This is a genomic window from Sphingomonas sp. GW821-FHT10F09, from assembly GCF_058809195.1.
The window spans coordinates 114,675-168,934 of record NZ_JBXASI010000003.1; the positions used below are offsets into that span (position 1 = coordinate 114,675).

Here is a 54,260-nt window from a genome sequence, read left to right on the forward strand (position 1 = left end):
AGGTCGACGCCGAACTCGCCGCGCTGAAGGCGCGTCTGGGCCGCGGCACCGGCGGGGAGGGTTGAGATGAACTTCGAAGGAGTCCTGGCGATCTTCCTCGCGCTGATCGGCCTGCCCTGGTTGATCTTCCACTATGTCACCAAGTGGAAGCAGGCGCCCAAGATCACCGACGAGGACGAGAAGCTGCTCGACGAGATGTTCAATCTCGCCCGCCGCCTCGAGGAACGCGTCAACACCGTCGAGCGGATCGTCGCCGCCGACAATCCCGACTTCAAGCCGAGCCTGAGCGCTCAGCCGACCACCTATCAGCTCGACCGGAGGAATTGAGATGGCCGCCCGCACCAAATTCTACCTCGACAAGCAGGATGCCAAGTGGATGGGCGTCTGCGCCGGCATCGCCGACTATACCGGCTTCGACATCACCCTCGTCCGGGTCGCGATGATCGTGCTGACGCTGGCGACGTCGGGCTGGGTCTTCGTCGCCTATCTCGCCGCCGGCTGGCTGGCGCCGAAGAAGCCGATCGGCCTGTACGAGACGCAGGAGGACGCGAAGTTCTGGCAGGGCATGCGCTCCAATCCGAAGCGCTCGACCGCCGAAGTCCGCAGCAAGTTCCGCGACATCGACCGCCGGCTCGCCGACATCGAGCTGCATTACACCAGCCGCAACAACCGGCTGGCCGAGGAAATCGACAGCCTGCGCTGAGCCGGGGAGGCTCGCGAGCGGCAAGAGGGAGAGATACGATGGATATGGGTTGGATGGTGCCGGTCGGTATCGTCGGAGCGGTGTCGGCGCGCCACGCCTTCACCACCTGGGTCAAGGCCAAGCATGGCTACCCGCTGGATGACGAGGGCCGCCGCAACCGCCGCCGCCACTGGCGCGGCATGACGCAGGATGGCGACGGGATCGAGGCGGAGCGCAAGATCATGCTGCTCACCAACGAAAACGACAAGCTGACCGGACAGGTCAGCCGCCTTGAGGAACGGATCGCCGTCCTCGAACGCATCGCCACCGATCCCGCCGAGCGCACCGCTCGCGAGATCGAAGCCCTTCGCGACCGGTAAGGACCAGAAAACCATGTCCTGGGATGGCTCCATCCTCATCGTCGCCCTCGTCCTCATCTCGACGGGTGGCTGGCTCATCAACAACTGGATCCGCGCCCGCCACGGCTATGCGCCGAGCGACGACTGGGGTCGGACGCTGAAGCGCGACCCCGAAGGCGAGCGCCGGATGCGGACGCTGAGCCAGGAGAACGACCGGCTGACCGGACAGGTCAGCCATCTGGAGGACCGGATCGCCGTCCTCGAACGCATCGCCACCGATCCTGCCGAGCGCACCGCCCGCCAGATCGAAACGCTCCGCGACCGCTAAGGAATACGCAGGATGGGACCCGACCACTTCTTTTCCATGATCGCAGGCGCGCTGATAACGCTCGCGATCCAATGGTATGCCCGCCGCAAGGTGCGGCAGGCGACCACCGCCCCCGACCTTGCCGCGCGGCACGACATCGAGCTGCTCGATGCCGAGAACGCCCGCCGGGTCGGCCAGATCGACCGGCTGCAGGAACGGCTCGCCACGATCGAGAGCATCGTCACCGATCGGTCGCACCGGCTGGACCGCGAGATCGAACAGCTTCGCGTCCGCTGACCGCCCCCTTTTCGAAAGCCACGCTCATGTCCCCCCTCATCATTCCGGTTCTGGCCCTGCTGATCCCGATCGTCGCGATCATCGGCGGGATCGTCGTCAAGCCCTGGTTCGCGCTCCAGCAGCGACGGATGGAGATCGAGGCGACCAAGGTCGCCGAGAAGGCGGCGCAATATGCCGCGCAGACCGAGCGGCTGGAGGAGCGCGTGCGCGTGCTCGAACGCATCGTCACCGATCGCGGCGCCGACCTGGCGCAGGAAATCGACGCCCTGCGCGACACCACCCACGACGGGCGCACCACCGCGCCGTCGCGGCTTCCCATCAACTGACCCCTGCCGGAAGGAGGCAGACCATGTTCGATCCCAACGTCTATCTGACCGTATCGTTGTCGTCGCTGGCCGGGCTGGCGATGGTCACCACCGCAGGCCTGTCGGGCTGGCGCGGCTGGCTGGCGCTGAAGCACCAGCAGCTCGACCAGACCGCCGATCCGTTGCCCAACGTCGGCTCGGCCGGATCGCGGATCGAGATCGCCGACCTCAAGGAGCGGATCAAGAAGCTGGAAGCGATCGCGGCGGGCGTCGACCTCTGACACAGGCGGGCAACCCGATGCGGTTGCCCCCGCCCCGCCCCGGCTGTACCGCGCGGGGCATGACCAGCATCGCCGACGTCCACGACGAATACGACTTCCTCGAACCCGACGATCGCTATCGCCTGCTGATCGAGCTGGGCCGCGCGCTGGAACCGATGCCCGACGCGCTGAAGACCGAGGCGACGCTGGTGCGGGGGTGTTCGGCGTCGGTGTGGGTCTATCCGACCCGCCGCGACGACGGCACGCTCCACTTCCTCGCCGACAGCAATGCGGCGATCACCAAGGGGATCATCGCACTGGTGCTGCTGACCGTGCAGGACTGCGCACCGGTCGCGATCGCGGCGACGGACATCGAGGGCGCGCTGGCGCCGTTCGATCTCGGCAAGCAACTCAGTTCGAACCGGACGCAGGGCATCCCCAATATGATCGCGCTGATCCGCGAGACGGCGGCGCGCTACGTTTAGGGCCGGTCGGCGGCGGGGCCGTGATCGTTTCCCGTGATCTTATGGCGTCAATTCTCACGCGGGCGGGCGTACAGGCACGCCAAGGTCGCAAGTGGAGCCGCAACGGTAGCGTCTATGGATGCCCGCCTGCGCGGGGATGACGGACTTACTTAGCCGCGCTGGCGATAGCGGATGCGGCCCTTCAGCGCGGGTCGTCCATCACGACAGGCGCGCGTTCCAGTCGGGCGGCGAGCTCGACGATATCGGCCTCGCGCGGCACGACCAGCCATTCGCCGGGGCGGCGGCCGTCGACCAGTGCGACCCCGTCGCGCGGGCAGATGCCGAGGCAGCGCGTCTCGACCACGCCGAGCGTCGCCTTGCGGCCCTTCTTCAGCCCGAGGATCTTGCGCAGCAGCTTGGCAAGCGGGGTGCGGCCCTTCTTGCCGAACCCGCCGTCGAGCTTCTTCGAGCATTTGCCGCAGACCAGCACCGCACCCTGCCAGTCGCTGCGGACCCGCTTCAGCTGGGGCGCCACTCGCGGCGCTCCTCGGCGGATCGCAGCACCTCATAGGCGGCCTGCACGGTCTGGAAGCGCACCGCGGCATCGGCGTCGCCGGGGCGCACGTCGGGATGGTTTTCCTTGGCCATGCGCCGCCATGCCGTCTTCACCGCATCGAAATCGGCGTCGCTTTCCAGCCCCAGCGCCTCCAGCGCACGCATCTCGTCGCGCGAACGGCTGCCGTCGCCCGATCCGCCCCAGGCATAATGGCTGGCATTGGCATAGCCCTTGGCGGTGCTGCTTTCCGACGCCTCGCGCTGCGCCGCCTCTTCCGCCGACAGGCCCTCGAAATAATTCCAGCCGCGATTGTATTCGGCGGCATGGGTTTCGCAGAAATACCAGCGATCGGGGCTGTTCGGCGATTTGGGCGCGGGGCAATTGCCCGGCGCATCGCAGCCGTGGCGGTCGCACAACCGCACCGTGGTCGCGTCGCGGCTGGAGCCATAGCCTCGCCAGCGGGGGAAACCCCAGTCGTTCGAACGGATCGTGCTGCGCGCCATCGCCGCTCACATAAGCGTTGAACGGCGGCGTGCAACGTCCATCGCGCAGGCGGAAAAACGTCAGAGGGTCTGTAAGCCGGGTTCTGTCCACTCCCGAAGGAGATGGGCGACCATTCCTCTAGGACGACGCTTGCGCGCCGCCTCAAGCAACCAACCCGGGCGACGAGCTGGAACGAAGCCCATGTGCCGCCCCTATTCGGTCTTGCTCCCGGTGGGGTTTGCCGTGCCGCCCCTGTTGCCAGGCGCGCGGTGCGCTCTTACCGCACCCTTTCACCGTGACCGGTCCGAAGACCGGCCGTCTGCTCTCTGTGGCACTGTCCCTGGGGTCGCCCCCGCCGGGCGTTACCCGGCACCGTCGTTCCGCGGAGCCCGGACTTTCCTCGCGCGCTCGAAAGCACCCGCGGCCGCCCGACCCTCTGACAGGGGCGCCCTAGCGCGGGAATGGGCGCCGGGGAAGCCGTAGCCTCGATTTTAGCCGTCGCCCTGCGGCTTGGGGAGCAGCAGCGCGAGCAGGATCATCCGGCATTCGGCATCGATCTCGCCATCGATCAGTTCGGGGCGGAAGCGACGCTGGAACGCCATGATCGCCGCCATCGTGTCGGTGACGTCATAGCCGAAGCGTTCGAGCGCGAGCAGGAAGCCGCCCTGCGTCCACATCGGGTCCATCAGGTTGCGCGTCGGCCGCGGCAGCGCGAGCCGCAGTTTCGCCAACCGCGCCCAGGGGAAGAGTTCGCCCGGATCGCGTTTGCGCGTCGGCGCGATGTCGGAATGGCCGACGACGTTGCCGCGGGTGATGCCGTGGCGTTCCTTGATCGCCGCGACCAGCGGCACGAGCGCATCGACCTGTTCGTCGGTGAACGGGCGATAGCCCCATTCGTGGCCGGGATTGACGATCTCGATCCCGACGCTCGCCGAATTGACGTCGGTGACCCCGCGCCAATGCGAGCGGCCGGCGTGCCAGGCGCGCTTGTCCTCGGCGACCAGCCGGCAGACGGTGCCGTCCTCCTCGACCAGATAATGGGCGGAGACCTTCGCCTCCGGATCGCGCAGCCGTGCGAGGGCGGACGGGCCGTCCTGCATGCCGGTATAATGCAGCACGATCATGCTGATCGGCAGCGTCCGCTCGTCGAAGTTCGGCGAGGGCGTGTCGAGGATGGTCATGCCTTATCCTAGCCGAGCCGCGCGCCCGGCGTAAGGGGCGTCAGGCGGCGGCGCGGCGCGCGGAACCGGTCGGCCCGACGCGTTCGTACAGGCCGCGCAGGCGGCGGCTCGGCTCGAAGGCGCGGGTCTGGCCGATCACCGTCTCGCCGGCGCCCAGCACCAGCGTACCGCCCGGCCGGATCACGTCGGCGAAGCGGGCGAACACGTCCGCCTTGGTCGCAGTGGACAGGTAGAGCAGCACGTTGCGGCACAGGACGACGTCGAACTTACCCGAGGGCGGACGGTCGGCGACGAGATTGTTGCGGCGGACCGTCACCAGCCGGGTGAGGTCCGGCCGGGCGACCCAGTCGCTGCCGTCCGCCTCGAACCAGCGCATCATGCGGCGGATCGGCAAACCGCGCTGAATCTCGAACTGCGTGTAGCGACCGGCCTTCGCGCGGGCGACCGCGGCGTCCGACACGTCGGTGGCGACGATTTCCGGCAAGGGTTTTCCGGCGTCGGCGCGTTCGGCGAACAGCATCGCGAGCGACAGCGGTTCCTGCCCCGTCGAGCAGCCCGCGCACCAGATGCGGGCGCGGCGTCCCTCGGCCTCCGCCGCGGCGACCGCCTCGACCACCATGTCGAAGATCGGGGCGTCGCGGAAGAAGGAGGTTTCCTGATTGACGAGCGCGTCGACGATCTGGTCGCCGATCTTCTGGTCCTGCCCGTCGAGCAACATGGTGATGAGCTGGTCGAGCGTCTGCAGATTGTGGTCGCGGAGCAGCGGCTTCAGCGCGGTATCGATCCGCCACGACCGATAGCTGGTGATCTGCTGCCCGGTGCGCGCCTCGAGCAGCGCGCTGAACACGCTGAGCGCGACCTGCGAGACCGGTGGCGACAGCGGCTGCTGCGCGGCGGTCACGGTCGCTGCCTCGCGGCGGCAAGGCGACCGATCGCGGCTGGCGACAGGATCGCATCGGCGCAGCCCGTCTCCGCCACCGCGCCCGGCATGCCCCAGACCACCGAACTTGCCTGATCCTGCACCACCACGCATCCCCCCGCCCGATGGACGTATCCCGCGCCATCCGCGCCATCGCGGCCCATGCCGCTCAAGACGATCGCGAGCATCCGCGACCCGAACACGCTCGCCAACGAGGCGAACATCGGATCGACCGACGGCATGCAGCCGCTGGCGCTCGGATCGCCGCTCAGCCGGATCGCCGCGCCCCCGTCGGGCAAGGCGACGCAGCGCATGTGCGCATCGCCCGGCGCGACGACGATCCGCCCGGGGCGCAGCCGCGTATGATCGGCCGCGACGTCGCACGGGCGGCTGGCGATCACCGCGAGCTGTGCCGCGAAATAGGGCATGAACGATGCCGGCAGATGCTGGGTGACGAGGATCGGCAAGCGGAATTCGGACGGGATCGCGCGTAAAAGCTGGCTGAGCGCGTGGATGCCGCCGGTCGAGGCGCCGATCGCGACGACGTCGAACTCTTCGCCGACGACGACCGGTCGCGACGGCGCCACGGTGGGCGCGCGCGAGACGGTGGTCGCGACGGATGCACGCGGCACCGCCGGGTCGGCGAGCCGGACGAGCTTGTCGACCAGCGCCGCACCGAAGCCGCCCAGCCGTTCGCCGCTGGCAGGCTTGAACAGCGTATCGGCCGCACCGAGCGCGAGTGCCTGCACCGTGGTGGTCGCGCCCTCGCTCGCCTGGCCGGAGACGATCAGCACCCTCGCCCCCTGCCCCGCCGCGATCAGGTCGGGCAGCGCGGTGATGCCATCGATACCGGGCATCTCGACGTCGAGCAGGATGAACTGGACGCGGTTATGCGCCAGAAACGCCAGCGCGCCGGTCGCCGTGCTGACGCTGGCCGCCACCACGAACCGGTCGGTCGCCCCGACGATCCGTTCCATCACCGCGCGCGCCACCGCCGAATCATCGACGATCAGAACGCGCGCTGATCCGGTTTCGGGGGCGGAAAGCGTGTGCGCGGCAAGGGCCATCGCCGGACCTCCCGCGTCAGGCCATGCCGACGATCTGAAGCTTCGATTCCAGCGTGTCGCGATCGAACGGCTTCATCACATATTCGTCCGCCCCGGCCTCGATCGCCGCACGGATATAGGCCATGCCGTTTTCGGTCGTGCAGAACACCACCTTCGGCCGCGACGCGATCGTCGAGTCGCGTAGCGCGCGCAGGAAATCCATCCCGCTCATCACCGGCATGTTCCAGTCGAGCAGGATCACGTCGGGCGCCGACGCCATGCACGCGTCCAGCGCCTCGCGCCCGTCGCACGCCTCCGTCACCGTAAAATCCAGCGTTTCCAGGATGTGACGGGCGACCTTTCGGATCACTTTCGAATCGTCGACGACGAGGCAGGTCTTCATGGATAGGCCTTTTTACGAGCGGAGATCGCCGGAAGGGGACTATGGCAGCGAAGCGTAAGCGTCGCGTTAAGCCGCGAGCGGCTGGGGCGATGCGCCCGCCGTCACCACCGTCTGCGGCACCAGCGCGGCGAGATCGACGACCAGCAGCGGCTCGCCGTCGCGCTCGACCAGGCCGACGCCGACCGAAGCCCAGCCGCGGTCGAGCGCGAGGCCCGACGACAGCGGCTGCCGTTCGAACGTCGCGACATCCTCCAGCGCATCGACCAGAATGGCATAGGGGTGGCCGTCGACGCGGGTGATGACGGCGCGCCGGGCGCCCTCGGGCGTGGGGTCGAGGCCCAGTGCGGTGCCGGTGTCGATCACGGTCACGACGCGGCTGCGCAGTGCGACGAGGCCGCGGATCGCCGCCTCGGCGCGCGGCACCGCGACGATCTGCGCGATATCGACCACCGAATCGACCTGACCGGTTTCGATCGCGACGCCGCGGCCGGCGATTTGCGCGATGAGGAACAATTCCATCTCAGCGCCCCCCCACGGCGCACGCCAGCGCTTCGAGCAGTGCGGCGCGATCGTAACGGTAGATGCTGGCGCCGCCCGCCGGATCGACCGGATCGCGGCGCAGGCGCACGACGTGGCGCGCGATGCCCGGGGTGACCGCGGCGGCGTCCATCGTCAGCACGACGTCCGCCAGCGCATCGCGCGGCGGCTGGGTGACGCAGCGATAGCCGGACGCCTCCAGCATTGGCCGCAGGAAGGTTTCCATCCAGCCGCTGCCGTCCGTGTGCAACCAGCACAGCCGGTCGCGCGCCTGCGGTTGCAGTTCGGCGGCAAAGAGGGCGTGTGCGTCGAGCAATTCGACCTGTTCCCCGTCGATGATGACGACGCCCGCGATCGGGCCGGGGCCGCGCGGCGGTGCAATCTCGGCGGGCAGCTGGACGATCTCGATCGGTTCGTCGATCGCATAGGCGATCTCGATGCTCCCGTCGGTCAGGCGCAGCACCGGCACTTCGGTGCGATCGCCGATCGGCGCGGCGGAATGGAGCGGCACCAGCGCGCCGCCGATCGCGAGCCGCCACTGGCCCGCGGTCAGGCGGATGGCGTCGGTCGACACCGGCTCAACCCGGTCGATCGCGGCGAGCGGCAAGGCGCGGCGCTGGCCGTCGAGATCCTCGAAGAGCAGCGCGGGGATCGCCTCGACGCGATCCTCGGCCACGCCCTCGTCCTCGACCGCGATGATGCGGTTGAAGCGCAGACCGGCGATCGCGGCGATCCCCGATCCGTCGAGCAGCAGCATCGGCAGCCCGGAATCGGGCAGGGTCTGGCCGGCATAGACGCCGGTCGCCATCACCGACGGGGCGGCGGGCTTTACGACCAGTTCCTCGGTATCGATGACGTCGTCGATCGCCAGCGCATATTCGCCATGGCGGGTCGAGATGATCGCGAGCGTCCGGCTCGCCTCGTCGGGCGCGCCGATGCCGAGCAGCCGGCCGAGCGACACGAGCGGCAGCCGCCGGCCGCGCACCGTCGCCACCTCCGCATCGCCGATCGTGTCGATCCGCACCGATTCGCCGCGCACGCGCAGGATCTCGTCGACCGACTGGCGCGCGATCGCGAAGCGCTGGTCGCCAACGCCGACGACGATCGTCGACATGATCGACAGCGTCAGCGGCACGTAGATGACGATCGTCAGCCCGCGCCCCGGCTGGTTCGACAGGTGTATCCGGCCGCCGATATGCTCGATGTTCGCCCGCACGACGTCCATACCGACCCCGCGGCCGGAGATGGCGGTCACGGTGTCGCGGCTCGACAGGCCGGGGTGGAAGATCAGGTCGAGCCGCGCGGTCGCGTCCATCGCGGCGAGGTCGGCCTCCGGCACCAGTTTCTGCTGGCGCGCCTTGGTCACCAGCCGCTCGACGTCGATGCCGCGGCCGTCGTCGGCGATCTCGATCAGGATCTGGTTGCCCGACTGGCGGGCGGAGACGATCAGCCGGCCCGCCTCGCGCTTGCCCGCCGCCTTGCGGTCCGCCGGCGCCTCGATCCCGTGGTCGACGGCGTTGCGGATGATGTGGACGAGCGGATCGCGCATCAGCTCGATCATCTCGCGGTCGAGTTCGACGTCCGACCCGTCGATGCTGAGCGCGACCTGCTTGCCGAGTTCGCCGGCGGTGTCGCGGACCATGCGCGGCAGGGCGGAGAACAGCGCGTCGATCTTTTGCATGCGCGTGCGGGTGACGGTGTCGCGCATTTCCGCGACGGTCAGCGACAGCCGCTCCAGCGCCGCCTCGACCAGCGGATCGACCGCCTCGTCGCGCAGGCGGCGGGCGAGTTCGTTGCGCGCCAGCACCATCTCGGACATGCCGCTCATCATCCGGTCGAGCAGATCGACGTTGAGGCGCACCGAGCGGCTGCTGGCCCGCGGCACATTGGCGGCATGCGCCGGCGCGGCGGGCCGCGCATCCTCCGCGAGCGCGGCGATCAGCAGGTCTTCGCTCGAATCGTCGAGCCCCGCGCCCGAATCGATCGCCTCGACGATCTCGCCGATGCGGTCGACGATCGCCAGGACGGCGTTGACGAGCGCGGTGTCGGGAACGCGCTTGCCGTCGCGGACCGCGGCGAGCACGTCCTCGGCGGCATGGCTGAGCCGCGCGAGCCGCGGCAGGTCGAGGAATCCGCAGCTGCCCTTCACCGTGTGGACGAAGCGGAAGATCGCATCGAGACGCGCGCGATCGGTGGGATCGGCTTCCCACGCGACGATCTCCCCCGAAAGCGCTTCCAGCGTTTCGCGGGTCTCGGCGATAAATTCCTGCAGCAGGTCGTCCATGGGTCCCCGGATGTTGCCGGGCGGTCATGACGGAGGAGGAGTTAAGGCCCCGTTTACTGGGGAGGGGGATTACTGGGGAGGTCGACCCGGGGCGGGCGATCGCGCACCGCCGGTCACCAGCTTTCGCCATGTCGATGTGAAAGCTGGTGACCCCTACGGGAATCGAACCCGTGCTTCAGCCGTGAAAGGGCCGCGTCCTAACCGCTAGACGAAGGGGCCAGCGGGGGTGCTGCTAGAAGAGGGTCGGCGATCGGTCAAGGGGGCTGTTCATCAATTTGCCCATGCCGCATCCTCGAGATGCAGTTCGGCGGCGGGGCGGCTGCCCCAGTCGTCGATCTTCGCACGGCCCGCGAGCCACAGCCGGCGGTGCGGCGCGGCGCCGAGCAAGGCCTGACCCAGCGCGGTGTCGGCGGCGCGGAAGGCTACCGCCTTGAAACTGCGGCCGTCGTCGCCCGCGACGACCGCGCGGACATGGCCGTTGCCGACGACATCGGCCTTGATGATCCGCACCGGCCCGGCGGCGATCCGCGGCGCCGGCCAGCCCATGCCATACGGCCCGCCGACGTCGAGCGATTCGACCAGCAGCGGATTGACCCCGCCGGGTGCGAGCACCGCATCGACCAGCAGCGCGCGTTCGCCCATGGCGCGATCGATGCCGGCGGCGAGCCGTTCCTCGAGGAAGTCGGCGAAGGCGGCGATCCGGTCGGCGGCGATCGTCAGGCCCGCGGCCATCGCATGGCCGCCGCCGGCGACGAGCAGGCCCTGTTCGCGCGCGGCGAGCACCGCTGCGCCGAGGTCGACGCCCGCGATCGAGCGGCCCGACCCCTTGCCGAGCCCGTCCTCGCCGATCGCGATGACGATCGCGGGGCGGCCGAGCTTTTCCTTGAGACGCCCGGCGACGATGCCGATCACGCCCGGGTGCCACCCCTCCCCCGCCACCACAGCGACGCGGCGGTCGGCGGCGATCATCGTGTCGGCGGCGAGTTGCACCTCCATCTCGATCGCGCGGCGTTCCTCGTTGAGGCGGTCGAGTTCCTCGGCGATGGTCTGCGCCTCGTCGGGGTCGCGCGTGGTGAGCAGCCGGACGCCGAGGTCGGCGCGCCCGACGCGGCCGCCGGCGTTGATCCGCGGCCCGAGCGAGAAGCCGAGGTCGCTGCACGTCGGCGCACGGGTGAGGCGCGAGGCGGCGACCAGCGCGGTGAGGCCGATGTTGCGGCCTTGCGCCATCACCTTCAGCCCCTGCGCGACGAAGGCACGGTTGAGCCCGCGCAGCTGCGCGACGTCGGCGACGGTGCCGAGCGCGACGATATCGAGATGATCGATCAGCCGCGGTTCGGCGCGATCGGCGAAGAAGCCGCGGGTGCGCAGCGTACGGATGAGTGCGGCGGCGAGCAGGAAACAGACGCCGACCGCGGCGAGATGGCCGTGCGCGGCGCCCTCGTCCTCGTCGAGGCGGTTGGGGTTCACCAGCGCATGCGCGAGCGGCAGCGCGGCGGCACATTTGTGATGGTCGACGACGAGGACGTCGACGGGGTGCGCATGGGCGGTCGCCAGCGCCTCGAACGCCTGCGCGCCGCAATCGACGGTGACGATCAGCGAGGCGCCCTCGCGCGCCAGCCGGACCAGCGCGTCGCCGGACGGGCCGTACCCCTCCAGCAGGCGATCGGGGATGTAGGGCCGCGCCTCGACGCCGAGATCGCGCAGCACGAGGATGAGCAGCGCCGCCGAGGTCGCGCCATCGACGTCATAGTCGCCGAACACCGCGATGCTCTCCCGCGCCTGCACCGCATCGGCGAGCCGTTCGGCGGCGCGGTCCATGTCGCGGAAGATCGAGGGGTCGGGCATGAAGGCGCGGATCGAGGGGTTGCGATGCTGGTCGAGCGCTTCGCGTGGTGCCCCGCGGGCGAGCAGCAGCTGCGTCACGAGATCGTCGGTGCCGAACCCGTCGCGCCCGTCGGCGGCGAGGCTGCGCCATTGCCAGGGCTGGCCGAGAATCGATTCCGTTACGCCGAGGACGGGGGTCATGGATGCTGGGGTTTCCGGTGTGCGCGCGGGGCTGGCGCCAGGCGGTCGATACGCCACGTGCGCGGCCGCGGCAAACCCAGCCTTCGACAGCGGCGCGTCCGCCACCTATATGCGGGGCAATGGCCGATTCCTTTGACCTGGGCGAAGTGCCGCAACCCGCGGTGCCGACGCCGCCTGCCTCTGGCCCCTATCGCGTGCTCGCGCGCAAATACCGTCCGCAGACCTTTTCCGAGTTGATCGGGCAGGATGCGATGGTCACGACGCTGGGCAATGCGATCAAGCGCGACCGGCTGGCGCATGCGTTTCTGATGACCGGCGTGCGCGGGGTCGGCAAGACGTCGACCGCGCGGCTGATCGCCAAGGCGCTCAACTGCGTCGGCCCGGACGGCAGCGGCGGCCCGACGATCGATCCGTGCGGGGTGTGCGAGCCCTGCCGCGCGATCGCCGAGGGGCGCCATATCGACGTGATCGAGATGGACGCCGCGAGTCACACCGGCGTCGACGACGTGCGCGAGATCATCGACGCGGCGCGCTATGCCGCGGTGTCGGCGCGCTACAAGATCTACATCGTGGACGAGGTCCACATGCTGTCCAAGAACGCCTTCAACGCGCTGTTGAAGACGCTGGAGGAGCCGCCCGCGCACGTGAAGTTCCTGTTCGCCACGACCGAGGTGAACAAGGTGCCGATCACCGTGCTGTCGCGCTGCCAGCGGTTCGACCTGCGCCGTATTTCTGCCGAACAGCTTGCCGCCCATTTCGCCTTCGTCTGCAGGGAGGAAGGCGTCGAGGCCGAGCCGGAGGCGCTGATGCTGATCGCGCGGGCGGCGGAAGGATCGGCGCGCGACGGCCTGTCGATCCTCGACCAGGGCATCGCGCATGCCGGGCTGGAGGGCGGCGGCGTCACCGCCGCGGCGGTGCGGCAGATGCTCGGCCTGTCCGATCGCGGCGCGGTGCGCGACCTGCTCGGGCTGGTGCTCGCGGGCGACGCGGCGGCCAGTCTCGCCAGCCTGCGCCGGCAATATGATTATGGCGTCGATCCGCAATCGGTGCTGCGCGCGATGCTGGAGACGGTGCACGGCATCACCCTCGCCAAGGTCGGCACCGCCGAGGATCCGGCGCAGCCCGTCGAGGAGCGCAATGCGCGCGCCGAATGGGCCGCGAAGCTGTCCTTCCCCGCGCTGCACCGCCTGTGGCAATTGTTCCTGAAGGGGCATGACGAGGTCGCCAAGGCGGCGTTGCCGATCGAGGCGGCGGAAATGGCGTTGCTGCGCGCCATCCACGCCTCGACCCTGCCCGATCCAGGCGACCTCGCGCGGCAGATCGCGAGCGGCAGGATTGCAGCGGCACCTGCGGCCGTGGCAACACCCGCTCCGCCGGCCGCGCCGGTCGCGGCCGAGCGGCAGGGCCCGCCCGCCGATTTCGCCGGGCTGGTCGAACTGCTGGAGGATAACGGCCATCACGCGGTCGCGGCGCAGCTGAGCAACGGCGCGCGCGTCGTCCGCTATGCCGCGCCCGAGCTGATCCTGAGCGGATCGCGGCCGATGTCGGCAGATACGCTGCGCGACGTCGCCGACGCGCTGAAGAAGACGACCGGCCATGTGTGGAAGATCGCCTTGGAGGATGCGCCCGGCGCGCCTACCTTGCGCGAGCAGGCCAAGGCCGATGAAGAGGCGACGCGCCAGGCGATCCTCGACACGCCGCTGGTGAAGGCGGCGTTCGCGGCCTTCCCGGAAGCGGAATTGGAAGCCTGGCCCGGCAAACGGAGTATCGCATGAAGAACCTCGATGAAATCCTCGCGATGGCGCAGAACGTCCAGAGCGAGTTACAGAAGGCACAGGACCAGCTCGACACGATCGAGGTCGAGGGCGTCTCTGGCGGCGGCCTCGTCAAGGTGAAGGCGAGCGCCAAGGGGCGGATCATCAATATCGCGATCGACGATTCGCTGATCGAATTGTCCGAGAAGCAGATGCTCGAAGACCTGCTGGCGGCGGCGTTCAACGACGCACGGACGAAGGCGGATGCGGTGTCGGGCGCCGAAATGTCGAAGATGACCAGCGGCCTGCCGCTGCCGCCGGGCTTCAAGCTGCCGTTCTGACGTCTTCCCTCTCCCCACCGGGGAGAGGGACATTCCCGGCTCTACTTCAGACAGCTGTCCAGTCCGGCGCGGCGCACCGTGCCGACGTAGCGGGCGAGCGTGTTGCCGTGGCGCCGGACGAAGCCGCGCGGATCGATCGCCGCGCGCTTCTTCGGCAGCGGCAGCACCGCGGCGATGCGGCCCGCCTCGGTCGGCGACAGCCGGGACGCGTCATGTCCGAAATAGCGCAGCGCCGCGGCATCCGCGCCATAGGTGCCGATCCCCGTCTCGGCGACGTTGAGATAGACCTCCATGATCCGGCGCTTGCTCCACAGCGTCTCGATCAGGACGGTGAAATAGGCCTCGAACGCCTTGCGGACATAGCCGCCGCCCTGGAACAGGAAGGCGTTCTTTGCGGTCTGCTGGCTGATCGTCGAGCCGCCGCGGATACGCCCGCCCTGCGCGTTGCGATAGGCGGCACCGGCGATCGCGCGGAAATCGAAGCCATGGTGTTCGCAGAAACGCGAATCCTCGCCGGCGATGGCGGCGCGTGCCATGTCGGGATCCATCCGGGACAGCGGCATCCATTGCTTGGTGACGCTGCGTCCGGCGAGCAGGTCGCCCGCCATCGTCCAGGTGAAGGGCACCGGCACGAAGCGGTAGATGCCGACCCACAGCACGCTGACGCCGACGAAGACGAGGCCGGCCTTGAACAAAATGCGGAGGATGGAGATCATCGCCGCTTCTTACGGGGCGGGCGCGGTCGCCAGCAAGCCCAGGATGGCATCGGCGGCATCGACGCCGGTCCGGTAGGCGCCATGCGCGGTCGAGAAGTCGTGGCGCGAACAGGCCTCGCCCGCGAAGAACAGCCGGTCGTCCACCGGCGCCGCCAGCACGGCGCGGGCGGGGGCATGACCGACGCGGGCGTGGCTGTAGCTGCCGTGGATATGCGGGGCGGCGCGCCAGTGCGTCGCGGTCAGGGGTGTGAGCCGCGATCGCCATGACGATCCGAGCAGAGCCACCAGTTCCTCCCGCGCGAAGTCGGTCGCCGCGGCAGCGTCCGGCATCGCCTCGGCACAGGCGCCGCCGAAGAAGCTTTCGACGATCGGCAGACCGAAGGGCGACAGGCGGTGGCTGGCGGTACAGGTGCTGTGCGGCGCGCCGATGAGATGGGCATTGGCCGGCCATTCGGGCGCGTCGACCGCGAAGAACACCTTGTCGGCGAGGCCGAGCGGCAACGCGGCGGCGGCATCCTGCTTGGCGGGAAGCGGCGGGTCGAAGCGGAGCGTGGCATAGGCGGTCGTCGGAATGGCGAGCACGACGCGGTCGGCCTCGATGTCGCCCGCCGGGGTATCGAGGCGGATCGTGCGGCCGCCGTGATCGATGCGGGTGACGGGCGTGCCGAGGCGCACGGGCACGCCCGCGGCGTGCTGGACGACCAGCGTGCCGTACCCGGCGGGAAGCGCCCAATTGTCCTCCGTCGCAGCATCCTCATAGGCGGCCCAGTCCTGCAGCGACACGCGATCGAGCGATGCGCCATTGGCATAGCCGGAGATGGCATCGATCATCGGACGCCAGGGGTCGTCCGGCGCGACGAACGTCGAGAGCGGCCGGTCGGAGCCGTCGAGCGCGGCGTGGGCGGCGGCCTCGAAGCGGTCATAGGCCTGACGAAAAGCCTGCTGCGCGTCGGGCGGGTAGCCGAGATCGCGCCATTGCTCGCCCCAATTGGGGGAGGAGCGATCGATCGCGAGGCCATAGCGCTCGGCGAGCGTGGTCCAGGGATTGCGCCCAGCCGAATGAAGCCAGCCGCAGCCGAGGTCGATGGTGGGAGTAGAAGCCGGTCCCGACGCCGTCGCCGGCGCACCATGGTCGAGGATCAGGCTGTGCGCCCTGCCCCCCAGCCGGTCGCCCGCCTCGACCAGCAACACCTCCGTGCCCGCATCGTGCAGGCGACGGGCGGCAGCGATGCCGGCCGCGCCGCCGCCGATGACGACGGTGCGGCCCATGTCAGGCGGCGGCGAGCAGGCGCTTTTCGCCGGCGATGCGCATCATCGCCTTTTGCAGCTTTTCGAATGCGCGCACCTCGATCTGGCGGACGCGTTCGCGGCTGACGCCATAGACCTGGCTCAATTCCTCGAGCGTCTTGGGATCGTCCGTCAGGCGGCGTTCGGTGAGGATGTGCTTCTCGCGATCGTTGAGGTCATCCATCGCCGACACCAGCATGCCGTGGCGGACGTCCGCTTCCTGCGCCTCGGCGACGACGCTGTCCTGCAGCGGTGCGTCGTCCTGCAGCCAGTCCTGCCACTGCCCCTCGCCATCCTCGCGCATCGAGACGTTGAGCGACGTGTCGCCGCCCATCGCCATACGGCGATTCATCGAGACGACGTCGCTCTCGGCGACGCCCAGATCGGTGGCGATCTTGGTGATATGCTCTGGCTTGAGGTCGCCGTCCTCGAACGCGTCGAGCTTCGACTTCATCCGCCGCAGGTTGAAGAACAGCTTCTTCTGCGCCGCGGTGGTGCCCATCTTCACGAGGCTCCACGAGCGCAGGATATATTCCTGGATCGAGGCGCGGATCCACCACATCGCATAAGTGGCGAGGCGGAAGCCGCGGTCCGGCTCGAATTTCTTGACGCCCTGCATCAGGCCGATGTTGCCCTCGCTGATGAGTTCGGACGTCGGCAGGCCGTAGCCGCGATAGCCCATCGCGATCTTCGCCACGAGCCGCAAGTGCGAGGTGACGAGCTGCGCCGCCGCATCGGTGTCGCCATGCTCCTGAAAGCGCTTGGCGAGCATGAATTCCTGCTCGGGCGCGAGAATGGGGAATTTCTTGATCTCGGACAGGTAGCGGTTGAGGCTCTGCTCCCCGCCGAGGGCAGGAATCGTCGCGGGGACGTTGCTGCGTGCTGCCATGATCTGATCTCCCTTATTTTGCGGAGGCATTCATCCCGCACTGCGGCGACGAACGGCTCTAACCTATACGTGAAGCTCGGTGAACAGTTCCTGCATGTCAGCAGGCATATCGCTATCGAACGCCAAAGCGGTGCTTTTCACCGGATGGATGAACCCGAGGTGCGCGGCATGCAATGCCTGCCGACGGAAACCGAGGGTTTCCAGCAATGCTTTTTGAGCACCCTTTGTTCTACCATAGACCGGGTCACCCAGCAAGGCGTGGCCGATCGAGGCCATGTGCACGCGCACCTGATGCGTGCGCCCCGTCTCCAGCCGGCATTCGACCAGCGCCGCATCGCGCAGCCGTTCCATCGTGCGGAAATGCGTCACCGCGCGCTTACCGCCCTGGACGATCGCGATCTTCTTGCGATTGGTCGCCGAGCGGGCGAGCGGGGCGTCGACCTTGCCCTCCGCCGGGCGGGGCAGGCCGCCGACGATGGCACGATAGCGGCGGTCGATGCCGTGGTCGTGGAACTGGCGGGCGAGCCCCTCATGCGCGCGGTCGGTCTTTGCGGCGACCATCAGGCCCGACGTGTCCTTATCGATGCGATGGACGATGCCCGGCCGGGCGACACCGCCGATCCCCGACAGGCTGCCCTGGCAATGGTGGAGCAACGCGTTGACGAGCGTTCCGTCGAGATTGCCCGCGGCGGGATGGACGACGAGCCCGGCGGGCTTGTCGATCACGATGAGGTGTTCATCCTCATAGGCGACGACGAGCGGGATATCCTGCGCTTCGTTGTGCGGCAGGGTCGGGATCGGCACCGCGACCGACAGCCGGTCGCCCGCCGCGGCGCGCTTGGCGGGGTCGCGCACCATCGTGCCGTCGCGGGTGACCGCGCCGCTGGCGATCAGCACCTTCAGCCGCTCGCGCGACAGCGTCGGCACCGCATCGGCGAGCGCACGATCCAGCCGCCAGCCGTCGGCCGTGGTGGCGATCGTCGCCTCTATGATGGAAACCCCCCGGTCCATGGATTAGGGATGTGGGCATGGCGGTGACGATTGCAAGCGAGCTTGTCCGGCAAATCCTGACGGAGGCCGCGGCGTCCCCGCGGGTGGAGATCTGCGGGCTGCTGTTCGGCGATGCGCAGGCGATCACCGCCGCCCTGCCCTGCCGCAACGTCGCCGCCGATCCGGCACGCTGGTTCGAGATCGACCCCGCCGCGCTGGTGGCGGCGCATCGCGCGGCGCGGACCGGCGGACCGAGGATCGTCGGCCATTATCATTCGCACCCGACCGGCGTGGCGGTGCCGTCGCCGCGCGATGCGGAGAGTGCGATGGCGGACGGCGCCTTGTGGCTGATCGCGGCGGGCGGCGTGGTGCGCGGGTGGCGTGCGGTCGCGGACGGCCCGGTCGAGGGACGGTTCGAGCGCGTCGTCCTCGATACGCGTCCCGACGGCTGATCTGCGCGCGGCTTGCCAGCGCGACTCGGGTCGGCCACAGATCGCGCAAGTGTTCAGGGGATACCAATGTCCGTCAGCCCGGTCGATTTCGCGAGTTTGCTGTGTTCGCGGCTGTGCCACGATTTGTTGTCGCCGGTCGGCGCGCTCAACAACGGGCTGGAACTGCTCGGCGACGAGAACGACCCGGAGATGCGCGCGCGGGTGTTCCAGCTGCTCAGCGAGAGTGCGCGCGCGTCCGCAAACAAGCTCAAGTTCTTCCGGCTGGCGTTCGGCGCGGGCGGCGGCTTCGCCGAGCGGATCGACAGTCGCGAGGCGAAGACCGCGATCGAGGGGCTGCTGGTCGACAACAAGCGGACGACGTTCAACTGGTGGGTCGAGGGCGAGGCGCTGCCGAAGACCGCGATGAAGGTGATGCTGAACCTGACGCTGATCGCCAGCGAGGCGCTGGTCCGCGGCGGCACGCTGGACGTCGGCGGCGAGGAGAATAACGGCCAGCTGGAAATCGTGGTCAAGATCGAGGGGCCGCGGATCATCCTCGACCCCGAATTGCGCGAGACGCTGACCGACGGCGAACGCGCAAGCGGCGTCACCCCGCGGGCGGCGGCGGCCTATCTGGTGCATACGTTGGTCGCGCAGGCGGGTGGCGCGGTGCAGGTCAGCGAGCCGGCGGACAACGTCATGATCCTGGGGGCGGTGTTCAACGCGGGATAAATCCGTCACCCGTCATTGCGAGCGCAGCCGAGCAATCCAGACTCCCGTATGACGCCCTGCATTGCTTCGCTGCGCTCGCATTGACGAGCGGTGGGGGCAAGGTCGGCCGGGCTAATCGCTCAGCATCGCTTCAAGCGCCGGCGTCAGATATTCGCGCGTTTCGCCATCGACCAGCGTGACGATCCGGCCGGAAATGCGGTGCGTCGTCGCCAGTGCCAGCCCCTGTTCTACCCCCAGCACGGTCAGCGCGGTCGCCCAGGCGTCCGCGGTCAGCGCGTCGGCGTGGATGACGCTCGCGGACACGATGCCGTTGGCCACGGGATGGCCGGTGCGCGGATCGATCGTGTGGGCGCCGTGCCGGTAGTCGCCGGAGGTGGCGACCGCGAGGCCGTGCAAGGCGATCCGCAGCGGCGCGAGGGTGCTGCCGGGCGGCACCTCGAGATCGACCCACCACGGTTCGCCGTCGGGGCGCAGGCCGCGGCCGACGAGTTCGCCGCCGATCTCGACCAGCGCATGGACAACGCCGCGCCGCGCGAGCAGGTCCGCCACGGCGTCGACCGCAAACCCCTTGGCGATGCCTGACAAATCGAGCGACAGCCCGCCGGGCTGGCGCAGGCGACGGTCGCCGGGGCTATAGGTCAGGCGCTGCCAGCCGGCGGCGGCGCACGCGGTCGCCACTTCGGCATCGGTGGGCGGCGCGTCGACCGGATGCGGGCCGAAGCCCCATCGGTCGACCAGCCGGCCGATCGTCGGATCGAACGCGCCCCCGGTCGCCGCGGCGATCGCCAGCCCACGCGCGACGACATGCGCGAAATCGGGTGGCAGCGTCGCCCATTCCCCTGCGCCCGCATGGTTGAAGCGCGACAGCAGCGAGGTCGGCGACCAGTGGCTCATCTCGCCGACGATGCCGTCGAGGCGCGCGACGATCGCGGCCTCGACCACGGCCACCGGCATGCCGGCGGGAAGGACGGCGCGCACGCTCCAGCGCGTCCCCATCGTCTCCCCGCCGAGATCGACGACCGCCGCGGCCGGATCGTGCGCCGCGACCGCCGCCGGGTCGATGACCGCGGGCAAGGCGATCCGCATCGCGGGCGGGCTCAGGGGGTCAGCACTTCCAGCGTGGTGACGTAGGTCATCCGGCGTTCGGTCGCGCGCGGAACGGTCGTCTTCGTATCGGTTGCGGTGGCGTTGAGCCAGTACATGCCGGCGGTCGGCCAGGTCACCGTGAGCAGTCCGTCCGCTCCGGTGGTCAGGTTCATCGCACCTTCGTCGTTGCGATAGCGCTTGCCCCCGGGAATGACGGTGACCTTGAGGCCGGGCGCGGACTTGCCGTCGATCAGGAAGCGGAACTGCGCCGCCTCGCCCGCGACGAGTTCGTCGGGGTGGGTAACGGGGGCAAATTCCAGCCCCTTGCCGGTCGGTTTGAGCACCGTCGTGGTCGGCGCCCCGGCGGTCAGGAACACCTCGTTACGCGACGACATCTCGGTGAGCTTCACGTCGGTAGCGTTGGCCGGGATGTCGGCGACGGTCAGTGACGCGGGCTGGCCGGGGCGCGGCGGGCCGCCACGGCCACCGACGCGCTTTTCGACGCCGTCCGCCTTGAAGCTGCCCATGACGGCGGACATCTGCGTCGCCACCTTCCACGTGCCGGGCTTGTCGAGTTCGACGTCGAACACCGAGCGATAGCGGCCGGTCGCGCCGTTCTGGAGCTTGCCCTCGCTGCCGTCGGGCTGCCACACCTTGACCCCGTCGAGGCGCAGCGGCTGGTGGTCGAAGAAGAACAGGTCGTTCGACACCGCGGCGTCGATCGTCGCCCAGCTGTCGGTGCCGGAAAAGACGGTGCCGGACGGCAGCATCCACATCCGGTGGGCGGAGAGCATCGCCGGGGCCGCGACCAGGGCGGCGGCGGCCAGAAGGCGGATCGGCAGGCGGTTGGCATAGGGCTTCATCGGGCGGTCCTTCAGCGGGCGGAGAGCGTGATGGCGCCGAGCTCGGTCTTGCCGGCGGCACGCGCATTCGGGTTGGGCACGGTCAGCGGCAGCGTGACGAGTTCGCGGCCGCCGGTTTCCCGCGCCGCCTCGACGTTGAGGACATATTGGCCGGGCTTGAGATTGTCGGGCAGGCGGACGGTATATTGCCCCGGCGCGCGGGTGGCGCCGCTGACGCCGTCGGCGGGGACGGTCATCGACCGGCCGCCCTTGCGCCACCAGGCGCGCAGGTCGGCGAGATATTTGGTGCCGGCGTCCTTGCCGGTCTTCTTCGTCTCATACCAGAGCGCGACGGTGCGCGGCGCGCCGCCGCCGACCGGCTCCACCCACATCGCGACATAGGGGCGGTGATATTCGGCGACATCCTGTTTGGGGATGGTGACGGTGACGGTGGCGGCACTCGCCGGGGCGGCGATGACGCCCCCGATCAGCGCGAAGGTCGATGGACGCATATTTCCCCCTTAATGGATAAAGACGAGGATCAGGACGATCGGGATGACGACGCCGGCCGCGACGATCGGCCAGGTGGTCGGGCGGTGGCGGGCGTGGAGCTGGAGCAGCAGCAGCCCGGTCAGCGTAAACAGGATGCAGGCGCCGGCGAAGATATCGAGGAACCAGCTCCACGCGCCGCCGGCATTGCGGCCCTTGTGGAGGTCATTGAGATAGGCGATCCAGCCGCGGCTGGTGGTTTCCGAGGTGATCGCGCCGCTGGTGCGGTCGATGCTGACCCAGGCGTCGCCGCCGGGCCGGGGCAGCGCGACATAGACGTCGGCGTCGGACCATTCGCCGGGATGGCCGGCGGGATCGAGGCCGACCGCGCGGGTCACTGCGGCGGCGACGGGCGCGGGCAACGGTGCATCGGCGGCGACTGGCGCCCTTAGCGCACGCAGCAGCGGCGTCGGCAGCGTGCCGGCCTTGTCGGTGACGACCGGGGTCGCGCCGATCGAGGCGGCGTGGTTGAGCGTGATGCCGGTCGCGGCAAACAGCAACATGCCGACCAGCGAGATCGCCGCGCTCATCCAGTGCCACGTATGCAATTGCTTAAGCCACCAGCCGCGCCATTTGCTCTTGCGCTTGCGGACGACGGGTCTGGGGGCGGATTCGGCTTGGCTCACCCGCCTCGACTAGCCGCGGCGGGGCAACAGTTCAACTCTCTTGCGAATGATTATCATACGCACCTGTTAGAGATAGCGCATCCACCGGGCACCGCTGGCCCGCTTGCGCGCGGCGAACCAGCGCGTCGCTAGCCACAGCGGCGGCGCCAGCACCGCGGCGATCAGCCACAGCCAGGCGACGGACGGGACGTCGGGCAGGTCGGCGGTGGCCACGCCCGCCGCCCTTGCCGCGACGATCCGCACGATGTGGAGGACGTAGAGGTGGAGGATATAGAAAAACAGCGGCGCGCCGCCGAGCACGGCCAGCCAGCGCCCTGCCCGTTCCGGCCACGCCGCCAGCAGCAGCGCACCGATACCAAGCGTCAGCAGCAGGAAATCGAGCGAGGGCGGGTATTTGGTGACGTTGAGCAGGCTCATCACCGTCGCGAGCGGGGTATCGCCGACCTGCCACGGATGGGGATCGCCATAGCCGTTCAGCCCGCGAACGACGGCGAAGGCGACCAGCGCTGCCACACCGCACAGCCGCAGCCGACGCGTGCGCACCGCCGCTGGCGTGTCCGCCGCAAACCATGGCCCGATCGCATAGCCGAGCGCGATCACGCCGATCCACGGCAGCACCGGATAGGAGGTCCGCGCCCGCGCCCCCTCCCACAGGTCGATATAGCCGCGATCGTGGAGGATCGCCCACAGGGCATGGCCGGGCTGGCCGTCGGCGATGGCGACCGGATCGAGCAGGTTGTGGCCGACGACGATGATCCCGCCGATCGCGGCAATCCACGCGCGCGGCAGGTGGACGAGCGCGGCGAGTGCGATCATCGACCAGCCGATCGCCCAGATCACCTGCAGGAACAACGTCGTCGGCGGCCAGACGAAGGTCCAGGCGAAACCGATGACGGTCAGTTCGAGGACGATCAGGAACAGCCCGCGCTTGAGCAGGAACGCCGAGGTCGCCGCCGCCGGCCGCCGCGCGCCATACAGCCATGCGGCCAGCCCGGTGAGCGCGACGAAGACCGGCGCACACAGATGCGCTGCCAACCGCGTGAAGAACAGGCCGGGCGTCACCGCGGCAAGATCCATCGGATCGGCGACCTGATGGCCGTAGAAGAAGGTCTCGCGCGCGTGATCGACCAGCATCAGCAGCATGACGAGCCCGCGCAGGCCGTCGATCGATCCGATACGGACGGCGGTTGCGGCGGTGCTGGCAGGGGCGCGGAGGGGCGAAGCGAGCGTGTCGGTCGTCATTATCCCGCGCTATGATATAGCATTACTCCAAGATCAACCTTGGGATCGGTGCTTGCCTCCCGCCCCCCGCGGGCGTTAACCGCGCTGTCGCAAGCAGCTACCCGGAGTGATCCCGATGAAGACCCGTGCCGCCGTCGCGTTCGAGGCGAAGAAGCCGCTCGAGATCGTCGAGCTCGATCTGGAAGGGCCGAAGGCTGGCGAGGTGCTGGTCGAGATCATGGCGACCGGCATCTGCCACACCGACGCCTATACCCTCGACGGGCTGGACAGCGAAGGGTTGTTCCCAAGCGTACTGGGCCACGAGGGCGCGGGGATCGTGCGCGAGGTGGGCGCGGGCGTCACCAGCGTCGCACCCGGCGACCACGTCATCCCGCTCTACACGCCCGAATGCCGCCAGTGTAAATCCTGCCTCAGCGGCAAGACCAACCTGTGCACCGCGATCCGCGCAACGCAGGGCAAGGGGCTGATGCCCGACGGCACGACGCGGTTCAGTTACAAGGGGCAGCCGATTTTCCATTACATGGGCTGTTCGACCTTCTCGAACTTCACCGTCCTGCCCGAGATCGCGGTGGCCAAGATCCGGCCCGACGCGCCGTTCGACACCAGCTGCTACGTCGGCTGCGGCGTCACCACCGGGGTGGGTGCGGTCGTCCACACCGCCAAGGTGCAGCCGGGCGACACCGTCGTCGTCTTCGGGCTGGGCGGCATCGGCCTCAACGTCATACAGGGCGCGAAGCTCGCCGGCGCGAAGATGATCGTCGGCGTCGACATCAATCCCGACCGCGAGGACTGGGGCCGCCGCTTCGGCATGACCCATTTCGCCAACCCCCGGCAGGTCGGCGATATCGTCGCCCATATCGTCCAGCTCACCGACGGCGGCGCCGACTATAGCTTCGACGCGACGGGCAACACCGACGTGATGCGGCAGGCGCTGGAATGCTGCCATCGCGGCTGGGGCACGAGCATCGTCATCGGCGTCGCCGAGGCGGGCAAGGAGATCAGCACTCGCCCGTTCCAGCTGGTGACGGGACGCAACTGGCGTGGCACCGCATTCGGCGGCGCGCGCGGGCGCACCGACACGCCCAGGATCGTCGACTGGTATATGGACGGCATGATCCAGATCGACCCGATGATTACCCACCGGCTGACGCTGGACGAGATCAACAAGGGGTTCGACCTGATGCACGCGGGCGAAAGCATCCGCAGCGTCGTGATCTATTGAGGGCACGCCCCCATACTGGCGTCATGCCGGGCGTCGTCCGGGGTGACGCGCCGGTCCGGACCGGCGTGCACGGACCGCAACGATAAACAGGAGAGTGACCATGTTCAGCCATGTGATGATCGGCACCGACGATATGGACGCGTCGAAGGCCTTCTATGACGCGACGCTCGGTGCGCTCGGCATCAAGCCGGGGCGGAGCGATCCGCTGGGCCGCACCGTCTATATGAACGACGGCGGGCGGCTGATCCTGACCAAGCCGATCAACGGCGAGCCCGCCTGCCATGCCAATGGCGGGACGATCGGCTTCGCCGCCGCCTCTCCCGAGGCCGCCGAGGCGTGGCATACCGCGGGGCTGGCCGCGGGCGGCACCGCGATCGAGGACGCGCCGGGCGTGCGCCAGTCGCCGTTCGGGCCGCTGTTCCTCGCCTATCTGCGCGATCCGGCGGGCAACAAGGTGTGCGCAATGCACCGCGTCGCCGCCTGATGACCGATGCGGCGCGCGCGCTGGTCCTGACGCTGACCTGCCAGGACCGGGTCGGGATCGTCGCGGCGGTGTCCGGCGCGCTCGCCGGCATCGACGGCTTCATCCTCGACAGCCAGCAATATGCCGATCTGGAGACGGGCCGCTTCTTCATGCGCGTCGTCTTCACCGGCGGTGGCGCCCGCTTCCCGGACGATCCCGCGGCGGTCCGCGCGGCGCTGGCGCCGGTCGCGGCGACGTTCGGTTTCGACTGGGACCTCAACGCCAGCGACGACCGGCCGCGCGTGCTGATCGCGGTGTCGAAGGGCTCGCATTGCCTCAACGATTTGCTCCACCGCTGGCAGACGGGCACGCTGCCGGTCGAGATCGTCGGCGTGTTGTCCAACCACGACGCGCTGCGCCCGCTGGTGCAATGGCACGGCCTGCCCTGGCATCACCTGCCGGTCACCGCCGACACCCGCGACGATCAGGAGGCGGCGATCGTCGCGCTGATGGCGGAGACGCGCGCCGATTATCTCGTGCTCGCCCGCTACATGCAGGTGCTCGGCCCGCGGCTGGTGGCGGCGGTCGAGGGGCGGTGCATCAATATCCACCACAGCTTCCTGCCCGGCTTCAAGGGCGCGCAGCCCTATCACCGCGCGCATGCCCGCGGCGTCAAGCTGATCGGCGCGACCGCGCATTTCGTCACCGGCGAACTCGACGAGGGGCCGATCATCGAACAGGCGGTCGAGCGCGTCGATCACCGCGCGAGCATCGACGACCTCATCCGCATCGGCCGCGACATCGAATCGCAGGTGCTCGCCCGCGCCGTCGCATGGGTCGGCGAACGGCGCGTCTTCCTCAACGGCAACAGGACATTGGTGTTCAGATGACGATCGACACGGTTTCGACCGCGGCCGCCTATGGCGGCACGCAGGGCGTCTACACCCACGCCTCGACCGCGACGGGGACGCCGATGACCTTCTCGGTCTACGTGCCGCCGCACGAAGAGGGCGCCCGGCTGCCGATGGTCTGGTATCTGTCGGGCCTCACCTGCACCCACGCCAACGTCACCGACAAGGGCGACTATCGCCGCGCCTGCGCCGAGCTGGGGCTGATCTTCGTCGCGCCGGACACCTCGCCGCGCGGCGAGGGCGTGGCGGACGATCCCGCCTATGATTTCGGACAGGGTGCGGGCTTCTACGTCGATGCGACGCAGGCGCCGTGGACGCCGCATTTCCGCATGTGGTCCTACGTCACCGAGGAACTGCCGGCGCTGATCGGCGAACACTTTCCCGCCGACATGGCGCGCCAGTCGATCATGGGCCATTCGATGGGCGGGCATGGCGCGCTGACCATCGGACTGACCTTTGCCGACCGCTTCCGGGCGGTGTCGGCGTTCGCGCCGATCGTCGCGCCCTCGCAGGTGCCGTGGGGCGAAAAGGCGCTCGGCGGCTATCTCGGCGCGGATCGCGCGGCATGGCGCGCGCACGACGCGGTGACACTGATCGAGGACGGCGCGCGGGTGCCGGCGCTGCTGGTCGATCAGGGCGAGGCCGACCAGTTCCTCGCCGAACAGCTGAAGCCCAGTCTGCTCGGCGATGCCTGCGCCGCGGCGGGGATCGACCTGACGCTGCGAATGCAGCCGGGCTACGACCACAGTTACTATTTCATCGCGACGTTCATGGCCGATCACCTGCGCTGGCACGCGGAGCGGCTGGGGTAACCCCGAGGGCGTCAGGCCGGCTTCGCCAGCATCTTTTCCGCGCTGGTCTTCACGAATTCGGCGATCGGGCCGGACATCATCGCGAGCATCATCGGCACCTTGACGGTGCCGCCGACGTTCGCCTCGCCGACGATCATCTCGGCCGCGACCTTCTGGCCCATCGCGACGATCGCCAGCGCGAGCGTATCCGGCCCGGTCCAGTCCGCCTCCACCGTGCCGCCGCCGGGGATGTGCTGCGCCAGCTTGGGCAGCCCCGCCTCGATCCGGCGGCGTGCCTCGTCCTTGCCGAGGCCGTGGGGGATGTCGAACGGGATATTGGCCATGATGGTCCTTCTTCTGTCAGCGGCGGGTGATGGTGATATCGCCTGCCTTGCCCTGGTCGGGCAAGGTGAAGCTGAGCGTTCTCGCGGTCGCATCCACCTGCGCCGCCACGGTGCGGCGCGCCGCCGATACCGCACCAGCGCCCGTCCAGCCATGGACGACGACGCGCAGCTGCTTCCACCACGGTGCATAGCGGCCCTGCCGCGCCGCGAAGCGCAGCGTCATGCCGGTGTCGTAGATCTGGCAGGTGATCGCCTGCCGCAGGAAGGCGCCGCGGGTATAACCCATCGAATGGCCGTCGTCGGCGTACAGATCGCCGCGGCAGTCGCCGCCGGGATAGACGTCGAGCTGCAGCGGCCCGTCCGGCACCTGCGCGGTGCTCTGCACCAGCGGCTGGCGTGGCAGGATCGTGCCGGCACGCACGAACACCGGCAGCGTCTCGATCCGCGGCGTCACCGTTACCCGGTCGCCGAGCACCGTCGCCTGGCCCGTCGCCTGCGTCGCCGACTGGATCTGCCCCGGCCCGGTCTGCTCCTGCGGCACGCCGGCGCGCTGGCCGGTCCAGTAATCGTACCAGCCGCCCGCCGGCAGGCAGACGTCGTAATCGCGCGGCTGTTCGGGGTTGGGCGCGGGCGCGACGAGCAGCGAACGGCCGAGCGTGAACGTCCAGGACTGGTCGCACGACATGCGCATCGCCGACGGATAATCGTAGAAGACCGGGCGCAGGATCGGATCGCCGGTGCGCGCATTCTGCTCGGCGAGCGCGTAGAGATAGGGCATCAGCCGGTAGCGCTCCTCGATGAAGCGGCGGCGGATGGCGAGATGGTCTGGCGTACCGACCCATGGCTCGACGCGCGGTGTCCCCTTGGCACTGTGGTTGCGGAACACCGGGTAGAAGGCGCCGATCTGATACCAGCGGGTCAACAGGTCGGCGCCCGGCCCGCCCGCGAAGCCGCTGACGTCGGCGGCGCCATAGGAGAACCCCGACAGACCGAGGTTGATGATCTGCTGGATCGACAGCTTGAGGTGATCCCAGGTCGCCAGATTGTCGCCCGTCCACGTCACCGAATAGCGCTGGCCACCGGCATAGCTCGCCCGGGTCATCACGAACGGCCGCTCGTCGGGCGCGAGCTTGCGCAGGCCGTCGTAGGTCGCGCGGGTATTTTCCATGCCGTAGACGTTGTGAATCTCGGCATGCGTCGCGGTGCGGCGGGCGAAGTCGTCGCTGACGATGCGGTGGACGACGTCGTCGGGCATCGTCTTGGTCGGCGTTTCGAAGATCGCCGGCTCGTTCATGTCGTTCCATGCGCCGGCGACGCCCATCTTCACCTGTTCGGCGAACAGTCCGCCGAACCAGTCGCGCGTCTTCGCCTGGGTGAAGTCGGGGAACACCGACGGGCCGGGCCAGACCGGCGCGACATAGACCGAACCGTCGGCGCGGCGGACGAATTCGTCGCGCTTCGTGCCCTCGTCATAGGGCGCATACCCCTGCCCCTCCGCCCGGGCGATGTGCATGTCGGTGATCGTCACCACCTTGAAGCCCTGCTGCTTCAGCGCGCCGATCATCCCTTTCATGTCGGGAAACGCTTTGGTGTCGACGGTGAACGGCCGGTTGCGATCCTGCCAGTCGATGTCGAGCCACAGCACGTCGGTCGGCACGCGCTCCTGCCGCAGCCGCGCCGCGACGCCGCGCAACTCGTCGGCGGTCATGTAGCTGTAGCGCGACTGCTGGTAGCCCAGCGCCCATTGCGGCGTCAGCGGCGCCTTGCCGGTGAGGTCGGTATAGCGACGCACCACGTCGGCGGTCGTCGGCCCGGCGATGAGGTAATAATCGACCGGCCCGTCGGGACCGCCGAAGCTCAGCTCCCGGTCGTTGCGATGGCCGAAGTCGAACCACGTCCGCCAGCTGTTGTCGAGGAACAGGCCATAGCTGCCCCCTGCCCCGCCTACCCCGATATAGAAGGGGATCGATTTGTAGATCGGATCGTCGCCGCTGCCGAAGCCATAGGCGTCGGTGTTCCAGTGGACGAAGCTCTTGCCGCGGCGGTCGAGCCCGCCGGTCTTGTCGCCCATGCCGAAATAATGCTCGGCCTGCGGCATCGCCTTCTTCAGCGTGAACGCCTTGCCGTCGTACGCGATTGGTGCGACGTCCTCGGAGATGAGCGTGCCGGCGAGATCCTCGACACGCAGCCGGCCGTCGGCGAGGAAGCGGACCCGCATCGCATTGGTCGCGAAGCCGTCGGCGGCGGGGATGACGGCGACGTGCTGCGCGCGCGTCGCCTTGTCGACCGCCCAGCTCGCATCCTCGGGCATCGCGCCGCCGCGGGCGATGCGCACGCGCAGGATGCTGTCGGTCAGCGCGACGACGCGGACGGTCGCGTCGCCCTGCCGCGCCTCGGCGCCGTCGGCACGCGCGGTTACCTGCGCCTGCGCGCCGGCGGGCATGGCGATCGTGGCAAGGGCGGTCATGGCCAGCAGCGTGGTCGCGCGCATCATCGTGTCTCTCCCGGTCTCGTTGACCGGGGCTGTGCGCAGTCGCCCGCGCGGCGTCAATCGACCGGGCCAGGGCATACGTATGCAGCCCCCGATGACGTCACCGCCTACGAGGAGGTGACGAAACCGCCGCGCCTCGCTAAGGCGCGCGCATGACCGAGATCACGCCCCAGATCGTCGCCGACCACGGCCTGTCCACGCAAGAATATGAGCGCGTCCTGTCCGCGCTGGGCCGCACGCCGAACCTTGTCGAACTCGGCATCTTTTCGGTGATGTGGTCCGAGCATTGCAGCTACAAGTCGAGCCGCATTCACCTCAAGAAGCTGCCGACCGAAGGCCCGCAGGTGATCTGCGGGCCGGGCGAGAATGCCGGCGTGATCGACATCGGCGACAATCAGGCCGCGATCTTCAAGATGGAGAGCCACAACCACCCGTCGTATATCGAACCCTATCAGGGCGCGGCGACCGGGGTCGGCGGCATCCTGCGCGACGTGTTCACGATGGGCGCGCGGCCGGTCGCCAACATGAACGCGCTGCGCTTCGGATCGCCGACCCATCCCAAGATGCGGCACCTCATCAGCGGCGTCGTTCACGGCATCGGCGGCTACGGCAATTGCGTCGGCGTGCCGACGGTGGGCGGCGAGGTCAACTTCCACCCCGCCTATGACGGCAATATCTTGGTCAATGCGATGACCGTCGGCGTCGCCGATCAGGACAAGATCTTCTATTCCGCCGCATCGGGCATCGGCAATCCGATCGTCTATGTCGGGTCGAAGACCGGCCGCGACGGCATCCACGGCGCGACGATGGCGTCGGCTGACTTCAGCGAGGATGCCGACGCCAAGCGCCCGACCGTGCAGGTCGGCGACCCGTTCACCGAAAAGCTGCTGATCGAGGCGTGCCTCGAATTGATGGCGACCGACGTGATCGTCGCGATCCAGGACATGGGCGCCGCCGGCCTCACCTCGTCCAGCGTCGAGATGGCATCGAAGGGCGGCGTCGGCATCGAACTGGTCATGGACGACGTGCCGCAGCGCGAAACCGGCATGACGCCGTACGAGATGATGCTCTCCGAATCGCAGGAACGCATGCTGATGGTGCTGAAGCCCGGCCGCGAGGCGGAGGCGGAAGCGATCTTCACCAAGTGGGAGCTCGACTTCGCGGTGATCGGCCACGTCACCGATACCGAGCGGATGGTGCTGAAGTGGAAGGGCGAGGTCGTCTGCGACATCCCCCTGGGGCCGCTCGCCGACGAGGCGCCGCTATACGATCGCCCGCACGTGCCGACGCCGCCGCCCGCGCCGCTGGAGAATGTGCCGGAGAGCGACGACATCGCGCGCGACCTGCTGGTGCTGATGGGATCGCCGGACATCGCCAGCCGCCGGTGGATCTGGGAGCAATACGACCACATGGTCGGTGCCGACACGGTGCAGGCGCCGGGCGGCGACAGCGCGGTGGTCCGCGTCCACGGCACCGACAAGGCGCTGGCGATCACCACCGACTGCACCCCGCGCTATTGCTTCGCCGACCCTATCGAGGGCGGCAAGCAGGCGGTGGCCGAGGCGTGGCGCAACCTGACCGCGGTCGGCGCGACGCCGCTGGCGATCACCAACTGCCTCAACTTCGCCAACCCGCAGCGGCCCGAGATCATGGGCCAGATCGTCGGCTGCCTCGACGGCATGGCGCAGGCGTGTCGCGCCCTCGACTTCCCGATCGTCAGCGGCAACGTGTCGCTCTACAACGAATCGAAGGCGACCGGCAGCGGCAGCGCGATCCTGCCGACCCCGGCAATCGGCGGCGTCGGCCTGCTCAAGGACTGGACGAAGAACGCGACGATCGCGTTCAAGGGCACCGGCGACATGATCCTCGTCGTCGGCACGCGCGGCGGCCATCTCGGCCAGTCGCTGTTCCTGCGCGAATGCCATGGCCGCGAGGAAGGCCCGCCGCCGCCGGTCGATCTCGACGCCGAGCGCCGGGCAGGCGACCTGATCCGTATCGCGATCGCCGAAGGACAGCTGTCCGCCGTGCATGACGTCTCCGACGGCGGCATCGCGGTGACCATCGCGGAGATGGCGCTGGCCGGCGGGATCGGCGCGATGATCGACCGCAAGCAGCCCTTTGGCTGCGCGCGCTCCTTCTTCGCCGAGGACCAGGGCGTGTACGTCGTCACCGTGCAGGACCATGCGCTGCTCGACTTCCTCGGCGCGGCGCATGCCGCCGGCGTCGAGGCGGAGCCGCTCGGGCGGACCGGCGGCAAGCGACTGATCTTCGAGCGGCCCGACCGCGACGACGTGGTGGCGCTGGATGCGCTGCGGACCGCACACGAGGAATTCTTTCCGAAGCTGATGGGCGTGGTGGCGTAACGGAACGCGAGCGGCGGCGCCTGATTGCGACGAACCGTTCGCCGGCGACTGCGAATCAGTCGCATAATGACTTGCGAGCGCCTCGCATTAGCCCTACCAAAGGGGCGAAGCGAAGGAGCATCCATGGTCGTCTGCGTCTGCAATGCCATTCGGGAATCCCAGGTTCGCGCCGCCGCGCGCAGCGGCTGCATGACGGCTTGCCAGGCGTATCAATCGCTTGGCTGCCAGCCGAAATGCGGACAATGCACCGTGGTAGCGCGAGCCATTATCGATACGGAACGCGCTGCTGCATAACGTTCGCACTTCGTAAAAACCGCAGAAAACCGCCATTTTTGGGGTTGCCGCCCCCATGGTTTGACGCCTAGATCGGACCCGTAACGGACGATCCGAAAGGTGTTGGAGTCATGGCGATGAAGGGCGACCCGCGGGTCATCGAATTCTTGAACGAAGCGCTCAAGAACGAACTGACCGCAATCAATCAATATTGGCTCCATTACCGGATGCTTGACCATTGGGGCGTCTACAAGCTCGCCCAGTATGAGCGGATGGAATCGATCGACGAGATGAAGCATGCCGACTGGCTGTCGGAGCGCATCCTGTTCCTCGACGGCCTGCCGAACTTCCAACTGCTCGGTCGCCTGCGCATCGGCGAAACCGTCGAGGAGGTGTTGAAGTCCGATCTTGCGATGGAGATGGAAGCGGTCGTCCAGCTGAAGGGCGCGATCGCCTATTGCGAAGAGGTCAAGGACTATATCAGCCGCGACCTGTTCGCGCGCATCCTCGCCAGCGAGGAAGAGCATGTCGATACGCTCGAGCGGCAGTTTGAGATGATTGAGCGGATGGGGATGCACAATTACGTGCAGCTTAATTCGATCAGCGAGCATGATTCGCCCAAATCGGGCGCGGCGCCGCACCTGTAACGGCGCGCATTCACCGAACGACGTAGCCCATCCCCTGCCCGCGGTCGCGCCGCCGGCGGGGGATGGGTGGCAGACCGGATGCGGCTTTGCGATCGTCGATCCGCGGGCCAAGGCGCCCCCCGCGTCCCGGTTTCGACCGACACGCAATGGTGTACGGCGCGAACGTGTTGCCGCCGCCAGCGTCCCCCCCCCTCCCCATCGACGCGATTTGTCCGCCGGGAGGAAAATCGCGCAATGCCTTGATCCCGTACAGTTATCGATCCTTCCGGCATCGATGCGCGAAGATCAGGCTACCCATATCGGCGGAATCGGCCCTGCAACGAAAGACCGCATTAAGTCGCGGTCGGCGACCTGTCGCGCAGGAGGTCGCAATGCAACATCGTCTACCAGTCTCCGACCTGAAACTGGGCATGTATATCGTGTCCATCGACGGGTCCTGGCTCAGCAATCCTTTCTGGCGGACGCGGTTTCGCCTGACCAATAGTGCCGACATCGCCCGTTTGAAGAATGCGGGCATCGATACGGTCGTGATCGACGACACGCTGGGCATCGGGCTCGTCGTGCCGATCGCGCCGGGCGAGTCGGGCGAGCCGGGCGAGCCGGACGACGGGGCGAGCGAAGCGGACGATGCCGCGCCGGCCGGTCCGCCGCTGGTCGTCGAGCGCCGTGCGAAGCCGCGCACCCGCCGCCCCGTCAGCGAGGTCGATCGCGCGCGCGAGACGGTCGAGCGGTCGAAGGTCGCGGTGATGAGCATGTTCGGCGAGGCGCGGCTGGGCCGGGTCGTCAGCATCGATGCCGTGGTGCCGCTGGTCGACGAGATCGCCGCCTCGATCAAGCGCGACCGCTCCGCCATCCTCAACGTCGCACGGCTGAAGGACAAGAACGAATATACCTACATGCATTCGGTCGCGGTCTGCGCCCTGATGATGACGCTGGCACGCCAGATCGGCCTCGACGAAGCCGAGGTGCAGCAGGCGGGGCTCGCCGGGCTGTTGCACGACATCGGCAAGATGACGGTGCCCGAGGATGTGCTCGACAAGCCCGGCGCGCTCGATGCCGAGCAGCGCCGGATCATCGAGGAGCATCCGCAATCGGGCCATCTGCTGCTCAGCGACATCGGCACGGTGTCGCAGGTCGCGCTCGACGTGTGCCTCCACCACCACGAACGGGTCGACGGCACCGGCTATCCCTTTGGCCTGACGCAGCAGCAGCTCAGCCTCTATGCGCGTATGGGCGCGATCTGCGACGTCTATGACGCGGTGACCTCCGAACGCCCCTACAAATCGGCGTGGCCGCCGGCGGTGGCGCTGGCGCGGATGAGCGGCTGGGACGGCCATTTCGACCCGCAGCTGCTGCACGCCTTTACCGTCGCGATCGGCATCTTTCCGATCGGCAGCCTCGTCCGGCTCCATTCCAACCGGCTCGCGATCGTCATGACCGGCGATCCGGACGCGCCGACGTCGCCGGGGGTGCGCGCCTTCTTCAACGTCGTCGATGCCGCGTTCGACCGGATCGCCGACGTCGCGACGCACAATGCGGCCGGGGGAGACCCGATCATCCGTGGCGAGCGCGGCGACGCCTGGTTCGGCGACGACTGGCCGACCCTGCGCGACCGCGTGCTGGCGGGGGCGCCGCTCGGCGAACTGACGGCGCGCTTCAGCGCCACGGGCCTCGGCCATGACGACAGGCGGAGCGTCGCATAATGGCCGGCCCCGCCCTCGCCAAAACCGCCACCCGCCTGTCGGCGTGGCTGCGCCCGCCGCGGCCCGCCGCGCCGGCGGAGGTCGTGCCCCATGTCTGCGTCCGCCGGCGGATCTACGACGATATCGGCGATTTCCTGCTGGCGTACGACCTGGAGCTGAACGAGCATAACTTCGCGATCGCCAGGGCCTATCTGTCCGGCGATCCCAAGATCGGCCACAGGATCGACCAGCTGCTGCGCACCCCCGGCGCGCTGACCGACACCGCGTTCGCCGCGATCGGACGCCCCGGCGCGAGCGGCGTCGAGCCCGACTATGTCGTCGACATCGCGCGGCAGCTGAACCTCAATCTGGAGGAATGCCTGCGGATCGTGCACGCCTCCTCGACATCGGGCGTCGCCTATCGCGCGGTCATCGAATCGGTCGAGACGATCGCGGTCAGCGACCCCGAACGCGCCTTCACGCAGATGATCGCGCTGACCCACCGCGTCCTCGACGGCACCCGCGTGCTCGAGGAGCAGCTGGAGGGCGCCCGGCGCGAAACCGAGCGGCTGCGCGGCAACCTGCAGCGCGCGCGCCGCGATGCGGACCGCGATCACCTGACCGGCCTGCCCAACCGGCGGGTCTTCGAACGCCTGCTCGACGCGATCCCGCCGGACGACGCCGCGGTGCCGCATTGCGTCGCGCTGTGCGACATCGACGATTTCAAGGCGATCAACGATCAGCACGGCCACGAAACCGGCGACCGGGTGCTGCGCTTCATCGCGCGGTTCCTGCGGACCGCGCTCGGCCGCGAGGCGCGTCTGGCGCGCTATGGCGGCGAGGAATTCGCCTGCCTGTTCGAGGGGATGAACGTGCATCAGGCGCGCGACATGCTCGACCTCGCGCGCGAACGCCTGCAGGCGCGATCAATCGCCAGTCGCGACGATGGCACGCCGATCGGCCATGTCACCTTCTCCGCCGGGCTGGTCCGCATCACCGGCGATCCGCGCGCCGCCGTCCGCCACGCCGACGACGCGCTCTATCAGGCGAAACGGTCGGGCAAGAATCAGGTCGCCATCGGAGCGCAGGCGCACCGGCCGCAGGCGCAGGCGCAGGCAGCATGACCGGCATGGCGATGCGCACAGGAACGCTACCGGTTTTCAGACCACCCGCGCCGTCGGCGGCCGGCCGGTCAGATAGGCGGATGCCGGCGCGTCGAACGGGAACCCGGCCGAGGTGGCGCGGGCAAGGATGCGGCGGATCGCGCTATAGCTCTGCTCGCTGACCTCGACCGCCTGCGGCGTGTTCATCCACCCCGCCGACACGACCAGCCCCTGCGGCGTGCGCAGGACGGCGCGATCGGGGCCGGTGATGTCGGCGAGCCGGCGCCGCACCGTCGTTTCGGGCATGTTGAGCGTCCGCGCGATCGCGCTCAGCCGCACTGCATGCGCGGGGCCGAACGCATCCGGCGCGGCCTCGACCCGCATGCAGATCGATCCGTCCTCCTCGTACCGCAGCGCATTCGCGTGCAGGATCGTCGAGAAGAGCACGAGGTCGACGGCATCCCGGTGCACCGCCCGGTTGCTGTCGGCCGTGCCGAGCATCAACGCGACCGCGGCCTGCACCCCGTCGATCGCCGTGAACTGTCGGCCCCCCGCGGCGGGCGGCAGGTCCAGCGCCCGGAAGAGCGCGCAATCGTCAACGAACCGCACGAATGCATCGTGCGTCAGCCCGAGCAGCGCCGCGATATCCGGCTGCGTCCAGGCCGCGGGCGCGACGGTCAGCCCGGCCTTGCTCCGCGTGCAATATCCGCCGTCGACGAGCGCAAAAGCGTGGCGCCGGACGGTTTCGAACGGGCGGTTGAGCGACAGCGCCGCGGAATGAACCGAGATCGCGCCGCCGCGGTCCGTACCGGACAGGCTGGCGCTGACGATCAGCGAGAAGATCGCGAACCGCTCCACATCGCCGCCGAAACAGCGCAGCCCGCCGCCGACGATCGTGGTCTGGAGGTCGGCGAGCAACCGGGTCAGTCGCCTGACCGGCAGAATGGGTGGTGCGGGGGTCGACGCCATGGCTGAATGGCCCATCGCTAGCGACTCGTCGCGGTGCCGCCAATTCATCGACCGCCAAAATGGGTATATTGCCCGATCCGGCCGTATCGCGCCGCGACCGCAATGGCGCGGGGTTGCACATCGAAGGGTCGCGGCTAGGCTGCCGACCGATGCGGGGGATCGTGATCTTGGCCGCGGTGGTCGCCTGTTGGGCGACCCCGGCAGCGGCGGATGAGCCGGACGGATTGCAGGATCGCGTCGCCGCGCTGCTGCGACAGGCGGGGCCCGGCACCCGCTTCGGGCTGGTCGTGCTGGACGATGCGGGGCGCGAGATCGTCGCGATCGCGCCCGACGACCGCTTCGTCCCCGCCTCCAACACCAAGATCTTCACCACCGCCGCCGCCCTCGACGCGCTCGGCGACCTGACCGGGCCGGATATTGCGGCCGGTGCGGCGGTGCGGCTGGAGGGCGAGGACGTGGTGCTGGAAGGGCATGGCGACGCACGCCTGTCCAGCGCCGCGGATTGCGTGCGCGACTGCCTCGCGACGCTCGCCGATGCGGTCGCCGCGCGCCGGCGGACGGTACGCCACGTCGTCGGTGACGACAGCCTGTTCCCCGACCAGCGCTGGAGCCCCGGCATGAGCTGGAACAACATCGGTACGCGCTCGGGCACCGCGACCTCGGCGCTGACGCTCGACGACAACGAATGGCGCGTGACGGTGACGCCGAACCCGGCGGGCCGCGGGCCGGCGACGGTCGCGGCCCTGCCCTATCTCGCGATCGACAATCGCGTCGACACCGGCCCGCGCACGCAGATCGCGTGGGACCGGATGCCGGGCAGCCGCACGGTGCGGATCACCGGCACGGTCGCGGCGGCGGAGACGCTACGGCTCGGGATCGACGATCCGGCCGATTACGCCGCGTGGCGGCTGAAGGCCCTGCTGGAGGCGCGCGGCGTACGCGTCACCGGCGCGGTGCAGGTGCGGCATCGCAGCCTTGCCCCCGGTGACGATCCGGCCGCCCGCGGCGGCGCCCCGGTCGCACAGGCGCCGACGCCGGCACCGCTCGCCCGCACCGTGCCGCCGCCGCTGATCGATGATCTGGCCCTCACCAATAAGGCGAGCCAGAATTTGCACGCGGAATTGCTGCTGCGTCGGATCGGGCGGGTGACGGGGAGCGGGTCGATCGCGGACGGCCAGGCGCGGGTGGCGGACATGCTGACGCGGGCGGGCGTCGAGCGCTGGCGCTACGATCTCGCCGACGGATCGGGCATGTCGAGCTACAACCGGGTCTCGCCGCGCGGTGTCGCGCGCTTCCTGCGCTGGACGCTGGCGCAAGGCTGGGGCGCGGCGTGGCGGGCGACGCTGCCGGTGGGCGGGGTCGACGGCACCCTGCGACGGCGGTTCGCCGGAACCGCGCTGGCGGGGACGCTGTTTGCCAAGACCGGGACGCTCAACGCGGCGTCCGCCCTGTCGGGCTTCATGACCGCGCGCAGCGGCCGGACGTTGGTGTTCGCCAGCTATGCCAACGATATGCCCGCCGACGGATCGGCCAGCGCCGCGGTCGACGCCGCATTGTTGCTGATCGCCGGCGAACGATAGGGCCAATCGCCATTCAGCCCTGACCGCCGGCACACGGCGGTTTCTGAAGGTCGATCGGCCCCGGGCGGGCGGCCCGGAAGCCGCCGCCCGCACCGTCACATCAACGGCACTTCACGTTGCCGCGATCGATCGACCGCCCGAGCACCGCGCCACCGCCGGCGCCGAGCAGTGTGCCGAGCGTACCGCCGCCGACCAGATTGCCGAGCACGCCGCCGCCCAATGCACCGACGACGAGGCCGGTGGTGCCGTCGTTGCGCTTGCAATAGGCGCGGCCGTCGCGGCCCTTGTAGATGCGGTCGTTACGGCCGAGGCGACGCTCGCGATGCTTGCCGGAGCGATAATGCTGCGAGGGTTCCCAGTTGCGCCCGTTGTCGCCCTGCCAGCGATAGTCGCCACGCTGCGCGACGGCGGCATCCATCGTCACGGGCGATGCCATCGCCACGGCGGCCAGAACGGCGAGCAATCCGGTCTTCATCGGTGATCCTCCTGCACAATGATGCAGGATAACCGAGGCGGCCGGATTTGGTTGCGATGGCTGACCTATTTCGCCGGCGTACCGGGCTTCGCCTTTGTCTTGACCAGCCAGGGCTTGACGAGGCCGGTCGGGCGCGGGGTGCCGGTGAGGCGGCGCGCGGCGACGAGCCGGATCGGGCGGAGCAGCATCTGCCCGCCCATGCCGCCGCCGGTCGGCAGCGCGAGGATGCGCTTCACCACCGGCATGCCCGATACGACATGGCCGAAGGCGGCATAGCCGGGGTAGCTGCCCTTGGCGTCCATGCTCGGCATCGCACCGACGGTGATGAAGAAATTGCCGCCCGCCGATCCCGCCTCCGCCCGGCGCGCCATCGATATGGTGCCGTCGAGATGCTTGACCCCGGTCATCGCGGTCGTTTCGAGCGGGAACGGCGGGAGGATGCGCCGCGCATCGGTGCGGATGCCGCCCTGGATGAAGCCATAGGTCGGCGCGCTGCGATTGCGGGCCGCACGGTAGAAGCTCATCCCGTCGAATCGCCTGTCGTCGACATAGCCCATGAAATTGGCGACCGTCCGGGGCGCCCGCCGCGCCTCCAGCGCGAGCACGATCGGCCCATAGGGCGTGTCGAGCCGCACGCGGACGATCGCGGGGTCGCGCGGGGCGGCGGCGGGAGCGGCGCTGGCCAGCGCTGCGGCTGCGAGCAGGATCATCGAAAGGCGCATGGCCGATATCGCTATGCGGATGGCCGGCGGCGCGCAACCACCTCGTTTCCGGTGATGGTAGCGCTATGATTGTGTGAGACGAACGCTGGATTGCATATTTTGCAATTGCTCGAACCCGTGCTGCGGTGCACAAAGACCGTGCCTTTCAGGCATCCTCTCCTAAAAACTTTCCGGCCGGTCTTTGACCGGCCTTTTTTTTGGGCGCGATCCGGCGTACAGCGGCGATGCCCAGAACGCGCCGTCAATGAGATATAGACGGAGTGGAGCCCGCCGGTAAGACCGGCACCGGCGCGTTGGGGCGCGGGGGATCGAGTCCACCGGCGTATCCGGATTCTCCCCCGCGGTTCCCATTCCGACGACGGCTCCGGAGCGTCCGCATGCACATCGGCATCCTCGAAACCGGCGCGCCTCCGGGCGATCTCGCCAGCGCACATGGCGACTACCCGTTCATGGTCGCGCGGCTGCTCGGCACCGACCACCTCTACACCCGCTATGACGTGCGCGCCGGCGCCCTGCCCGGCGACGTGGCGGAATGCGACGCCTATGTCGTCACCGGGTCGCCCGCGGGCGTCAACGACGGGCTCGGCTGGGTCGACGCGCTCGCCGCATTCCTGCGCGCCGCGCGCGGACGGCGGCGGCTGATCGGCATCTGTTTCGGGCATCAGGCGATCGCGCATGCCTTCGGCGGCACCGTCGCCAAGGCACCGCAAGGCTGGGGCCTGGGGCTGACCCGCTACGATCTCGCCGCACCGGTGGCGGGGCTGGACGGGCGCGTCGCGGCGATGGCATCGCATCAGGATCAGGTGACGCAGCCCCCGGCGGGCGCGCGGGTGCTCGCGTCGAACGGCTTCACCCCCTGCGCCGCACTCGCCTATGCCGATGGCGATGCGCTGACGCTGCAATTCCACCCGGAGTTCGACGCGGATTACGGCCGCGCGCTGATCGGCGCGCACACCGCGCCCGATATCGGCGAGTCCCTGCGCGCGACGGCGACGCGCTCGCTCGACGGACGCAGCGACAATGCGGCGATCGGCGCGTGGCTCAACCGCTATCTGGCGACCGGCTCGGCGGACTGAGCGCGATCGAAGGCGGCGATCACCGCCTCGCCGACCGTGGGACGCAGCGCGAAGATGCCGCTGTCGCGATGGCGGGTCGGATGGACGCGGTTGGTCAGCAGCGTCCAGGCCAGCCCGCGATCCATGTCGATCCACAGGCCGGTGCCGGTGAAGCCGGTATGGCCGATCGTCGCATCCGAACAGGCATCGCCGCCCGGCCAGCCGGCAAAACGCCGTTCCCAACCGCAGGTGCGGTGGCCGTGCTGCCGCGCGAGGATCGCATCCAGCATCGCCGGCGACGCGCCGCTGCCGTCGAGCAGGCCCTGCGCCGCGTCGAGCACGCCATCGACGGTGCCGAACAGCCCGGCATGGCCCGCGGCACCGCCGAGCGCGGCGGCGTTTTCGTCATGCACCTCGCCGCGCAGGACCCGCCCGCGCCATGGGCATGCCTCGGTCGCGACCGCGGGGCCGGGCGGCGGACCATAGCCGAGCCCCGGCGGCAGCGGCCAGCCGTCGAGCCCCCTCCCCGTGATCCGCTCGATCGCGATGCCGAGCAGGATGAAGTTGATGTCCGAATAGACCGGCGGCCCGGCCCGCCAAGCGCGCTGCAACACGAAGGCGCGCAGCCGCTGCGGATCGTCGCCATAGGTGTAGATCGGCGCGACCGCGGGCAGATGGGTGACATGCGACAGGCAGTCGCGAAAGGTCAGCCGCCGCTCCGCCGCATGATCGACGTCATATTGGCGCAGGTCGGGGATAGCGTCGGTCAGCGGCCGGTCGAGGCCGATCCGCCCCTGATCCGCCAGCGTCAGAATCATCGTCGTCGTCGCGAGCACCTTGGTCAGCGAGGCGAGGTCGAACCAGTGCGCGCGGGTGAGCGGTTCGGGCGCAGGAAGCAGCGCCGCCTGCCCCGCCACGCTTACCGCGCGCGCGCCCTCGCGGGTGACGAGCTCCAATGTCGCCCCCGGCAGCCGCCCGTCGGCGACCGCCGCGGCGACGGGTGCGAAGGCATCGGCCAGCACCGGTTCGATCATGCCGCCGCATCCCGTGGCCGCAGCCGCGTCACCCACGGCAGCAGGGGGATCGCGGCGAGGCTGAGCGCACCCGACAGCAGGAAGAAGCCGTCATAGCCGATCCGTGCCTGCATCGACCCGGAGGCCCCGGCGAGCAGTCGCGGCAACAGGAAGGCGAAGCCGGAGAGGAAGGCATATTGCGCGCCCGCATGGCGCGGATGGACGAGCATCGACAGATAGACGACGAACACCGCGCCGGCGAAGCCGTTGCCGAACTGGTCGAGCGCGGTGGCGGTATAGAGCACGAGCGTCCCCGCCGGCCGGTGCGCCAGCCAGACGAAGCCCCAGTTGCCGATCGCCGCGAGCAGCGCGCCGAGCGCGAGCGTCCAGCCCCGCCGCCAGCGCGTCACCAGCCAGCCGCCCAGCGCCACCCCCGCCATGCTCGCCGCCAGCGCGACGACGCCATCGGCGATGCCGATCGCGCGCAGGCTGTAGCCCGCCGCCTTGACCAGCGGCTTCGACAAGGTGAGCGCGAGCACGTCGCCCATCCGGTACAGCGACACGAAGGCGAGCACCGCCAGCGCGCCATAGCCGTAGCGCCAGAACACATCGACATAGGGCCCGATCGCCGCCGACCGCCGCAGCGGATCGTCGGCCTGCGCCCGGCGGATTCGCGGCAGCGCGAGCGCCATCGCCACGAACGGCAGCAGGCAGAGCGCGAGCACGACCGGGGTCACGTTGCTGCGCGCGTCGATCCCGGCCGAGGCCGCGGCGCCGAGCACCAGCCAGCCGACGATTGCGCTCGCCGCGGCGACGACGAGCAGGATCGCGACGCTGGCCAGCAGGCCGGTCGCGAGCGCGACGCCGCGCCCACCGCCGCTATCCGGATCGGGCCGCATCGCCGCGAGGATCGGGAACGGCGCGAAGGCGGCGACCGCGATCAGCAGATAGGCCGCGGTCCAGCCGGCGCCATCGGCGACGATCAGCGCGCCGCTGCCCGCCGCGACCATCGCGCTGCGATAGCCCCACAGGTTGGCGGCGACGATCGGGCCCTGCTCCGCCGCGCTCGGGGCGATCTCGATCCGCCACGCATCGGCAGCGACCTCCAGCGTCGTCGTCCAGAACGCCAGCAGCACCGCCGCCAGCGCGGTCAGCGGCAGGCTCCGGTCGCCGCTGTTCGCCGCGAGCGCGACGAGCGAGGTGGCGATGCCGAGCTGCGCCAGCATGATCCAGCCGCGCCGCTTGCCCCAATAGCGTCCGAACCCCGGCACCGCGACGCGGTCGAGCAGCGGCGCCCACAGGAACTTGCACGTCGGCAGCAGCGTGATCCAGGCGAAGAAGCCGATCACCACCAGCCCGACGCCATGCTGCGTCAGCCGCAGCGCGAGCACGGTCGAGAACATGTAGAAGGGCAAACCCGCCGAAAAACCGAGCAGCCCGAACAGCAGCAGCCGCGCCGGCGCACGGTCGGGGCCGGTGGTGGATGGCAGTCTATCGTGGGAAGCAACGCTGGCTGGGGGCATGGGGCGATCTGCGGGGGACGATGGCGGATCGTCCGCCGGGACGCGCCGTCAGTCAATCACGGGATCGGCATGCGCCGCGATGCGGGTCCTTAGATCCCCGCCATTCCGCCATGATCTCGGCCAAAGTCACCGCCACCATCTCCCAGACACCGGCTTCGCTCCATCGCCGGAACCGGCGATAGATAGTGTTCCAGCTCCCGTATTTGGGCGGCACGTCGCGCCACGGCGCACCGCATTAAAGCCGCCAGAGTATACCATTGATGATGGAGCGGTTCTGTTCGGGAGGTCTGCCCCGGCCCCGGTTCTTGCGCTCGATCGGCAGCAAGCCCTTCAGGATGCGCCATTCAGCCTCGGTAAGATCGCCTCGGCTCAAGTCCGCCTCCAAAAGGCAGCGTTGAATCAACCGCCGATCGGAACGTCAACGTGGAAAGGCTTGCCTCGTGCTTGTGGATCCCAGCCATCCGACAAAGCGGACCTGACTGCCTCTTCCAACTCAGCTTGGTGAACTTGCGGCCGATGTCGGTTGCCGCGCGCACGCTGAGCGGCCCTCTTCGGCATAGGGAACTGAAGAAGTAGCTCACGGCCGCCTGCATCGGCAGCGCGCACAGCAACCTGCATGCCTTGCCAGCCATCAACCGTACACCATTGCGGCTCACGGCGTAGCTCCCACTCGTAATTGTCCCCCTCCATAGCAAACGAGCCGGTCAAGGTGCGGGTTGGCAACATGCGCGCAGGCTATCAAGTCGTCAGCGCGTTACCAGCCTGTTTCATCGCCGTGGCGCGTCCACCATTTTGTCCACGCCGCCCAGGCCACGTTCCAGAGCAGCAGCATGGACGTCGCGACGAACCAGATCACCATCATCGCAGGATCGCGCGGGCGATCGCGTCGATCAATGGCCCGCGGGCTTGCGGCCGAAGCCGCCGCCGGCGGGACGGCGCGAGACGAGCGGATTGGCCTCTCGCTCCAGCAGGCCGAGCGTTTCGAAGAACAGCGGGCGCAGCCGCACGACATGCTCCAGCGCCTCCTCGCAGCTGTCCTGCCGCTCGACGCAGTCGCGCGCGATCTCCTCGATCGTCTCGGCGAGCGTCGCCAGCGGCTCGGCACCGAACTGGCGCGATTCGCCCTTCAGCGTGTGGGCGGGGATGACCATCGCGGCGGCGCTGTTGCTGCGCATCGCCTGTTCGATCGCCGCGACCGATTTGACGCCGTCCTCGCGGAAATAGCCGAGGATGCGCACGAACCCGGCGCCGAGCTCGCTCCGCGCCTTCGCGAAGGCCGCCCAATCCACCAACGTGCTGCCTTCGAACGACACTGCCATCTCCCCGGTTGACGGACGTCCCATCAAGGTTCGCAGGCACGATTACGCGAAAGCGGTAAACACGACGTTGCCGACGCCGCGTATCAATCCTTGTTGTCGAAAGGATTTTTCGGCGCGCGGAAGGTGATCCGGACCGGAACGGCACCGAATCCCAGTTCCTTGCGCATCGAATTCACCAGATAGCGCTCGTAACTTGCCGGCAGCTGGTCGACGCGGGTGCCGAAGATCACGAAGCTGGGCGGCCGCGTCTTGACCTGCGTGACGTAGCGCATCTTGATGCGCTTGCCGCCGGGCGCGGGCGGCGGGTTCGCCTCGATCGCGCGTTCGAACCAGCGGTTCATCTCGCCGGTGCCGACGCGCTTCGACCACGCCTCGCGCGTGTCGAAACACGCCTGGATCAGCTGGTCGATGCCCTTCCCCGTGGCCGCCGACACGGTCATCACGGTGACGCCCTTGACCTGGCTGAGCCCGTCCTCAAGCGCGCGCTTGACGCCGTTGAACAGCGACGAGGCGTTTTCGGCGACGTCCCATTTGTTGAGCGCGATCACCAGCGCGCGCCCTTCCTCCAGCACCCTGTCGGCGATGCGCAAATCCTGCGCCTCCAGCCCCAGCGTCGCGTCGAGCAGCAGCACGACGACCTCGGCGAAATCGACCGCGTGGAGCGCGTCGGCGACCGACATCCTCTCCAGCTTGTCCTGTACCTTGGCGCGCTTGCGCATGCCGGCGGTGTCGATCAGGCGGACCGGGCGCGTCTCCCCCTTGGGATCCTGCCACAGCCAGTCGACCGCGATCGAATCGCGGGTGATGCCGGCCTCGGGACCGGTGATCATCCGGTCCTCGCCGAGCATCCGGTTGATGAGGGTCGATTTGCCCGCGTTCGGACGCCCGACGATCGCAAGCTTCAGCGGCGCGTCGGGACGGTCGTCGTCCTCCTCCTCGGGCGTCTCGGCCAGCACGCGCTCGATATGCGGCAGCAGCGCCTCGAACAGGTCGCCCATGCCCTCGCCATGCTCCGCGGACAATTGCACCGGATCGCCGAAGCCGAGGCTGAGCGATTCGAGGATACCCTGTTCGCCCGCCTTGCCCTCCGCCTTGTTGGCGACCAGCACGATCGGCGTGGTCGACTGGCGCAGCCAGCGGCCGATCTCCTCGTCGAGCGGCACGATGCCGGCGCGCGCGTCGAACAGGAACACCGCGACATCGGCCTGCCCCACCGCCGCCTCGGTCTGCAGACGCATGCGGCCGGGCAGCGTCTGCGCGTCGTGATCCTCGTAGCCGGCGGTGTCGATGACGCGGAAATCGAGGCCGATCAGATGCGCATCGCCCTCCCGCCGGTCGCGGGTGACGCCGGGCCGGTCGTCGACCAGCGCGAGCTTCTTGCCGACGAGGCGGTTGAACAGCGTCGACTTGCCGACATTGGGACGGCCGACGATCGCGACGGTGGGGAGACGGGACATGCCCGCGCTCCTAGAAGAAGTGACGGGATAAGGGAATGGTGCGCCTGACGTCCTCCCCGGCACGGGGAGGACGCGGCGACATCACCCGATCACTTGTAGGCGGTGATCTTGCCCGACTGGCCGAGCGTGTACAGCGTGCCGTTGGCGACGATCGGCGGCAGGGCGAAGGCGTCCTTGGCATCGATCGTCGACACGACGCTGCCGTCGTTGGGCGAGGCGAAGACGATCCGGCCGAGCGAATTGGTCATCACCAGCCGGTTGCCCGCCAGCACCGGGCCGAACCAGGTGACCTGCGGCCCCTTGTTCTTCTTGGCGTTCTTGAACCGCTGCAACTGTGCGATCCAGCGCGCCTTGCCGTTCGACCGCGCGAGGCAGACGAGCCGCGCATCGTCGGTGACGACGAACAGCCATTCGCCCGCGATCCACGGCGTCGAAATGCCGGCGAAATTCTGTTCCCACAGACGCTGGCCGGTGGCGAGGTCGAGGCTGACCATGCGCCCGCCCTGCCCGACCGCGAAGACGCGGCCGTTGTCGATCACCGGTGCGGCGTCGATATCCGACAGGCTCGACACCGACGTGGTGATCGAGGTGCGCGACAGCGCGTCGCCCCACAGCACGCGGCCGTTTTCATAGCGATAGGCGTTGAGTTCGCCGCTGGAGAAGCCGGTGACGATCGTCCCCTGGCTGGCCGCCGGCGCCGCGACGCCGAACACGCCCTGCGTCTCCAGCGTGCCGGACTGCGCCCATTGCACCTTGCCGTCGCTCTGATCGAGCGCGAACACCTGATTGTCCTGGCTCTCGACATAGACGGAGCCGTTGGCGACCGTCGGGGCGCCACGCAGCGGGCCGCCGGGCTTGGCGCGCCACACTTCCTTGCCGTCCGCCGCATTGAACGCGACCACGTCGCCGAGGCCGTCGGAGGCGAAGACGCGGCCGTCCTCGTAGCTGACGCCGCCGCCGAAGCGCGCCGGGCGATTCTGGTCGCCGCTGCTGACGCTCGCATCCCACAGCTTCGCGCCGGTATCCGCGGCAAAGGCATGCAGCCCCGCCTGCACGTCGACGACGAACAGCTTGTTGTCCGCCACCACCGGTGCGGCGCCCAGCCGCTCGCGCGGCGAGCCGCCGTTGATCGACGCCTGCCACCGCCGCGTCGGCGCCTCGGCGAGCGCCAGCTGCCCCATCGACTTGGCCGCATTGCCGCCCGGCTGCGACCAGGCGTCGTTGGCGGTCGCCGCGGGCAGCGTCACCTGGATGTCGGCGATCGTCTTGTCCGCCTCGATCGCATTCTCGGAGGCGAGGATCGGCACGCGCTCGCCCACCGTCGGCGTCTTCTTGGGGCCACCGCCCTTGAAGATGCCGCACGCGGACAGCGCCATCAGCGCAGCCACCGCCACCGTGGCCCGATATGTCGTGGTCGCCCGATACTGGCTCATTGCGCGGGTGCTTCCTTGGATTGTGCGGCGGGGGCGCTGGCAGGGGTGACGACGCGGACGTTCGCGGCGGCGTTCGCGCCATCCTCGACACCCATCGCGCCGGCCATCTGAACGCTGCGTTGACGGATCGATTCGGGCACCGTCTCGTCCTTCGCCATCTGGCCGAACAGCTGGCCGGCGAGGTCCTTGCGACCGCTGGCGAGATAGGCGATCGCCACCAGCTCGCCGGCGCTGCCGAAATAGGCGTTGCCCGCCACCGCCAGCGGCCGCAGCCGCTCGATGACGACCTGCGGCTTGAGCGTGTCGAATTCGGCGACGGTCTGGCGGATCAGCGCGAGGTCGCGGAACGGCTGGGCGATGCCGGTGTCGGCGGCGATCGCCGCGAACTTCGCGGCGGCGGCCTTGTCCTGCTTCTTGCTGAGCAGGATGTCCGCCTCGGTCATCAGCGCCAGCGCCTTGTAGCCGTCGCGGCCCGACGCGGCGATCGGCGCCAGCGTCTTCGCCGCCTGGTCCGGCTGGCTGTTGCCGAGCGCGTCATAGGCGGCCTGCAATTGTTCGCCCTCGACGCCCGCGGCCTCGGTGCGGCGATGCTGCCAGTAGAGGAACCCCGCGAAGGCGACGAGCGCCAGCACGATCGCGGCGATCGTCCAGCGGCCATAGCGTTCCCAGAACGTCATCAACTGGTCGCGGCGCAGCTCGTCGTCGACCTCGCGCAGGAACGCTTCGTTGTTTTGCGGCGTAAGGGCCAAGGAGGGCTCCGGACAAAGAGACAGGGGAAAGGGGAACGGCGCGCATCCTTAGCGATCACGGCCGGGAAACAAAAGGTGGCGTGACGACCCCGCCGGATCAGCCCCTGGGCGGATAGATCTGGTCGGGTCCCGGAAAGCTCCGCGCCCGGACCTCGGCGGCATAGGTCTCGGCTGCGGCGGAAATGCGGCCGGCCATGTCCTCGTAACGCTTCACGAAGCGCGCGGTGCGTTCGAACAGCCCCAGCATGTCCTCCGCCACCAGCACCTGCCCGTCGCAGCGGGCCGAGGCGCCGATGCCGATCGTCGGGCAGGCGATGGTATCGGTGATGCGGATCGCGATATCCTCCATCACGCCCTCGATCACGATTGCGAACGCGCCCGCATCGGCGATCGCGGTCGCATCGGCGACGATTTTCGCCGCCTCCGCCTCGGTCCGGCCGCGCGCGCCATAGCCGCCGAGCACGTTCACCGCCTGCGGCGTCAGGCCGACATGGCCCATCACCGGGATGCCGCGTTCGCTCAGGAAACGGACGGTCGGCGCCATCGCCTCACCGCCCTCCAGCTTCACCGCCGCCGCGCCGGTCTGCTTGAGCAGCAGCACCGCGCTCTCGAACGCCTGCTGCGGCGACGCCTCGTAGCTGCCGAACGGCATGTCGATGACCACCACTGCATGATAGCTGCCGCGCACCACCGCCGCGCCGTGCGCCGCCATCATCTCCAGCGTCACCGGCACCGTCGACGGCAGGCCGTAGATCACCTGCCCCAGACTATCGCCGACGAGCAGCATGTCGCAATGCGGGTCGAGCAGCTGCGCCGTCCGCACCGTATAGGCGGTCAGCATCACCAGCGGCTCGCCCCCCTTGCGCCGGCGGATCGCGGGCACGGTCAGCCGCTTCAGCGGCGCGGGCGTGGGATTGGCGCGGCTGGTCGCGGTGTCGATCGTATAGGTCGTTGACATGCGACAGCCTTAATCCGGCGCGCTCAGCCGATCCAGCCCCGCCGCCGCGCCCGCGCCGACAGCCAGATGCCGTAGAGCGCGACCGCGAGAATGAAGACGGGGAACGGCACCACCTGCGCCGCGCCGCGCACCGCGATCAGGTCGGTCGCGGCGAACAGCCAGCCGAACTGCACGACCACGGCGAGTGCCGACACGACGAACAGCGGCCACGCCCGCCTCGACCCGAACAACAGGGCGAGCGCCGCCAGCAGGCCGGTGCCGGTCGCGAGGGCATAGACCGCATTGTACCAGATCGGGAACGTCGCGTAGAGCCGCCGGTAATAATCGTCCGCCGGCCCCATCGCCTCCGCGCCCAGCCGGATCTGCTGCGCGCAGGCGAACACGCCGACGCCGCCCCAGATGACGAGGATCGCCGCGACGATCCGGAACCAGCCGGGCGCCGGCCTGCGAAAGTCGGTCATCGTCATCCTCCTCCTGCCCGCCCGCCAGCCCGACCGACGGGGGTCCGTCCCCTTCACTTCTTCTTCGGCAGCACCGCCAGCGTCCAGTCCTTCGCCGGCACCAGATATTTCGCCGCCGTCGCCTGCAGCACCGCGGGCGTCACGTCGCCGAAATCGCGACCCAGGCGGCGCGTCGCGTCGAGGCGGCGGTCGTCATAGGCGCCGCCCGACAGCTCGCGCAGCCAGAACAGGCTGCTGGTCGAGGCGCGGGCATAGACCTGCTGCAACGGCCCCTTCACCCGCGCCAGCTCGTCGTCGCTGACCGGCTTTGCGGCAAGGTCCGCCGCGATCTCGCGCGAGAGGCGGAAGAAGAGGTCGACGTTGGCGGGCGCGACCTGGCTGACCGCCATCAGGCGGCCACCGCCGGGCAGGCCCTTGGGCCAGCTGCTCGCGACGCCGGGGCTGTAGCTGGCCCCCGCCGCCTGCCGCATCCGTTCGAACAGGCGGTCGCTGAACACCTGCGCCAGCACGTCGAGGCGGCGCGCCTCGGCGATGTCGGTCAGGCCGGCACCGGTCGGCCAGGCGATGACGGCGCTCGCCTGATTGTCCGGGCCGTTGTGATAGCGCAGCACCGGCGTCGCGGTGTGCGCGGGGAAGCGGACCGACGGCGGCGCCGCAGTCGGTGCGGTGCGTGCCGGAATCGCGCCGAGGCTCTTCGCCACCGCGGCGATCGCCTCGTCCGCCTTGACGTCGCCGAACACGTCGACCTCGATCGGTCCGCTGGCGAGCAGCGGCGCCCAGAAGGCCTGGAAGCTCCTGGGCGTCAGCGCGTCGACCGCCTTGGCATCGGGCGTCGCCCAGCGCGGGTCGCCGGCATGGAGCAGCCCCTCGAGATCGCGCGACAGCACGCCGTCCGCCGACGAATCATAGCCGGGGATCGCGGTCAGCGCCGCCGATTTGGCGCGCGCGACCGGCGCCGCGTCCCAGCGCGGATGCGCGAGTTTGGCGGCGATCAGCGTCAGTTCGTCGGCATAATCCTTGGGATTGCTCAGCGCCGCGATCGAGAAGGTGTCCTCGTCGATGCCGAAATCGAGGCCGAGCTGACGCCCCGCGGTCAGCTGGTCGAGGTCGTCCTGCCCCAGCGTGCCGATCCCGCTTTCCATCAGCGCGAGGTCGCCGGCCCAGGCCGGGCTCGGGCGGTTCGCCGGCAGCGCGTTATAGCCGTTGCCGAAGCGCACGCGCACGAACACGCGGTTGGTATCGTCGGGATTGGCGAACAGCAGCATGCGCACGCCGTTGGAGAACACCACCTTTTCCGCCGGCAGTCCGTCGATCGGGGTGCGCGTCACCATCGTGCCGGGCTGGCCGGGCGCGGGCAGCTTGCTGAAATCGACCGCCGCCTGGCTGGCGCGCTTGATCGTCAGCGTCGACACGTCCGCCTTCAACGCCGCGGCGAGCTTTTCCGCAGTGCCCTTTTCGGCGGTGCGGGTGTTGACCAGCGCGCGGGTGGCATCGCCCTGGAACAATCGCTTGGACGAGGCGAAGACCGCGGCGGGGTTGAACATCCCCTTCTGCTTCGCCTCGGTCAGGATCGCATAGGAATTTTCCGGCGCGGTCACCGTTTCGCGGATGTCGAGCGCGCCGGCCATGTCGTCGGCCTGCTTGGCGCTCGCCTCGACCCGCGCGGTTTCGACGCCGTTGCGGATCGCGACCTCGTAATCGGCATATTCGCGGTCGATCTCGGCCTGCGTCGGGGCCGAATTCTGCGCGTCGGCGATCACCGCGCGCACGTCCTTCAGCGCTTGTTCCCACTGGTCGCCGACCGGCAGGATCAGCACCGTCGTCATGTTCGCCGAGCGCGACCGGTCGTCGAGATCGACGCCGGCCTGGACGAAGCTCGCCCCGGCACGCGCGCGCCGTTCGAGGCGGCGGCTGATGACCTTGGCCGCGATCGTGTCGACCATCCGCTTCTGGTTGAAAATTTTGGTATCGTCATTGTACTGCCACGGCCGCAGCACGCCCATCATGACGAGCGGCGGCAGGCCGGGTTCGACCAGCGTGGCGGACGTCGGCTGACCGGGATCGGGCTTGCCGAAATCGGGCGCGGGGCTGGCCGTGCCATTGCCCTTCCAGTCGGCGAAATGCCGGGTGACGAGCTGGCCGAGCAGCGCCGCATCCATGTCGCCCGAGATGATGACGACCGCATTCTCGGGGCGATACCAGCGATCGTGGAACGCCTTGACGCTGGCGCCGTTCGCCGCCTCCAGCGTCTCGACCGTGCCGATCGGCGAGCGCTTGGCGAGCGGCTGGCCGGCGAAGAACAGGCCGTTCATCGCATCCTGCAGCTTGACCTGCGGCCCCGGCTGCTCGCGGCGTTCAGCCAGCACGATCGGACGTTCGCTCGACACCGCGGCGTCGGTCAGCGCCGGCGCGGCCATCATCCCCGACAGGATCTTGAGGCTTTCGTCGACCGTCTGGTCGGTCGCGGACGGCAGGTCGAGCTTGTAGAGCGTCTGCGTCGGCGTGGTCGAGGCGTTGCTGTCCGATCCGAAGGTCGCGCCGAACCGCTGCCACACCCGCTTCGCCTCACCGTCGGGCACGTATTTCGAGCCGCGGAACGACAGATGCTCGATGAAATGCGCATAGCCGCGCTCGCTGTCCTTCTCGTTCAGCGACCCCGCGTCGATGCGGACGCGGATCGACACCTGCCCCGGCGGGACGCCGTTCTTGCGCACCGCATAGCGCAGCCCGTTGGGCAGCGTGCCGAACACCCAGGCCGGATCATGTGGCAGGTCGCTGCCCTTGTAGAGCCAGGCGGTCGGATCGACCTTTACGGCGGGGGCGGCGACCGGCGCGGGCGCCTTGGTCTGTGCGGTGACCGTCGATGCGAGAGCGAGGACGAGAACGGGCGCGAACGCGCGGGGGAAGAACGCCATAGCGTCCGTCTGTAGCGGCTGCCGCCCGTCGCCGCCAGCGATGACCGTATCGCCCTCGTTTCGGTCATCTTTTCGCCCCAGCCCGGTCCTAGCCGCAGCGCAGGAAGGCGGTCGGCCGGGCAAGACCGGTACGATTCGATGATGGTGCGGACGATGACGGTGGCCAGACAGCAGACGCAGCCGGCAATGTGGCGGCAATCGGGCGGGACGCCGACGCCGCCCGGGCTGGCGCTCGTCCCCGGCGCGCCCGAAGCCGAACCCGATGCGGCGATGCAGGCGGAGCCGGGCCGGCCGCTCATCATCCGCGTCGGCAAGCATCTGCGCGGCGTGTTCGACCGGCTGATCGCGACATCGTCGCTGGTGTCGACCGATCCGGTGCTCGACGTGCGCGACTTCGCCTGGACCGCCATGCTCCGCGATCACTGGCAGGCGATCCGCGACGAGGCGATCGCGGTCAGCCAGACCGGCGCGGCGCCCAGCCTCGCCACGATCTCGCCCGATCACCGCGCGATCGCGCGGATCGGCAAGTGGCGGTCGTTCTTCCTGTGGGGCTATGGCTATCCGATCGACGAGAATCTGGCGCGCTGCCCGCGGACGCAGGCGCTGGTCGAGCGCATCCCGGGGCTCAACAGCGCCTTCTTCTCGATCCTCGCGCCCGGCACGCACATCCCCGCGCATCGCGGCGTGACCAAGGGGCTCATCACCTGCCACCTCGGCCTGATCGTGCCGCGCGACGGCGACGTCCGCATGCGCGTCGCCGACCGCGTCGTCCGCTGGGCGGAAGGCGAAACGCTGGTGTTCGACGATACCTATGACCACGAGGTGTGGAACGACACCGCCGGCACCCGCGTCGTCCTGCTCGTCCAGTTCGAACGACCGTTGCGCAATCCGGGCAAATGGTTCGCCGACCTGTTCCTCGGCTTCGTCCGCCGCTCGGCCTTCGTGCAGGAGGCGCGGCAGAACATCGCCAGCTGGAATGCCGCGGTAAAGGCGCTGGAAGCGTAAGACCGCGGCTTCCGGTGATCGTCCGGGGGCGGCGCCGGCGGAGCAAAGACACGGGCGGGGAAACAATCCCTTTCCCGCGATACGCTTGATACCCCGCCCCGCACGGTCCACATGGCAGCCATGTTGATCGAAACCGAAACCACCCCCAATCCGGCGACGCTCAAGTTCCTGCCGGGCCGTATCGTCATGGACGCCGGCACGCGCGACTTCGCGACGCCCGAAGAGGCAGAGGCAAGCCCGCTCGCGGAGATGCTGTTCGCGCTCGGCGACGTCACCGGCGTGTTCTTCGGCCGCGACTTCGTGTCGGTCACCGCCGCGCCGGGCGTCGAATGGCACGGATTGAAGCCCGACGTGCTCGCCGTGCTGCTCGACCATTTCGCCGCCAACATGCCGCTGTTCCGTCAGGGCAGCGCGGGCTTCAGCGTGCCGGGCGCCGACGAACCGATCGCGACCGACGATCCTGCGGATGCGGAGATCGTCGCGCAGATCCGCGAGCTGATCGAGACGCGCATCCGCCCGGCGGTGGCGAACGACGGCGGCGACATCGTCTATCGCGGCTTCGACAAGGGCAAGGTGTTCCTCGCGATGCAGGGCGCCTGCGCCGGCTGCCCGTCGTCCAGCGCGACGTTGAAGAACGGGATCGAGCAGCTGTTGAAATATTACGTGCCCGAGGTGACCGAAGTGAGGGCGGTCTGATGGGGCAGGTCCTGTCCGACGCCGCGCTCGACGCGATTTTCCGTCAG

Annotated in this window: 59 protein-coding genes, 1 tRNA gene, 1 other RNA gene and 1 pseudogene (2 of these 62 cut by a window edge); 27 read left to right on the forward strand and 35 right to left on the reverse strand. The window is 69.1% G+C overall.

Translation table 11 applies throughout. The annotated features are described in order from the left end of the window. The 9 genes in view from pspA to AC1RTO_RS11090 are tightly spaced (at most 59 nt apart) and all read left to right on the forward strand, a layout consistent with a single transcriptional unit that may run on beyond the window. Positions 1-65: the end of a phage shock protein PspA gene (gene pspA, locus AC1RTO_RS11050; protein ID WP_293872722.1), read on the forward strand. It extends 613 nt beyond the left edge of the window; only the last 65 of its 678 coding nucleotides appear in the window; the start codon falls outside the window, past its left edge; its stop codon occupies positions 63-65. 1 nt (position 66) lies between these two features. Then, on the forward strand, positions 67-327 hold the full coding sequence (gene pspB / locus AC1RTO_RS11055; protein ID WP_293872721.1) for an envelope stress response membrane protein PspB: 261 nt from the start codon (positions 67-69) through the stop codon (positions 325-327). 1 nt (position 328) lies between these two features. Then, positions 329-703: an envelope stress response membrane protein PspC gene (gene pspC / locus AC1RTO_RS11060; RefSeq protein WP_493160915.1), complete on the forward strand. Its 375-nt coding sequence runs from the start codon at positions 329-331 to the stop codon at positions 701-703. Positions 704-747: 44 nt separating this feature from the next. Beyond that, the gene (locus AC1RTO_RS11065; RefSeq protein ID WP_493161202.1) at positions 748-1,062 is read left to right on the forward strand and encodes a hypothetical protein; all 315 of its coding nucleotides are present in this window, start codon (positions 748-750) and stop codon (positions 1,060-1,062) included. Positions 1,063-1,075: 13 nt separating this feature from the next. Beyond that, complete coding sequence (locus tag AC1RTO_RS11070) at positions 1,076-1,369, forward strand: hypothetical protein (RefSeq protein ID WP_493160916.1); 294 nt, start codon at positions 1,076-1,078, stop codon at positions 1,367-1,369. Positions 1,370-1,381: 12 nt separating this feature from the next. Further along, positions 1,382-1,645 carry a hypothetical protein gene (locus AC1RTO_RS11075; protein WP_493160917.1) on the forward strand — a complete coding sequence of 88 codons (264 nt, stop codon included), beginning with the start codon at positions 1,382-1,384 and terminating at the stop codon, positions 1,643-1,645. Positions 1,646-1,671: 26 nt separating this feature from the next. Continuing rightward, positions 1,672-1,971 carry a hypothetical protein gene (locus tag AC1RTO_RS11080; RefSeq protein WP_493160918.1) on the forward strand — a complete coding sequence of 100 codons (300 nt, stop codon included), beginning with the start codon at positions 1,672-1,674 and terminating at the stop codon, positions 1,969-1,971. A gap of 23 nt (positions 1,972-1,994) precedes the next feature. Next, positions 1,995-2,231: a hypothetical protein gene (locus AC1RTO_RS11085; RefSeq protein WP_493160919.1), complete on the forward strand. Its 237-nt coding sequence runs from the start codon at positions 1,995-1,997 to the stop codon at positions 2,229-2,231. A gap of 59 nt (positions 2,232-2,290) precedes the next feature. Beyond that, entirely contained in the window at positions 2,291-2,695 is a 405-nt protein-coding gene (locus AC1RTO_RS11090) for a SufE family protein (RefSeq protein WP_493160920.1), read from the forward strand. Between the two features lie 181 nt (positions 2,696-2,876). On the opposite strand, the gene AC1RTO_RS11095 is transcribed toward AC1RTO_RS11090, so the two are convergent. The 11 genes from AC1RTO_RS11095 to recJ all read right to left on the reverse strand — a co-directional run bounded on the left by AC1RTO_RS11095 (position 2,877) and on the right by recJ (position 12,108). Next, on the reverse strand, positions 2,877-3,209 hold the full coding sequence (locus tag AC1RTO_RS11095; RefSeq protein ID WP_493160921.1) for a (2Fe-2S) ferredoxin domain-containing protein: 333 nt from the start codon (positions 3,207-3,209) through the stop codon (positions 2,877-2,879). Continuing rightward, positions 3,194-3,733, reverse strand: a complete 540-nt coding sequence (locus AC1RTO_RS11100) for a J domain-containing protein (protein WP_493160922.1) — start codon at positions 3,731-3,733, stop codon at positions 3,194-3,196. The genes AC1RTO_RS11095 and AC1RTO_RS11100 overlap by 16 nt, the downstream gene beginning before the upstream one ends. A 56-nt stretch (positions 3,734-3,789) precedes the next feature. Further along, positions 3,790-4,153, reverse strand: an RNA gene (rnpB, locus tag AC1RTO_RS11105) — RNase P RNA component class A. 51 nt (positions 4,154-4,204) lie between these two features. Then, complete coding sequence (locus AC1RTO_RS11110) at positions 4,205-4,894, reverse strand: N-acetylmuramoyl-L-alanine amidase (RefSeq protein WP_493160923.1); 690 nt, start codon at positions 4,892-4,894, stop codon at positions 4,205-4,207. A 40-nt stretch (positions 4,895-4,934) separates the two neighbouring features. Next, complete coding sequence (locus AC1RTO_RS11115; RefSeq protein ID WP_493160924.1) at positions 4,935-5,795, reverse strand: CheR family methyltransferase; 861 nt, start codon at positions 5,793-5,795, stop codon at positions 4,935-4,937. Further along, positions 5,792-6,880, reverse strand: a complete 1,089-nt coding sequence (locus AC1RTO_RS11120) for a chemotaxis protein CheB (RefSeq protein ID WP_493160925.1) — start codon at positions 6,878-6,880, stop codon at positions 5,792-5,794. Before AC1RTO_RS11120 ends, AC1RTO_RS11115 begins: the two co-directional genes overlap by 4 nt. A 16-nt stretch (positions 6,881-6,896) precedes the next feature. Then, positions 6,897-7,262 (reverse strand): response regulator, encoded by a 366-nt coding sequence (locus AC1RTO_RS11125; protein ID WP_293872709.1) that lies wholly within the window; start codon positions 7,260-7,262, stop codon positions 6,897-6,899. A 66-nt stretch (positions 7,263-7,328) separates the two neighbouring features. Further along, positions 7,329-7,781 (reverse strand): chemotaxis protein CheW, encoded by a 453-nt coding sequence (locus tag AC1RTO_RS11130; RefSeq protein ID WP_493160926.1) that lies wholly within the window; start codon positions 7,779-7,781, stop codon positions 7,329-7,331. Between the two features lies 1 nt (position 7,782). Continuing rightward, entirely contained in the window at positions 7,783-10,083 is a 2,301-nt protein-coding gene (locus AC1RTO_RS11135) for a chemotaxis protein CheA (protein ID WP_493160927.1), read from the reverse strand. A gap of 144 nt (positions 10,084-10,227) precedes the next feature. Beyond that, positions 10,228-10,302 (reverse strand) — tRNA-Glu (locus AC1RTO_RS11140). Between the two features lie 51 nt (positions 10,303-10,353). After that, entirely contained in the window at positions 10,354-12,108 is a 1,755-nt protein-coding gene (recJ, locus tag AC1RTO_RS11145) for a single-stranded-DNA-specific exonuclease RecJ (RefSeq protein ID WP_493160928.1), read from the reverse strand. 119 nt (positions 12,109-12,227) lie between these two features. Here recJ and AC1RTO_RS11150 point away from each other — a divergent pair, with 119 nt between their 5' ends. Together AC1RTO_RS11150 and AC1RTO_RS11155 are read left to right on the forward strand one after the other, a co-directional pair. Next, on the forward strand, positions 12,228-13,883 hold the full coding sequence (locus AC1RTO_RS11150) for a DNA polymerase III subunit gamma/tau (RefSeq protein WP_493160929.1): 1,656 nt from the start codon (positions 12,228-12,230) through the stop codon (positions 13,881-13,883). After that, positions 13,880-14,203, forward strand: a complete 324-nt coding sequence (locus AC1RTO_RS11155) for a YbaB/EbfC family nucleoid-associated protein (RefSeq protein ID WP_293872704.1) — start codon at positions 13,880-13,882, stop codon at positions 14,201-14,203. Before AC1RTO_RS11150 ends, AC1RTO_RS11155 begins: the two co-directional genes overlap by 4 nt. Before the next feature lie 41 nt (positions 14,204-14,244). Here AC1RTO_RS11155 and mtgA read toward each other — a convergent pair whose 3' ends face one another. From mtgA to AC1RTO_RS11175, 4 genes are all read right to left on the reverse strand, one after another. Continuing rightward, a complete protein-coding gene (mtgA, locus tag AC1RTO_RS11160) occupies positions 14,245-14,919 on the reverse strand; it encodes a monofunctional biosynthetic peptidoglycan transglycosylase (RefSeq protein ID WP_493160930.1) in 675 nt (224 codons plus the stop codon). A gap of 9 nt (positions 14,920-14,928) precedes the next feature. Next, positions 14,929-16,188 carry a flavin monoamine oxidase family protein gene (locus tag AC1RTO_RS11165; RefSeq protein ID WP_493160931.1) on the reverse strand — a complete coding sequence of 420 codons (1,260 nt, stop codon included), beginning with the start codon at positions 16,186-16,188 and terminating at the stop codon, positions 14,929-14,931. Position 16,189: 1 nt separating this feature from the next. Next, on the reverse strand, positions 16,190-17,095 hold the full coding sequence (rpoH, locus tag AC1RTO_RS11170; protein ID WP_254288446.1) for an RNA polymerase sigma factor RpoH: 906 nt from the start codon (positions 17,093-17,095) through the stop codon (positions 16,190-16,192). 63 nt (positions 17,096-17,158) lie between these two features. After that, positions 17,159-18,106 (reverse strand): RluA family pseudouridine synthase, encoded by a 948-nt coding sequence (locus AC1RTO_RS11175; RefSeq protein WP_493160932.1) that lies wholly within the window; start codon positions 18,104-18,106, stop codon positions 17,159-17,161. Positions 18,107-18,123: 17 nt separating this feature from the next. On the opposite strand from AC1RTO_RS11175, the gene AC1RTO_RS11180 reads away from it, so the two are divergent. Both AC1RTO_RS11180 and AC1RTO_RS11185 read left to right on the forward strand, forming a co-directional pair. Beyond that, positions 18,124-18,537, forward strand: a complete 414-nt coding sequence (locus tag AC1RTO_RS11180) for a M67 family metallopeptidase (RefSeq protein ID WP_493160933.1) — start codon at positions 18,124-18,126, stop codon at positions 18,535-18,537. A 66-nt stretch (positions 18,538-18,603) separates the two neighbouring features. After that, a complete protein-coding gene (locus AC1RTO_RS11185; RefSeq protein WP_493160934.1) occupies positions 18,604-19,248 on the forward strand; it encodes a histidine phosphotransferase family protein in 645 nt (214 codons plus the stop codon). Between the two features lie 111 nt (positions 19,249-19,359). Here AC1RTO_RS11185 and AC1RTO_RS11190 read toward each other — a convergent pair whose 3' ends face one another. The 5 genes from AC1RTO_RS11190 to AC1RTO_RS11210 all read right to left on the reverse strand — a co-directional run bounded on the left by AC1RTO_RS11190 (position 19,360) and on the right by AC1RTO_RS11210 (position 23,593). Further along, positions 19,360-20,334, reverse strand: coding sequence for an FAD:protein FMN transferase (locus tag AC1RTO_RS11190; RefSeq protein WP_493160935.1), 975 nt, complete (start codon positions 20,332-20,334; stop codon positions 19,360-19,362). Between the two features lie 11 nt (positions 20,335-20,345). Beyond that, positions 20,346-21,197, reverse strand: coding sequence for a DUF4198 domain-containing protein (locus AC1RTO_RS11195; RefSeq protein WP_493160936.1), 852 nt, complete (start codon positions 21,195-21,197; stop codon positions 20,346-20,348). A gap of 11 nt (positions 21,198-21,208) precedes the next feature. Next, positions 21,209-21,688 (reverse strand): DUF2271 domain-containing protein, encoded by a 480-nt coding sequence (locus AC1RTO_RS11200; protein WP_293872695.1) that lies wholly within the window; start codon positions 21,686-21,688, stop codon positions 21,209-21,211. 9 nt (positions 21,689-21,697) lie between these two features. Then, positions 21,698-22,351 carry a PepSY-associated TM helix domain-containing protein gene (locus AC1RTO_RS11205; RefSeq protein ID WP_493160937.1) on the reverse strand — a complete coding sequence of 218 codons (654 nt, stop codon included), beginning with the start codon at positions 22,349-22,351 and terminating at the stop codon, positions 21,698-21,700. A gap of 66 nt (positions 22,352-22,417) precedes the next feature. Further along, entirely contained in the window at positions 22,418-23,593 is a 1,176-nt protein-coding gene (locus AC1RTO_RS11210; RefSeq protein WP_493160938.1) for an acetyltransferase domain-containing protein, read from the reverse strand. Positions 23,594-23,708: 115 nt separating this feature from the next. On the opposite strand from AC1RTO_RS11210, the gene AC1RTO_RS11215 reads away from it, so the two are divergent. From AC1RTO_RS11215 to fghA, 4 genes are all read left to right on the forward strand, one after another. After that, entirely contained in the window at positions 23,709-24,815 is a 1,107-nt protein-coding gene (locus AC1RTO_RS11215) for an S-(hydroxymethyl)glutathione dehydrogenase/class III alcohol dehydrogenase (RefSeq protein WP_493160939.1), read from the forward strand. 100 nt (positions 24,816-24,915) lie between these two features. Continuing rightward, positions 24,916-25,299: a VOC family protein gene (locus AC1RTO_RS11220; RefSeq protein ID WP_493160940.1), complete on the forward strand. Its 384-nt coding sequence runs from the start codon at positions 24,916-24,918 to the stop codon at positions 25,297-25,299. Then, the gene (purU, locus tag AC1RTO_RS11225; protein WP_493160941.1) at positions 25,299-26,168 is read left to right on the forward strand and encodes a formyltetrahydrofolate deformylase; all 870 of its coding nucleotides are present in this window, start codon (positions 25,299-25,301) and stop codon (positions 26,166-26,168) included. Before AC1RTO_RS11220 ends, purU begins: the two co-directional genes overlap by 1 nt. Next, positions 26,165-27,001, forward strand: coding sequence for an S-formylglutathione hydrolase (fghA, locus tag AC1RTO_RS11230; protein ID WP_493160942.1), 837 nt, complete (start codon positions 26,165-26,167; stop codon positions 26,999-27,001). The genes purU and fghA overlap by 4 nt, the downstream gene beginning before the upstream one ends. Positions 27,002-27,012: 11 nt before the next feature. Here fghA and AC1RTO_RS11235 read toward each other — a convergent pair whose 3' ends face one another. Together AC1RTO_RS11235 and AC1RTO_RS11240 are read right to left on the reverse strand one after the other, a co-directional pair. Continuing rightward, a complete protein-coding gene (locus AC1RTO_RS11235) occupies positions 27,013-27,324 on the reverse strand; it encodes a polyhydroxyalkanoic acid system family protein (RefSeq protein WP_493160943.1) in 312 nt (103 codons plus the stop codon). Positions 27,325-27,340: 16 nt separating this feature from the next. Then, positions 27,341-29,818: a glycoside hydrolase family 31 protein gene (locus tag AC1RTO_RS11240; RefSeq protein WP_493160944.1), complete on the reverse strand. Its 2,478-nt coding sequence runs from the start codon at positions 29,816-29,818 to the stop codon at positions 27,341-27,343. Positions 29,819-29,967: 149 nt separating this feature from the next. Here AC1RTO_RS11240 and purL point away from each other — a divergent pair, with 149 nt between their 5' ends. The 5 genes from purL (at position 29,968) to AC1RTO_RS11265 (ending at position 35,904) form a co-directional block, all read left to right on the forward strand. Next, a complete protein-coding gene (gene purL / locus AC1RTO_RS11245; protein WP_493160945.1) occupies positions 29,968-32,178 on the forward strand; it encodes a phosphoribosylformylglycinamidine synthase subunit PurL in 2,211 nt (736 codons plus the stop codon). A gap of 123 nt (positions 32,179-32,301) precedes the next feature. Continuing rightward, positions 32,302-32,472: a (2Fe-2S)-binding protein gene (locus AC1RTO_RS11250; RefSeq protein WP_293872687.1), complete on the forward strand. Its 171-nt coding sequence runs from the start codon at positions 32,302-32,304 to the stop codon at positions 32,470-32,472. A gap of 116 nt (positions 32,473-32,588) precedes the next feature. After that, positions 32,589-33,098, forward strand: a complete 510-nt coding sequence (bfr, locus tag AC1RTO_RS11255; protein ID WP_493161203.1) for a bacterioferritin — start codon at positions 32,589-32,591, stop codon at positions 33,096-33,098. A 371-nt stretch (positions 33,099-33,469) separates the two neighbouring features. After that, the gene (locus AC1RTO_RS11260) at positions 33,470-34,801 is read left to right on the forward strand and encodes an HD-GYP domain-containing protein (RefSeq protein WP_493160946.1); all 1,332 of its coding nucleotides are present in this window, start codon (positions 33,470-33,472) and stop codon (positions 34,799-34,801) included. Beyond that, the gene (locus tag AC1RTO_RS11265) at positions 34,801-35,904 is read left to right on the forward strand and encodes a GGDEF domain-containing protein (RefSeq protein WP_493160947.1); all 1,104 of its coding nucleotides are present in this window, start codon (positions 34,801-34,803) and stop codon (positions 35,902-35,904) included. The genes AC1RTO_RS11260 and AC1RTO_RS11265 overlap by 1 nt, the downstream gene beginning before the upstream one ends. Before the next feature lie 36 nt (positions 35,905-35,940). Here the strand turns inward: AC1RTO_RS11265 and AC1RTO_RS11270 are convergent, their stop codons facing one another. Then, on the reverse strand, positions 35,941-36,852 hold the full coding sequence (locus AC1RTO_RS11270) for a hypothetical protein (RefSeq protein ID WP_493160948.1): 912 nt from the start codon (positions 36,850-36,852) through the stop codon (positions 35,941-35,943). Between the two features lie 149 nt (positions 36,853-37,001). Between AC1RTO_RS11270 and dacB the strand changes: the two genes are divergently transcribed. Then, positions 37,002-38,432: a D-alanyl-D-alanine carboxypeptidase/D-alanyl-D-alanine endopeptidase gene (gene dacB, locus AC1RTO_RS11275; RefSeq protein ID WP_493160949.1), complete on the forward strand. Its 1,431-nt coding sequence runs from the start codon at positions 37,002-37,004 to the stop codon at positions 38,430-38,432. Between the two features lie 100 nt (positions 38,433-38,532). On the opposite strand, the gene AC1RTO_RS11280 is transcribed toward dacB, so the two are convergent. Both AC1RTO_RS11280 and AC1RTO_RS11285 read right to left on the reverse strand, forming a co-directional pair. Next, complete coding sequence (locus AC1RTO_RS11280) at positions 38,533-38,907, reverse strand: glycine zipper 2TM domain-containing protein (RefSeq protein ID WP_493160950.1); 375 nt, start codon at positions 38,905-38,907, stop codon at positions 38,533-38,535. 65 nt (positions 38,908-38,972) lie between these two features. Further along, the gene (locus AC1RTO_RS11285) at positions 38,973-39,629 is read right to left on the reverse strand and encodes a peptidylprolyl isomerase (RefSeq protein WP_493160951.1); all 657 of its coding nucleotides are present in this window, start codon (positions 39,627-39,629) and stop codon (positions 38,973-38,975) included. Positions 39,630-40,006: 377 nt separating this feature from the next. On the opposite strand from AC1RTO_RS11285, the gene AC1RTO_RS11290 reads away from it, so the two are divergent. Further along, positions 40,007-40,705 (forward strand): type 1 glutamine amidotransferase, encoded by a 699-nt coding sequence (locus tag AC1RTO_RS11290; RefSeq protein WP_493160952.1) that lies wholly within the window; start codon positions 40,007-40,009, stop codon positions 40,703-40,705. Here the strand turns inward: AC1RTO_RS11290 and AC1RTO_RS11295 are convergent. The 10 genes and pseudogenes from AC1RTO_RS11295 to AC1RTO_RS11340 all read right to left on the reverse strand — a co-directional run bounded on the left by AC1RTO_RS11295 (position 40,678) and on the right by AC1RTO_RS11340 (position 52,512). Beyond that, positions 40,678-41,718, reverse strand: a complete 1,041-nt coding sequence (locus AC1RTO_RS11295; RefSeq protein ID WP_493160953.1) for a serine hydrolase domain-containing protein — start codon at positions 41,716-41,718, stop codon at positions 40,678-40,680. The genes AC1RTO_RS11290 and AC1RTO_RS11295 overlap by 28 nt on opposite strands. Beyond that, a complete protein-coding gene (locus AC1RTO_RS11300) occupies positions 41,715-43,220 on the reverse strand; it encodes an MFS transporter (RefSeq protein ID WP_493160954.1) in 1,506 nt (501 codons plus the stop codon). The genes AC1RTO_RS11295 and AC1RTO_RS11300 overlap by 4 nt, the downstream gene beginning before the upstream one ends. A 52-nt stretch (positions 43,221-43,272) precedes the next feature. Then, positions 43,273-43,623 (reverse strand): annotated as a pseudogene (locus AC1RTO_RS11305) (transposase). A 487-nt stretch (positions 43,624-44,110) separates the two neighbouring features. Further along, positions 44,111-44,539, reverse strand: coding sequence for an Hpt domain-containing protein (locus tag AC1RTO_RS11310; protein WP_293872679.1), 429 nt, complete (start codon positions 44,537-44,539; stop codon positions 44,111-44,113). An 83-nt stretch (positions 44,540-44,622) separates the two neighbouring features. Beyond that, positions 44,623-45,996 carry a ribosome biogenesis GTPase Der gene (gene der, locus AC1RTO_RS11315; RefSeq protein ID WP_493160955.1) on the reverse strand — a complete coding sequence of 458 codons (1,374 nt, stop codon included), beginning with the start codon at positions 45,994-45,996 and terminating at the stop codon, positions 44,623-44,625. An 89-nt stretch (positions 45,997-46,085) separates the two neighbouring features. After that, a complete protein-coding gene (locus tag AC1RTO_RS11320) occupies positions 46,086-47,429 on the reverse strand; it encodes an outer membrane protein assembly factor BamB family protein (protein ID WP_493160956.1) in 1,344 nt (447 codons plus the stop codon). Further along, positions 47,426-48,178 (reverse strand): tetratricopeptide repeat protein, encoded by a 753-nt coding sequence (locus AC1RTO_RS11325; protein ID WP_493160957.1) that lies wholly within the window; start codon positions 48,176-48,178, stop codon positions 47,426-47,428. Before AC1RTO_RS11325 ends, AC1RTO_RS11320 begins: the two co-directional genes overlap by 4 nt. A gap of 97 nt (positions 48,179-48,275) precedes the next feature. Then, positions 48,276-49,136: a 3-methyl-2-oxobutanoate hydroxymethyltransferase gene (panB, locus tag AC1RTO_RS11330; protein WP_493160958.1), complete on the reverse strand. Its 861-nt coding sequence runs from the start codon at positions 49,134-49,136 to the stop codon at positions 48,276-48,278. Between the two features lie 23 nt (positions 49,137-49,159). Further along, positions 49,160-49,597, reverse strand: a complete 438-nt coding sequence (locus tag AC1RTO_RS11335) for a hypothetical protein (RefSeq protein ID WP_493160959.1) — start codon at positions 49,595-49,597, stop codon at positions 49,160-49,162. A gap of 53 nt (positions 49,598-49,650) precedes the next feature. After that, positions 49,651-52,512, reverse strand: coding sequence for a M16 family metallopeptidase (locus AC1RTO_RS11340; RefSeq protein WP_493160960.1), 2,862 nt, complete (start codon positions 52,510-52,512; stop codon positions 49,651-49,653). A gap of 153 nt (positions 52,513-52,665) precedes the next feature. Here AC1RTO_RS11340 and AC1RTO_RS11345 point away from each other — a divergent pair, with 153 nt between their 5' ends. From AC1RTO_RS11345 to AC1RTO_RS11355, 3 genes are all read left to right on the forward strand, one after another. Then, on the forward strand, positions 52,666-53,517 hold the full coding sequence (locus tag AC1RTO_RS11345; RefSeq protein WP_493160961.1) for an aspartyl/asparaginyl beta-hydroxylase domain-containing protein: 852 nt from the start codon (positions 52,666-52,668) through the stop codon (positions 53,515-53,517). Positions 53,518-53,637: 120 nt separating this feature from the next. Next, on the forward strand, positions 53,638-54,213 hold the full coding sequence (locus tag AC1RTO_RS11350) for a NifU family protein (RefSeq protein WP_493160962.1): 576 nt from the start codon (positions 53,638-53,640) through the stop codon (positions 54,211-54,213). Further along, positions 54,213-54,260, forward strand: the beginning of a protein-coding gene (locus AC1RTO_RS11355; protein ID WP_493160963.1) for a malonic semialdehyde reductase. It continues 546 nt past the right edge of the window; only the first 48 of its 594 coding nucleotides appear in the window; its start codon is at positions 54,213-54,215; its stop codon lies beyond the right edge, outside the window. The genes AC1RTO_RS11350 and AC1RTO_RS11355 overlap by 1 nt, the downstream gene beginning before the upstream one ends.

Bases quoted from the DNA above. Each gene is read 5' to 3' on its own strand.
- pspB (WP_293872721.1), top strand. From the start codon at position 67: ATGAACTTCGAAGGAGTCCTGGCGATCTTCCTCGCGCTGATCGGCCTG.
- pspC (WP_493160915.1), top strand. From the start codon at position 329: ATGGCCGCCCGCACCAAATTCTACCTCGACAAGCAGGATGCCAAGTGG.
- AC1RTO_RS11065 (WP_493161202.1), top strand. From the start codon at position 748: ATGGGTTGGATGGTGCCGGTCGGTATCGTCGGAGCGGTGTCGGCGCGC.
- AC1RTO_RS11070 (WP_493160916.1), top strand. From the start codon at position 1,076: ATGTCCTGGGATGGCTCCATCCTCATCGTCGCCCTCGTCCTCATCTCG.
- AC1RTO_RS11075 (WP_493160917.1), top strand. From the start codon at position 1,382: ATGGGACCCGACCACTTCTTTTCCATGATCGCAGGCGCGCTGATAACG.
- AC1RTO_RS11080 (WP_493160918.1), top strand. From the start codon at position 1,672: ATGTCCCCCCTCATCATTCCGGTTCTGGCCCTGCTGATCCCGATCGTC.
- AC1RTO_RS11085 (WP_493160919.1), top strand. From the start codon at position 1,995: ATGTTCGATCCCAACGTCTATCTGACCGTATCGTTGTCGTCGCTGGCC.
- AC1RTO_RS11090 (WP_493160920.1), top strand. From the start codon at position 2,291: ATGACCAGCATCGCCGACGTCCACGACGAATACGACTTCCTCGAACCC.
- AC1RTO_RS11100 (WP_493160922.1), bottom strand. From the start codon at position 3,733: ATGGCGCGCAGCACGATCCGTTCGAACGACTGGGGTTTCCCCCGCTGG.
- AC1RTO_RS11110 (WP_493160923.1), bottom strand. From the start codon at position 4,894: ATGACCATCCTCGACACGCCCTCGCCGAACTTCGACGAGCGGACGCTG.
- AC1RTO_RS11120 (WP_493160925.1), bottom strand. From the start codon at position 6,880: ATGGCCCTTGCCGCGCACACGCTTTCCGCCCCCGAAACCGGATCAGCG.
- AC1RTO_RS11125 (WP_293872709.1), bottom strand. From the start codon at position 7,262: ATGAAGACCTGCCTCGTCGTCGACGATTCGAAAGTGATCCGAAAGGTC.
- AC1RTO_RS11130 (WP_493160926.1), bottom strand. From the start codon at position 7,781: ATGGAATTGTTCCTCATCGCGCAAATCGCCGGCCGCGGCGTCGCGATC.
- AC1RTO_RS11135 (WP_493160927.1), bottom strand. From the start codon at position 10,083: ATGGACGACCTGCTGCAGGAATTTATCGCCGAGACCCGCGAAACGCTG.
- recJ (WP_493160928.1), bottom strand. From the start codon at position 12,108: ATGACCCCCGTCCTCGGCGTAACGGAATCGATTCTCGGCCAGCCCTGG.
- AC1RTO_RS11150 (WP_493160929.1), top strand. From the start codon at position 12,228: ATGGCCGATTCCTTTGACCTGGGCGAAGTGCCGCAACCCGCGGTGCCG.
- AC1RTO_RS11155 (WP_293872704.1), top strand. From the start codon at position 13,880: ATGAAGAACCTCGATGAAATCCTCGCGATGGCGCAGAACGTCCAGAGC.
- mtgA (WP_493160930.1), bottom strand. From the start codon at position 14,919: ATGATCTCCATCCTCCGCATTTTGTTCAAGGCCGGCCTCGTCTTCGTC.
- AC1RTO_RS11165 (WP_493160931.1), bottom strand. From the start codon at position 16,188: ATGGGCCGCACCGTCGTCATCGGCGGCGGCGCGGCCGGCATCGCTGCC.
- rpoH (WP_254288446.1), bottom strand. From the start codon at position 17,095: ATGGCAGCACGCAGCAACGTCCCCGCGACGATTCCTGCCCTCGGCGGG.
- AC1RTO_RS11175 (WP_493160932.1), bottom strand. From the start codon at position 18,106: ATGGACCGGGGGGTTTCCATCATAGAGGCGACGATCGCCACCACGGCC.
- AC1RTO_RS11180 (WP_493160933.1), top strand. From the start codon at position 18,124: ATGGCGGTGACGATTGCAAGCGAGCTTGTCCGGCAAATCCTGACGGAG.
- AC1RTO_RS11185 (WP_493160934.1), top strand. From the start codon at position 18,604: ATGTCCGTCAGCCCGGTCGATTTCGCGAGTTTGCTGTGTTCGCGGCTG.
- AC1RTO_RS11190 (WP_493160935.1), bottom strand. From the start codon at position 20,334: ATGCGGATCGCCTTGCCCGCGGTCATCGACCCGGCGGCGGTCGCGGCG.
- AC1RTO_RS11195 (WP_493160936.1), bottom strand. From the start codon at position 21,197: ATGAAGCCCTATGCCAACCGCCTGCCGATCCGCCTTCTGGCCGCCGCC.
- AC1RTO_RS11200 (WP_293872695.1), bottom strand. From the start codon at position 21,688: ATGCGTCCATCGACCTTCGCGCTGATCGGGGGCGTCATCGCCGCCCCG.
- AC1RTO_RS11210 (WP_493160938.1), bottom strand. From the start codon at position 23,593: ATGACGACCGACACGCTCGCTTCGCCCCTCCGCGCCCCTGCCAGCACC.
- AC1RTO_RS11215 (WP_493160939.1), top strand. From the start codon at position 23,709: ATGAAGACCCGTGCCGCCGTCGCGTTCGAGGCGAAGAAGCCGCTCGAG.
- AC1RTO_RS11220 (WP_493160940.1), top strand. From the start codon at position 24,916: ATGTTCAGCCATGTGATGATCGGCACCGACGATATGGACGCGTCGAAG.
- purU (WP_493160941.1), top strand. From the start codon at position 25,299: ATGACCGATGCGGCGCGCGCGCTGGTCCTGACGCTGACCTGCCAGGAC.
- fghA (WP_493160942.1), top strand. From the start codon at position 26,165: ATGACGATCGACACGGTTTCGACCGCGGCCGCCTATGGCGGCACGCAG.
- AC1RTO_RS11235 (WP_493160943.1), bottom strand. From the start codon at position 27,324: ATGGCCAATATCCCGTTCGACATCCCCCACGGCCTCGGCAAGGACGAG.
- AC1RTO_RS11240 (WP_493160944.1), bottom strand. From the start codon at position 29,818: ATGATGCGCGCGACCACGCTGCTGGCCATGACCGCCCTTGCCACGATC.
- purL (WP_493160945.1), top strand. From the start codon at position 29,968: ATGACCGAGATCACGCCCCAGATCGTCGCCGACCACGGCCTGTCCACG.
- AC1RTO_RS11250 (WP_293872687.1), top strand. From the start codon at position 32,302: ATGGTCGTCTGCGTCTGCAATGCCATTCGGGAATCCCAGGTTCGCGCC.
- bfr (WP_493161203.1), top strand. From the start codon at position 32,589: ATGAAGGGCGACCCGCGGGTCATCGAATTCTTGAACGAAGCGCTCAAG.
- AC1RTO_RS11260 (WP_493160946.1), top strand. From the start codon at position 33,470: ATGCAACATCGTCTACCAGTCTCCGACCTGAAACTGGGCATGTATATC.
- AC1RTO_RS11265 (WP_493160947.1), top strand. From the start codon at position 34,801: ATGGCCGGCCCCGCCCTCGCCAAAACCGCCACCCGCCTGTCGGCGTGG.
- AC1RTO_RS11270 (WP_493160948.1), bottom strand. From the start codon at position 36,852: ATGGCGTCGACCCCCGCACCACCCATTCTGCCGGTCAGGCGACTGACC.
- dacB (WP_493160949.1), top strand. From the start codon at position 37,002: ATGCGGGGGATCGTGATCTTGGCCGCGGTGGTCGCCTGTTGGGCGACC.
- AC1RTO_RS11280 (WP_493160950.1), bottom strand. From the start codon at position 38,907: ATGAAGACCGGATTGCTCGCCGTTCTGGCCGCCGTGGCGATGGCATCG.
- AC1RTO_RS11285 (WP_493160951.1), bottom strand. From the start codon at position 39,629: ATGCGCCTTTCGATGATCCTGCTCGCAGCCGCAGCGCTGGCCAGCGCC.
- AC1RTO_RS11290 (WP_493160952.1), top strand. From the start codon at position 40,007: ATGCACATCGGCATCCTCGAAACCGGCGCGCCTCCGGGCGATCTCGCC.
- AC1RTO_RS11295 (WP_493160953.1), bottom strand. From the start codon at position 41,718: ATGATCGAACCGGTGCTGGCCGATGCCTTCGCACCCGTCGCCGCGGCG.
- AC1RTO_RS11300 (WP_493160954.1), bottom strand. From the start codon at position 43,220: ATGCCCCCAGCCAGCGTTGCTTCCCACGATAGACTGCCATCCACCACC.
- AC1RTO_RS11310 (WP_293872679.1), bottom strand. From the start codon at position 44,539: ATGGCAGTGTCGTTCGAAGGCAGCACGTTGGTGGATTGGGCGGCCTTC.
- der (WP_493160955.1), bottom strand. From the start codon at position 45,996: ATGTCCCGTCTCCCCACCGTCGCGATCGTCGGCCGTCCCAATGTCGGC.
- AC1RTO_RS11320 (WP_493160956.1), bottom strand. From the start codon at position 47,429: ATGAGCCAGTATCGGGCGACCACGACATATCGGGCCACGGTGGCGGTG.
- panB (WP_493160958.1), bottom strand. From the start codon at position 49,136: ATGTCAACGACCTATACGATCGACACCGCGACCAGCCGCGCCAATCCC.
- AC1RTO_RS11335 (WP_493160959.1), bottom strand. From the start codon at position 49,597: ATGACCGACTTTCGCAGGCCGGCGCCCGGCTGGTTCCGGATCGTCGCG.
- AC1RTO_RS11340 (WP_493160960.1), bottom strand. From the start codon at position 52,512: ATGGCGTTCTTCCCCCGCGCGTTCGCGCCCGTTCTCGTCCTCGCTCTC.
- AC1RTO_RS11345 (WP_493160961.1), top strand. From the start codon at position 52,666: ATGACGGTGGCCAGACAGCAGACGCAGCCGGCAATGTGGCGGCAATCG.
- AC1RTO_RS11350 (WP_493160962.1), top strand. From the start codon at position 53,638: ATGTTGATCGAAACCGAAACCACCCCCAATCCGGCGACGCTCAAGTTC.